General features: G+C 70.3%; 50 protein-coding genes and 1 pseudogene (1 of these 51 only partly in view). 19 read left to right on the forward strand and 32 right to left on the reverse strand.

Annotated elements, in window-relative coordinates; all coding sequences use genetic code 11:
* Positions 1–365: 365 nt before the first annotated feature.
* On the reverse strand, positions 366–1,433 hold the full coding sequence (locus tag ACWD4O_RS36945) for a hypothetical protein (protein WP_451287034.1): 1,068 nt from the start codon (positions 1,431–1,433) through the stop codon (positions 366–368).
* Between the two features lie 244 nt (positions 1,434–1,677).
* On the opposite strand from ACWD4O_RS36945, the gene ACWD4O_RS36950 reads away from it, so the two are divergent.
* Positions 1,678–2,409 (forward strand): dienelactone hydrolase family protein, encoded by a 732-nt coding sequence (locus ACWD4O_RS36950; protein WP_451286844.1) that lies wholly within the window; start codon positions 1,678–1,680, stop codon positions 2,407–2,409.
* Between the two features lie 141 nt (positions 2,410–2,550).
* Here ACWD4O_RS36950 and ACWD4O_RS36955 read toward each other — a convergent pair whose 3' ends face one another.
* From ACWD4O_RS36955 to ACWD4O_RS36970, 4 genes are read right to left on the reverse strand one after another with little or no spacing between them, the layout of a single operon-like run.
* Positions 2,551–3,801: a TIGR02679 family protein gene (locus ACWD4O_RS36955; RefSeq protein WP_451286846.1), complete on the reverse strand. Its 1,251-nt coding sequence runs from the start codon at positions 3,799–3,801 to the stop codon at positions 2,551–2,553.
* A complete protein-coding gene (locus ACWD4O_RS36960) occupies positions 3,798–7,955 on the reverse strand; it encodes a TIGR02680 family protein (RefSeq protein ID WP_451286848.1) in 4,158 nt (1,385 codons plus the stop codon). Before ACWD4O_RS36960 ends, ACWD4O_RS36955 begins: the two co-directional genes overlap by 4 nt.
* The gene (locus tag ACWD4O_RS36965; RefSeq protein WP_451286850.1) at positions 7,952–9,298 is read right to left on the reverse strand and encodes a TIGR02678 family protein; all 1,347 of its coding nucleotides are present in this window, start codon (positions 9,296–9,298) and stop codon (positions 7,952–7,954) included. The genes ACWD4O_RS36960 and ACWD4O_RS36965 overlap by 4 nt, the downstream gene beginning before the upstream one ends.
* Complete coding sequence (locus ACWD4O_RS36970; RefSeq protein ID WP_451286852.1) at positions 9,295–10,848, reverse strand: TIGR02677 family protein; 1,554 nt, start codon at positions 10,846–10,848, stop codon at positions 9,295–9,297. The genes ACWD4O_RS36965 and ACWD4O_RS36970 overlap by 4 nt, the downstream gene beginning before the upstream one ends.
* A gap of 352 nt (positions 10,849–11,200) precedes the next feature.
* Here ACWD4O_RS36970 and ACWD4O_RS36975 point away from each other — a divergent pair, with 352 nt between their 5' ends.
* Entirely contained in the window at positions 11,201–11,878 is a 678-nt protein-coding gene (locus ACWD4O_RS36975) for a class I SAM-dependent methyltransferase (protein WP_451286854.1), read from the forward strand.
* A 744-nt stretch (positions 11,879–12,622) separates the two neighbouring features.
* Here the strand turns inward: ACWD4O_RS36975 and ACWD4O_RS36980 are convergent.
* From ACWD4O_RS36980 to ACWD4O_RS36990, 3 genes are all read right to left on the reverse strand, one after another.
* Entirely contained in the window at positions 12,623–17,074 is a 4,452-nt protein-coding gene (locus tag ACWD4O_RS36980; RefSeq protein ID WP_451286856.1) for a hypothetical protein, read from the reverse strand.
* On the reverse strand, positions 17,071–17,652 hold the full coding sequence (locus tag ACWD4O_RS36985; RefSeq protein ID WP_451286858.1) for a hypothetical protein: 582 nt from the start codon (positions 17,650–17,652) through the stop codon (positions 17,071–17,073). The genes ACWD4O_RS36980 and ACWD4O_RS36985 overlap by 4 nt, the downstream gene beginning before the upstream one ends.
* A 598-nt stretch (positions 17,653–18,250) precedes the next feature.
* Entirely contained in the window at positions 18,251–18,931 is a 681-nt protein-coding gene (locus ACWD4O_RS36990) for a hypothetical protein (protein WP_451286859.1), read from the reverse strand.
* 322 nt (positions 18,932–19,253) lie between these two features.
* Between ACWD4O_RS36990 and arr the strand changes: the two genes are divergently transcribed.
* The 4 genes and pseudogenes from arr to ACWD4O_RS37010 all read left to right on the forward strand — a co-directional run bounded on the left by arr (position 19,254) and on the right by ACWD4O_RS37010 (position 21,161).
* Positions 19,254–19,664, forward strand: a complete 411-nt coding sequence (arr, locus tag ACWD4O_RS36995; RefSeq protein WP_451286861.1) for an NAD(+)--rifampin ADP-ribosyltransferase — start codon at positions 19,254–19,256, stop codon at positions 19,662–19,664.
* Between the two features lie 87 nt (positions 19,665–19,751).
* Positions 19,752–20,240, forward strand: a complete 489-nt coding sequence (locus ACWD4O_RS37000; protein ID WP_451286863.1) for a hypothetical protein — start codon at positions 19,752–19,754, stop codon at positions 20,238–20,240.
* Positions 20,241–20,269: 29 nt separating this feature from the next.
* Positions 20,270–20,650: pseudogene (locus ACWD4O_RS37005) on the forward strand (hypothetical protein); the annotation flags it as partial.
* 43 nt (positions 20,651–20,693) lie between these two features.
* Positions 20,694–21,161 (forward strand): hypothetical protein, encoded by a 468-nt coding sequence (locus ACWD4O_RS37010; protein WP_451286865.1) that lies wholly within the window; start codon positions 20,694–20,696, stop codon positions 21,159–21,161.
* A gap of 113 nt (positions 21,162–21,274) precedes the next feature.
* Here the strand turns inward: ACWD4O_RS37010 and ACWD4O_RS37015 are convergent, their stop codons facing one another.
* Positions 21,275–22,150 (reverse strand): LysR family transcriptional regulator, encoded by an 876-nt coding sequence (locus ACWD4O_RS37015; RefSeq protein ID WP_451286867.1) that lies wholly within the window; start codon positions 22,148–22,150, stop codon positions 21,275–21,277.
* A 122-nt stretch (positions 22,151–22,272) separates the two neighbouring features.
* Between ACWD4O_RS37015 and ACWD4O_RS37020 the strand changes: the two genes are divergently transcribed.
* From ACWD4O_RS37020 to ACWD4O_RS37040, 5 genes are all read left to right on the forward strand, one after another.
* On the forward strand, positions 22,273–23,271 hold the full coding sequence (locus ACWD4O_RS37020; RefSeq protein WP_451286869.1) for an NADP-dependent oxidoreductase: 999 nt from the start codon (positions 22,273–22,275) through the stop codon (positions 23,269–23,271).
* Positions 23,268–23,450: a hypothetical protein gene (locus ACWD4O_RS37025; protein ID WP_451286870.1), complete on the forward strand. Its 183-nt coding sequence runs from the start codon at positions 23,268–23,270 to the stop codon at positions 23,448–23,450. Before ACWD4O_RS37020 ends, ACWD4O_RS37025 begins: the two co-directional genes overlap by 4 nt.
* 49 nt (positions 23,451–23,499) lie before the next feature.
* Entirely contained in the window at positions 23,500–24,720 is a 1,221-nt protein-coding gene (locus tag ACWD4O_RS37030) for a metallophosphoesterase (RefSeq protein WP_451286872.1), read from the forward strand.
* A 345-nt stretch (positions 24,721–25,065) separates the two neighbouring features.
* Positions 25,066–25,269, forward strand: coding sequence for a hypothetical protein (locus ACWD4O_RS37035; RefSeq protein WP_451286874.1), 204 nt, complete (start codon positions 25,066–25,068; stop codon positions 25,267–25,269).
* A 201-nt stretch (positions 25,270–25,470) separates the two neighbouring features.
* The gene (locus ACWD4O_RS37040; protein ID WP_451286876.1) at positions 25,471–26,223 is read left to right on the forward strand and encodes a GntR family transcriptional regulator; all 753 of its coding nucleotides are present in this window, start codon (positions 25,471–25,473) and stop codon (positions 26,221–26,223) included.
* A gap of 33 nt (positions 26,224–26,256) precedes the next feature.
* Here the strand turns inward: ACWD4O_RS37040 and ACWD4O_RS37045 are convergent, their stop codons facing one another.
* From ACWD4O_RS37045 to ACWD4O_RS37065, 5 genes are read right to left on the reverse strand one after another with little or no spacing between them, the layout of a single operon-like run.
* Positions 26,257–27,036: an SDR family NAD(P)-dependent oxidoreductase gene (locus ACWD4O_RS37045; RefSeq protein WP_451286877.1), complete on the reverse strand. Its 780-nt coding sequence runs from the start codon at positions 27,034–27,036 to the stop codon at positions 26,257–26,259.
* 13 nt (positions 27,037–27,049) lie between these two features.
* Positions 27,050–28,336, reverse strand: coding sequence for a substrate-binding domain-containing protein (locus tag ACWD4O_RS37050; RefSeq protein WP_451286879.1), 1,287 nt, complete (start codon positions 28,334–28,336; stop codon positions 27,050–27,052).
* Between the two features lie 58 nt (positions 28,337–28,394).
* Positions 28,395–29,435, reverse strand: coding sequence for an ABC transporter permease (locus ACWD4O_RS37055; protein ID WP_451286881.1), 1,041 nt, complete (start codon positions 29,433–29,435; stop codon positions 28,395–28,397).
* The gene (locus ACWD4O_RS37060; protein ID WP_451286883.1) at positions 29,432–30,415 is read right to left on the reverse strand and encodes an ABC transporter permease; all 984 of its coding nucleotides are present in this window, start codon (positions 30,413–30,415) and stop codon (positions 29,432–29,434) included. The genes ACWD4O_RS37055 and ACWD4O_RS37060 overlap by 4 nt, the downstream gene beginning before the upstream one ends.
* Positions 30,412–31,953, reverse strand: coding sequence for a sugar ABC transporter ATP-binding protein (locus ACWD4O_RS37065; RefSeq protein WP_451286885.1), 1,542 nt, complete (start codon positions 31,951–31,953; stop codon positions 30,412–30,414). The genes ACWD4O_RS37060 and ACWD4O_RS37065 overlap by 4 nt, the downstream gene beginning before the upstream one ends.
* A gap of 292 nt (positions 31,954–32,245) precedes the next feature.
* Between ACWD4O_RS37065 and ACWD4O_RS37070 the strand changes: the two genes are divergently transcribed.
* Both ACWD4O_RS37070 and ACWD4O_RS37075 read left to right on the forward strand, forming a co-directional pair.
* Positions 32,246–33,184, forward strand: coding sequence for an NAD(P)H-binding protein (locus ACWD4O_RS37070; protein ID WP_451286887.1), 939 nt, complete (start codon positions 32,246–32,248; stop codon positions 33,182–33,184).
* The gene (locus ACWD4O_RS37075; RefSeq protein ID WP_451286889.1) at positions 33,181–34,773 is read left to right on the forward strand and encodes an FAD-binding oxidoreductase; all 1,593 of its coding nucleotides are present in this window, start codon (positions 33,181–33,183) and stop codon (positions 34,771–34,773) included. Before ACWD4O_RS37070 ends, ACWD4O_RS37075 begins: the two co-directional genes overlap by 4 nt.
* A gap of 68 nt (positions 34,774–34,841) precedes the next feature.
* Here the strand turns inward: ACWD4O_RS37075 and ACWD4O_RS37080 are convergent, their stop codons facing one another.
* Genes ACWD4O_RS37080 through ACWD4O_RS37100 form a run of 5 tightly spaced genes read right to left on the reverse strand, consistent with a single transcriptional unit; the run spans position 34,842 to position 40,778 of the window.
* The gene (locus tag ACWD4O_RS37080; RefSeq protein WP_451286891.1) at positions 34,842–35,693 is read right to left on the reverse strand and encodes an SDR family NAD(P)-dependent oxidoreductase; all 852 of its coding nucleotides are present in this window, start codon (positions 35,691–35,693) and stop codon (positions 34,842–34,844) included.
* Positions 35,690–37,267, reverse strand: a complete 1,578-nt coding sequence (locus ACWD4O_RS37085) for an FAD-binding oxidoreductase (protein ID WP_451286893.1) — start codon at positions 37,265–37,267, stop codon at positions 35,690–35,692. The genes ACWD4O_RS37080 and ACWD4O_RS37085 overlap by 4 nt, the downstream gene beginning before the upstream one ends.
* A complete protein-coding gene (locus ACWD4O_RS37090) occupies positions 37,264–38,271 on the reverse strand; it encodes an alpha/beta fold hydrolase (RefSeq protein WP_451286895.1) in 1,008 nt (335 codons plus the stop codon). The genes ACWD4O_RS37085 and ACWD4O_RS37090 overlap by 4 nt, the downstream gene beginning before the upstream one ends.
* 58 nt (positions 38,272–38,329) lie before the next feature.
* The gene (locus ACWD4O_RS37095; protein ID WP_451286897.1) at positions 38,330–39,580 is read right to left on the reverse strand and encodes an acyl-CoA dehydrogenase family protein; all 1,251 of its coding nucleotides are present in this window, start codon (positions 39,578–39,580) and stop codon (positions 38,330–38,332) included.
* 31 nt (positions 39,581–39,611) lie between these two features.
* On the reverse strand, positions 39,612–40,778 hold the full coding sequence (locus tag ACWD4O_RS37100; protein ID WP_451286899.1) for a flavin reductase: 1,167 nt from the start codon (positions 40,776–40,778) through the stop codon (positions 39,612–39,614).
* Between the two features lie 208 nt (positions 40,779–40,986).
* Here ACWD4O_RS37100 and ACWD4O_RS37105 point away from each other — a divergent pair, with 208 nt between their 5' ends.
* Complete coding sequence (locus ACWD4O_RS37105; protein WP_451286901.1) at positions 40,987–42,228, forward strand: acyl-CoA dehydrogenase family protein; 1,242 nt, start codon at positions 40,987–40,989, stop codon at positions 42,226–42,228.
* 80 nt (positions 42,229–42,308) lie between these two features.
* Here the strand turns inward: ACWD4O_RS37105 and ACWD4O_RS37110 are convergent, their stop codons facing one another.
* The 10 genes from ACWD4O_RS37110 to ACWD4O_RS37155 all read right to left on the reverse strand — a co-directional run bounded on the left by ACWD4O_RS37110 (position 42,309) and on the right by ACWD4O_RS37155 (position 50,428).
* Entirely contained in the window at positions 42,309–43,037 is a 729-nt protein-coding gene (locus ACWD4O_RS37110; protein WP_451286903.1) for a GntR family transcriptional regulator, read from the reverse strand.
* Between the two features lie 62 nt (positions 43,038–43,099).
* Complete coding sequence (locus ACWD4O_RS37115; protein WP_451286905.1) at positions 43,100–44,191, reverse strand: zinc-binding dehydrogenase; 1,092 nt, start codon at positions 44,189–44,191, stop codon at positions 43,100–43,102.
* Positions 44,192–44,213: 22 nt separating this feature from the next.
* On the reverse strand, positions 44,214–45,302 hold the full coding sequence (locus tag ACWD4O_RS37120; protein WP_451286907.1) for a zinc-binding dehydrogenase: 1,089 nt from the start codon (positions 45,300–45,302) through the stop codon (positions 44,214–44,216).
* Positions 45,299–46,156: an SDR family NAD(P)-dependent oxidoreductase gene (locus ACWD4O_RS37125; RefSeq protein WP_451286909.1), complete on the reverse strand. Its 858-nt coding sequence runs from the start codon at positions 46,154–46,156 to the stop codon at positions 45,299–45,301. The genes ACWD4O_RS37120 and ACWD4O_RS37125 overlap by 4 nt, the downstream gene beginning before the upstream one ends.
* A gap of 11 nt (positions 46,157–46,167) precedes the next feature.
* Positions 46,168–46,935, reverse strand: coding sequence for a carboxymuconolactone decarboxylase family protein (locus ACWD4O_RS37130; protein ID WP_451286911.1), 768 nt, complete (start codon positions 46,933–46,935; stop codon positions 46,168–46,170).
* The gene (locus ACWD4O_RS37135) at positions 46,932–47,858 is read right to left on the reverse strand and encodes an NAD(P)-dependent oxidoreductase (RefSeq protein ID WP_451286913.1); all 927 of its coding nucleotides are present in this window, start codon (positions 47,856–47,858) and stop codon (positions 46,932–46,934) included. The genes ACWD4O_RS37130 and ACWD4O_RS37135 overlap by 4 nt, the downstream gene beginning before the upstream one ends.
* Positions 47,851–48,279, reverse strand: coding sequence for a carboxymuconolactone decarboxylase family protein (locus ACWD4O_RS37140; protein ID WP_451286915.1), 429 nt, complete (start codon positions 48,277–48,279; stop codon positions 47,851–47,853). The genes ACWD4O_RS37135 and ACWD4O_RS37140 overlap by 8 nt, the downstream gene beginning before the upstream one ends.
* A gap of 6 nt (positions 48,280–48,285) precedes the next feature.
* Positions 48,286–48,684 carry a cupin domain-containing protein gene (locus ACWD4O_RS37145; RefSeq protein ID WP_451286917.1) on the reverse strand — a complete coding sequence of 133 codons (399 nt, stop codon included), beginning with the start codon at positions 48,682–48,684 and terminating at the stop codon, positions 48,286–48,288.
* Positions 48,681–49,610, reverse strand: coding sequence for an NAD(P)-dependent oxidoreductase (locus tag ACWD4O_RS37150; protein WP_451286919.1), 930 nt, complete (start codon positions 49,608–49,610; stop codon positions 48,681–48,683). The genes ACWD4O_RS37145 and ACWD4O_RS37150 overlap by 4 nt, the downstream gene beginning before the upstream one ends.
* On the reverse strand, positions 49,607–50,428 hold the full coding sequence (locus ACWD4O_RS37155) for an N-acyl homoserine lactonase family protein (RefSeq protein WP_451286920.1): 822 nt from the start codon (positions 50,426–50,428) through the stop codon (positions 49,607–49,609). The genes ACWD4O_RS37150 and ACWD4O_RS37155 overlap by 4 nt, the downstream gene beginning before the upstream one ends.
* A gap of 197 nt (positions 50,429–50,625) precedes the next feature.
* Between ACWD4O_RS37155 and ACWD4O_RS37160 the strand changes: the two genes are divergently transcribed.
* From ACWD4O_RS37160 to ACWD4O_RS37180, 5 genes are all read left to right on the forward strand, one after another.
* Complete coding sequence (locus ACWD4O_RS37160) at positions 50,626–51,582, forward strand: VOC family protein (RefSeq protein ID WP_451286922.1); 957 nt, start codon at positions 50,626–50,628, stop codon at positions 51,580–51,582.
* Positions 51,583–51,668: 86 nt separating this feature from the next.
* A complete protein-coding gene (locus ACWD4O_RS37165) occupies positions 51,669–52,745 on the forward strand; it encodes a maleylacetate reductase (RefSeq protein WP_451286924.1) in 1,077 nt (358 codons plus the stop codon).
* Position 52,746: 1 nt separating this feature from the next.
* On the forward strand, positions 52,747–53,469 hold the full coding sequence (locus ACWD4O_RS37170) for an alpha/beta hydrolase (protein ID WP_451286925.1): 723 nt from the start codon (positions 52,747–52,749) through the stop codon (positions 53,467–53,469).
* Between the two features lie 92 nt (positions 53,470–53,561).
* Positions 53,562–54,230: a GntR family transcriptional regulator gene (locus ACWD4O_RS37175; RefSeq protein ID WP_451286927.1), complete on the forward strand. Its 669-nt coding sequence runs from the start codon at positions 53,562–53,564 to the stop codon at positions 54,228–54,230.
* A 152-nt stretch (positions 54,231–54,382) separates the two neighbouring features.
* Positions 54,383–55,660, forward strand: coding sequence for an Nramp family divalent metal transporter (locus ACWD4O_RS37180; RefSeq protein WP_451286929.1), 1,278 nt, complete (start codon positions 54,383–54,385; stop codon positions 55,658–55,660).
* Between the two features lie 84 nt (positions 55,661–55,744).
* Here ACWD4O_RS37180 and ACWD4O_RS37185 read toward each other — a convergent pair whose 3' ends face one another.
* From ACWD4O_RS37185 to ACWD4O_RS37195, 3 genes are all read right to left on the reverse strand, one after another.
* On the reverse strand, positions 55,745–55,963 hold the full coding sequence (locus tag ACWD4O_RS37185) for a hypothetical protein (protein WP_451286931.1): 219 nt from the start codon (positions 55,961–55,963) through the stop codon (positions 55,745–55,747).
* A 103-nt stretch (positions 55,964–56,066) separates the two neighbouring features.
* Positions 56,067–56,507, reverse strand: coding sequence for a VOC family protein (locus ACWD4O_RS37190; RefSeq protein WP_451286933.1), 441 nt, complete (start codon positions 56,505–56,507; stop codon positions 56,067–56,069).
* Positions 56,508–56,766: 259 nt separating this feature from the next.
* Positions 56,767–56,769 carry the 3' portion of a Type 1 glutamine amidotransferase-like domain-containing protein gene (locus ACWD4O_RS37195; protein WP_451287036.1) on the reverse strand. The gene runs 666 nt beyond the window's last position, so the window shows 3 of its 669 coding nt (coding positions 667–669); its start codon lies off the right edge, out of view — the gene reads right to left on this strand; it ends in the stop codon at positions 56,767–56,769.

Below are 56,769 nucleotides of genomic sequence, written 5' to 3' on the forward strand. Positions count from 1 at the left end.
CCGAAGGGCCACAAAACCTTCATCATCTGCACAGCACCGCATCAAGTGGGCCTACCTACATCAACCTCACTCTCTGCGCTCGTGGCGCACTTAAATGCCAAGCTCATTGCTTGGCATGCATCCAAGGTGGCAACCCTTGCATGCATGCCAAGGAGTGCATCCACGCATTGATTCCGGCGAAAGATCCGGGCCGGCGGCAGGCCCTCCCTGCGCCTCTGACAGCACATGCACTTTGCTGCCCTTCAGGCCGCGATCGACCGGATTCGGCCCGGTCAGCGCGGCTGGCACCAGTCAGGCAAGTGGCTTGTCGCACACTCGCACTCGGCAGCACTTCTGTCACCGGCTGCGCGAGGGTCAGTGACAGCTCATTGGATCAGGTCGGTGTGCGGATGCTCGGGGGAGGTCGGGCAGACGTAGAGCTGCATGTTGTCGGTGCTGCCGACTTCCACCTTGGTCGGCTGCGCAGGGTTCTGGCCGGCGCGATGACCGGCGGCATAGGCGGCAGCTTCATCCTCGTATGGCGCCCAGCCGCGCGTACCACCGTCCCATTCGAAGGAAGCGATGGTCAGCAGCGGGACCATCTGCACATCGCAGACACTGCAGTATCGGGGATTGGGATCGGTGCGGCCCCACGGGGGCCAGCCGCCGACCTTCCAGCCGGGAGCGTCTGCCAGATCGCAGTCGTAGAACTCCGCCGGATCGCTCGCGTACGAGCTGTCCAAGCCGGCACCGGCTGCCTGCCATCTGCTCCAGTCCCCCACCATCAGCCGCATCTCCGGGCTGAGATCGAGGCTGTTGGGATACTCGGTGATTGCTTCTGGTGCCAGTTGACAGGGCTCTGGCACGTAGCCGTCCCAGTCCGCCTCGTACGGGTCCGGCGGCAGAGCCAGGACATCGTCAACATCGGCGGCGGATCGCCAGAACAGCGCAGTCGCGGGCTTGGCATACGGTTTGTGGTCGTAGGGACACCACAGCACTTGGAGTACGTCGGCCTTCCCGGGCGGCCGCAGGAGAGGGACATCGCGCACGTACAGCTGGGCGACGGGCAACATGGGGACTGGACTCTCCGCAGGCCAGGGAGGGCCGGCTTCGAGTCGCTCCATAAACGTTGCGTCGTTGCGGTGCTGGATCGCCGTCTCCTCCGGCGTGGAGTGAGGACCTTGCGGATCACGGTGGAGTCGTGCTCGTCGACGCCTGTCGAGGCGTATGTCGGCCGGCGACCTGCTCCGTCCGGTGCCGGGGTGCATGGCTTCGCAGTGCGGCCACGGCTCCTCGGAGGGCCACAGCAACGGGCCACCCACAGAGCTGTCCCGTACCGAGGGCGACCCTGCACGTGGATGCAGCCGAATCGCCGCACGCGCCAACGGAGCCAGCTCAGGAAAGACCGCCGTGACATCGACAGGCCGCGGCGGAGTAGTACGTACGAAGACCATACCGAGGATCTTGTCACCGGCCACTGACAGGCCCCTACCGCCTCAACCGGCGTCGGTGCTCAACTGGTTGTAGCGCTTACCGACTCAGCCACGGTGACAACAAGCCTGCCTGTGTGGCAGCTATCGCGGTTCGGCTCGATGCCGCACCACCGAAGCACCACGTGAGACATCCTCTTACTCGTGATTTGCGGCGCATCACACTGGAAGGCGCCCACAGCAGGCATCCCGAAAGGCCCGAAACGCCATGCGCTTTACCTCTGAGACGTCGTCCGACGGCATCTTTGAACAGCTCTTTCTTCTCGGCGACATCCCTGGCGTGCTATGGACTCCACGAGGTGCCGACGGGACCCGCCCCCTGATTGCCATGGGGCACGGCGGCGGTCAGAACAAGAAGGCCCCTGGCATCGTGGACCGTGCGCGCCGTTTCGTGGCCGAGTGCGGTTTCGCCGTGGTGGCGGTCGATGCCCCCAGCCACGGCGACCGGCCGGAACATGAGGAGTTCACCCGGATCGCGACCGAGTACGAGGCCCGGCTTGACGCCGGTGAGGGACTGGCCCCGCTGATCGCCGGCTTCCAGGCACTCGTCGTCCGCCAGATCGTGCCGGAATGGCAGACAGTCCTCAACGCGGTCCAGAAGCTCAGTCATGTCGGCATGGGCCCGGTTGGGTACTGGGGTGTGTCGCTGGGCTGCGTGATCGGTGTCCCGCTTGTTGCCGCCGAGTCCCGGATCCGGGCGGCGGTGCTGGGCCTGGGCGGTGCTGAGGTGTCAGCCGAGGCCGCCGCGCGGATTACCGTCCCGGTGGAGTTCCTCGTGCAGTGGAACGATGAGCGAGTGCCACGGACCCAGAGCCTGGCACTGTTCGACGCCTTCGCCTCGACCGAGAAGACACTGCACGCCAACCCCGGCAGGCACGGTGAGGTCCCGGCATTCGAGATGGACAGCACGCTGCGGTTCTTCGCCCGGCACCTTGGCTGATACCGCCGCCGGTACTCCGTGACGCGCCGATCGGGATCCGTTCCCGACGGGAGCGTTCAGCGCGCACCGGCCGGAGTGGCCGACAAGTTCAGGTTCGGACGCGCAACCGTTATGGTGCCTGCGCACAACGCGGATTGGGGATCAGTGATTCCCTTCGGCGAGGTCTGCCAACAGGACGTCAGCCACCAGTTCCTCGACCACGGCGGTGCCGTGTTCGGTCATGGCACGGGTCAGCTCGGGGTCCCAGGGAGCCTCGGTGAGGCGGCCGGGCGCAGGTCCGTGCGGTGTGCGGGCGGCAGCGGCACGATAGTCCGCCGCCGTCATGCGCCAGGGGCGGGCCGGCGTCTTGTCCAGGAGGTAGGCGGCGATGCGGATGCCTTCGCCGTCGAAGTCGCCGTGGTAGCGGAGGACGGCGCCTTGGTCTGCGAGAAGGCGCAGGAGGTGGATGGCCGCGCTGTTGGGCCAGCCGGATGTGCACACGAGCGGCGGACAGTACGGGCCGAAGCGGCGTACGGCGAGCGCCAGGATGCTGGGGTTCTCGACAGCGTGGACGACGGGTGCGGGATGGCAGGCGAGGGTGAACTCGCCCGGGGCCCGTAGTTGGGCGAGGGTCAGGCTGGCGGCCTGACCTGCCTCGGCACAAGCACGGGCCACACGGGCGAGCGGGCCTTCACCGACCGCGCGTAGGCCACCGACGAGGACGGTGGCCGACAGGTCGTCGTCGGCGACGCCCGCGCGGGTCCACAAGGCGCGCCGGTCCGCCGCGGACTCCGGCGCAGCCCTGTCGTGGAGGGTCGCCAGGGCACGGAGGACGAGGGTGGACAGGCGGGTACCGTCGTCGAGTGCGTGGGAGTCGCCCTTCAGGACCCGGGCGGCGAAGACGGGCAGGGGCTCAGCCTGAGCCGGGAGTTCCGCGAGCACGGTCAGCGCGTCTGCGAGCAGGGTTCGGGTCAGTTCCGGTGAGCCACCGACGAGACCGGTGGCTCGGCATGACGCGGTCCAGTCGGCGAGCGCGGGTTGGGCCCGCACAGTGCCGTGACCGTCCAGCCATGTCCACAGCTCGGCACGTTCGTCTTCCCTGCGGCGTCGTTCGGACGCGCGATCGTCCAGGGGGCCGACGAGTTCGGTGACGGTTTCACGCACCGTACGGCCGGACAGCTCGGTGACTGCCTCTTCCAAGCGGGCCAGCGAGACGGCGGGGCGAGGGTCCGGCAGGCGGTCCAGGCCGAGAAGGTCGGCGAGGGCCTCGCGCTGGGCTTCGTCGAGCGGTCCGAGGCGCACCCGGGTGACGGGGCGGCCGGAGGAGAGGCGGCTGTGGACCGTGTGCCAGAGAGGGCGGAGTTCGGGACGGCGCAGGGTGCGTTCGCCCGGGGGCGGTTCCGTGTGGGTCATCCCGCCTCCAGGTCGGTGCCGTTCCAGACGAAGCGAGCGCTGGTGACCGCGTCGTCGTCTCCGTCGGTGAGGAGTTGGTGGACGGCGATGCCGGGCAGTTCGCCGTAGGTGCACCACTCGTGGTCGGAGGTGATCATGAGATCGAGGTCGAGTGCGGTGAGCAGGGCGAAGACCTGTCCGCGGTTGACCGCGTCGACGCCGACGAAGACCTCGTCCAGCAGGATCGGCCGGGGTGCCAGGGGGACGGCCTCGTAGTGGGCGGCGACGGCGGCGAACAGTGGCAGGTGCAGTGCAATGGCCTTCTCTCCGCCGGAGAGTGCGCCGTGCAGCTTCTTGGTCAGCGGCTGCCAGCCGGTTCCGTTCGCCCGGTCGAGGCGGACGGTGAAGCGGTGCCAGGCGGTGTAGTCGAGCACCTCGCCGAGCTGCTCCTCCCAGCTCGCAGCCGTGTCACTGCTCTTCGCCTCCTCGATACGGGCGCGGAAGAAGGCGTGCAGGGCTTCCCGGTCGGTCTCGTTGACCCGGCCCGGGTCCTTGAGCAGCAGCTGACGGGCGGTGCGGATGCCGTCCGGGAGATCCGGACGGACGTCCCAGACAAGCTGGACGGCGACGTTGGAGGCGGTGCGAACCCGCTCCAGGTGCCCGTTCATACGGTCGACGAGTTCGCCGGCCTGGCGGATGCGTGCCGCGAGATGGCGGCGGATGTCGCCGGTGAGGATCTGATCGAAGAGACGCCGCTCGACGGTGGTGATGTCGTCACGGCTGCGGTCGCGCTCCTGGGTGAGCGTGGTGAGCAGGCCTGTCGCCCCCACGCGTAGGCCGTCCAGGGTGGCGGTGAACAGCTGGATGTCGTCGTCGGGCTCCAGGTCCAGATCGGCACGGGTGCCGAGGCGCTGGCGGGCTTCGTGCACCGCTTCGGAAAGGCGGGTCGCGGCATCGCCCAGGTTACGTGGGGCATGCGGTATGCCGGGCCACTTCGCCGCGGTGGCACGGGCGGCCTCCAAGGTGGCCTTCGTGCCGTCCCCGGCGTCGAGTTCCGGTGTGATGCCGGCATCCTCGGCCAGCCCCACCACACACAGGTGACGGAACCGGTGCGCCGCGCGGTCTCGGGTGGCGACGGCTTGCTCTCGTCGTTCCACGTCCTGGCCGCTGGTCGCCCGCAGTCCTCCGATACGGCCTTCCAGGCCCAGGAGGAGATCGGCCACCCGGCCGACCTCCTCGCGGCAGCGCCGCAGTTCGGCGCGTGCCTCGGCGACGCGTGCGACGATCTGCCGGTAGTCCTCGCCGACGGTGGCCTCCACCGCCTCCAGGCGCGCCTTCAGTCCCGCCGCCTCCGCTTCGGCGGCAGCGGCGTCCTCGGCTCGCTCCTCGGCGGCTCGGCGCGAGCCGTCTGCCTGCGCTGTCATCTGATGAGCTCTGTCGGCGGTGGCGGTCGCAGTGAGTCGGGCGTCCACCCAGCTGTCGGCGTTGTCCCGGAACCTGTCGATGTCGGTGGAGAGTCGGTGCAACCGTTCGCGATCGGTGGGCAGTCCGTGTTCCGCGGCCCGATGGCTGAGCGTACGCAGAGCGCCCGCCACCTCGGTCTCACACCGAGCCAGATGGGCGGCCGAGTCACGCACGGCATCGTCTCGGGCTGCCACCTTCTCCTCGGCTCGGTCCCAGTCACGCCGACGGGCATCGAGTTCCCGGTAGTCGGGTCGAGCCGCGCGGTCGGCGTCCAGCCGGGCTCGGCGAGCTCCGAGGCCGCGCAATCGGTCGTCGAGCGTCGCGAGGGAGGCGTTCATCTCGCCGATGCGTTCGGCCAGTTCGCCGATCTTGCGCTGCCGGGCCCGCTGCCGCGCGAGGGCGCCGATGTAAGCCGGTTCCGGCTTGCTCCACGTCCCGGTGGCGAGCGCGAGGCGCCAGACGCCGCCGGCGGAGACGGCCGCGGGGTGACCGCCGGGCAGTGAAGTGCCATACGCGACACCGGCGAGGATGCGCGTCACCGTCTCGACCGGCACGGGGATGTCCTCCTCGGGTTTCAGCACCTCCAGCAGACTCGGCCCCGGTGCGGTCACCGTCAGGGCTGCCTCGGCTCGGGTGTCGTGACCCGGCAGCGTGATCCCGTCGTAGGGGCTGACCCAGGCATCCAGGAGACCTGACGCCTCCAGTGCCGCTTCCACCGCGGCCTGGACGGAAAGCGGAACGCCTTCCCGGAAGGCGACCAGCCGCCACAGAGGCGCTCCCGCCGTCGCCGTGCGGACGGTGGTGCGGGTGGGTGGGGGCGTAGGGGGCAGGTCGGTCTCGCCGCTCAGCCGTCTGACTTCCTCCTCAAGGCGGCCCCGCTCGTCCCGCAGCCCCGCACGTGCGGCTCGCACGGTGGCCTCCGATGTGGCGATCTCTTGTTCCAGGGGGCGGGCGGTGGCTTCGACCAGCACCGTCACCTCGGCCTCGGTCGCGGCTCGGGCCACCAGTTCCCCGGCGTCGGCAAGGCGCAGTTCCGCGCAGTCCTCGGCCCAGGCGAGCAGCCGTTCCGCCTGTTCGGCAAGAGCTCCGTCCCAGGCGTCGGACGCCTGGTCCCGCCGGGCGATCGCCTCCGCGAGCCGGGTACGGGCGTCCTCGAGCAGGCTCTCGGCAGCGCCCCGGTCGCGTACCGCACGATCGTGCTCCGCCATTGCCTCGGTGATGAGGGAGACCTGCTGTCGTCGGGCGGTGACCGCACCCCGCAGCAGCCGACGGGCCTGTCGGGCTCCGTCCCCGCCCGCCGTGCGTGTACCGGCGGAGCCTGCCGGCCGACGGCCACTCGCCTCGTACCCTGCGCTGTCGGCGAGGGTCACTGCGAAATCCGCGTCGAGGAGCGCCTTCACCTCATGATGGATCGACTCCATACCCGCCGCCCGGGCCGACCGGCGTGCTTCCTCGGCGGCTTCGCGTGCGTGCTCGTCGCATGTGCGGGCCCGGGCCGTCGCCTCATCGGCGTGTCTCAGCTCCTCCTCCGCCCTGACCTGAGCGGCCCGGGCAATGGAGCGCTGTCGCCCGCCGACCGCTGCCACCTCTTCCGTGCGACGGCGGAGCCGGTCGAGTTCCTCGCCCTGCTTGTACGCGTCACTCTCGCGCAGCCCCTCGACGGTCTCCTCCAGGGCGTGTGCGCGCAGTTCCTGTTCCTCGTGCCGGGCCTGGGCGGACTCCCGTGCCGTCAGCGCCTGTTCGAGTTCCTCGGCGCTCTGGCGGGCGGCGCGGGTGAGGTCGTCCATCTCGGTGGTCGCCGAGATCAGCGCGGCCGAGCCGGCACGCAGGACCCGTCGGGCGTAGGCGCGCTGTCGGGATGCGACGGTCTCGGCCGCCGTCACCTCGTCGTCGAGCCGTTTGAGGTGTTCGCGCTGGCGGTCCAGCCGCTCGAAGCCTTCGGCGAGTTCAGCGATCTCGGCTTCGCCCAGTGGGGGAAGGGCACGGGACAACAGGGTGGAGAGCAGGGCCGGATCGAGTCGTTCGGACAGTTTGGGCTGGCGCAACTGGAGCAGGGCGGACAACAGCGACTCATACCGCTGCTCCCCCATGCCCGCGAACAGTTCACGTCGTACGGCCGTGCGGTAGTCGGTGGCCGAGGCATGGACGTCGCCGCGGTCGCGAAGGGCCTCGGCAAGCGCTGCGCGAGTCAGTGGCTGTCCCGCCTCGTTGACGAGGAGCACGCCGACGGGGTGGGCGATCCTGGAGCCGGTGGTGAAGTAGTCGACGTGCACCCCGCTGGTGTGCACGCTCGCCTGCAGGCGCGCTCCGCAGCCGAACCACCGCTCGGCGCCGTCGTCGCCGACGCGGCGGAACTCCATCCACACATACCCGACTCGGGTCTTGCCGGAGGCTCCTTCGCCCAGCAGGTTCCAGTGCATGGTGCGTTCCGAACCGCCGAACGTGGACAGGCGATTGGGGCGCAGGCTGGCGTCGAAGAGGAAGGGCAGCAGAAGCTCGAGGGCCTTGGACTTGCCCGATCCGTTCTGGCCGCGGAGCAGCAGGCGGCCCTGGTGGAAGGTGAAGGTCTCGTCGTAGTAGCGCCAGACGTTGAGGATGCCCGCGCGCTGCGGCTGCCAGCGGCTGCGGGCCGCGGCCACCGCGGTTGCCGGTTTCGCGGGCGGCTCGGCGGGCTCCGGCCGCCGCGGGACGGGAAGCTCGGCCACGCTCACCGCTGGTCCCCTTCTGCCACAGCACCACCGGAAACCATGGCGGCTGCCGTCACGCGCGGGCTCGTGTCCCACTCCGGTCCGGGCCCGTCATCCGGATCCGGACTCGTCGTCTCCGTCAGGCGATAGCGGTACGCGGCCGGGCGGGCGACGACACGCCCCCCGGCTCTGCGGACAAGACCGACATCGCGCAGGACGCGCACGGCGTCGTCGGAGAGCCGGACTGCGCCGTCCTCGGACTGATACGCCTTGGCCCAGCGCGGGAAGCGGCGCAGCAGACCCGCTCCGGCCTCGGCGAGCTGTTCGGGCAGCATTCCGGCGGGAGCCGCGCAGAGCGGCTCCAGAAGGAGCAGTGCGGCGACCCTGGCCGTGGAGGTGTCGTCGGGGAAGCGGATATCGGTGGCGATCCCCTCCGGGTCCACGAGCAGGAACCCCTCCGCACGTTCTTCCAGGAGGAAGCCGGCCTGTTCGACCGAGCGACGCAGGATCTGGCGTCCGGTCAGGGACGTGACGTATGACAGCTCGTCCTCGGCGAGGTCCGCCCGGTACAGCACGGGGTCGTCGAAGAGGCGACGCAGCACAGAGTGGCGCATCCTCAGGTTGCGTTGTGTGTCCGTGCCGGCACCGTCGTGGTGCGCCTCGTCGGCCGTTCCATCGGCGACCGCGCTCCCGTAGCGACGCTCCCGCACAAGGCCCGTGAGGAGTTCCTCGAACCGTGCGGGCACCTCGTCCGGGGGCACGGCGAGCCGGGAGGCGCCGACGGGCGCGGCGGGCAACCGCATCAGCAGGGTGGCGTCCACACGGTAAAGGACCTTTGCCTCTGCGGACTCGACGTACGTTTCGGTCGTCCCGTCCACCGCGCGCAGCACGTCGTACGACTCCAGAAACTTGAGGACGTCGACGAACGCCATCCGCTCCGGCCTGTGGACCGGGTCGAACGCGGCCAGTGCCCGGTCAGCCGCCGTGGCCTGCACGACACGGTCTGCGAGCATGCCGATGGTCGTCATCGGCATCGACAGCAACTCGGCCGCGGTCACGCAGAGCAGCACGTAACGCCGGCGGTCGAAAGGAGCCCGGCCGGAACGCGCTCTACGGGCCGGGCGGGAGCCGTCCGGGTCGGCGCGGACCTTGGTGAGGCGGGCGTAACCGCGGCGGGGTTCCACGACCAGGCTCCAGCCGCAAGTGTAGTCGAACCACTGGGTCAGTGGCTCGCGTCGGCGTCGTACCAGTTCGAAGCCGGCCGGGTCGACGGTCTCGGTGAGCAGGGGGCGGGCCAGGAGGAGACGGATGGCGCGGGCGACCTCCTCCCGTTCCGCGGCGGCCAGTTGGTTGGCGAGGGTGCTCATCCTGCGGCCTCCTGCGGCGTGGCACGGAGGCTCGCGGAGACTCTCGCTCCGCCCACCGCCGTGATGTGGACGACGTAGTCCGGTCCGGTCAGTGAACCCTTCGCGGTGTGCAGTACGGCGGTGCGCTCGTCGGGAGGAGGAGCCAGTGCGATCTCCACCCGGCCGTCTCCCGTCGTTGCGCGCCTCGAGCCGTCCGCGGCCGGCCGGGCGGCCAGGGCCCGACCGAGCAAGTCGAGTAAGCGGTCGAAGACAGCAGGATCCAACGTGCCGAAGGACGACAGGCGAACTGGTCCGCCTGTCTCCAACACCTTCCAGGCGAGTGCGAGTTCCGCTCGCTCCGCGCGGGCCCGCTCCGCACGCTCCGCCCTGACTGCCGCGACGTCCCGCACCTTGGCCGTACGAGTGAACCGCTCCGTCCGTCCGCTGGTCCGCAGCAGCGCCGACACCTCCACCGGTGGGGCCTCGGACCAGGAATGGGACGACGGGATCAACTCGGGGTCGGAGTGGGCGAGGTGAGCATGGCGCGCCAGGCCGAGCCCGAAGGCCGCCGACCACAGCCGGTGCAGGTCCTCTTCCCCGGGGGCCGCCGCGAACCAGCGCGCCAGCTCCCGGAAGTCCTGCACAACGCTGGAAGAGCGGCGCCGCGACTCGTTGATCCGTTCCAGAACCTGAAGGAGTGAGAGGATGGCTCGTCGGGCTATGTCGTGCAGCTGCTCGATCCGAGGCCGCGCCTCGTCGTCCGGCAGGAACCACGCCCGCAGGCCCGCCCAGCGCGCCCGTCTGCTCTCCAACCAGCCGGCCGCGGGATCCTCACCGGCCACCGGCGGCAGCTCGGCGCCGCGCAGGGCCCGCTCGCGCAGCACGGCGGTCCCCCGCTCCTCCACCCGGGCCACGGCAGCGGCAACCGCCTGCCCGCGCCGGTCGAGATTGACCAGGAACTCCTGCAGATACGCGACAGTGGCGGCCTTGACCTCGCGGAACACCTCCAGGTCTGCGCCCTCGGCGCGCAGGAGCCGCTGTAGTTCGCCGTTGAACGCCTTGGTGTTCTCCACCAGAGCGTCCAGATGTCCCTCCAGCTCCCGCAGCGTGCTGAAGATCCGTCGATCGGCCGACGCGGGTTCGCCGGAGAGCAGGCACAGCTCGTCGAGCCGGTCGGCGATCGCCTCCAGCACGGCCGTCTGCAGCGCGCCCGTGGAGGCGAGAACCTCAAGCGCGTGCCGCAGGCCGGCAAGCGCGGCCTCGCCCCGGCGGGTCAGCGAGTACTGCAAGTTGCGCCGTTCGTACTCCTCGGCCGTGCGGTAGTTCTCCGCGTGGTTGTGCACCACATCCAGGAGCTCCCACTGCACGAGTTTCCTGAGCGCCTCATGCAGATCCTCATCCTGGACCGCCGCCACCCAACCGACCCCGCGCAGCCGCTCTCGCACCGCGTCGAGCCCCAGCGCCGTCTCCAGATGCTCACCGGCCACGCCGAAGACGTTCAGCACCGCCCCGTACAGATCGGACCTCTCGACCGTCGTGAACCGGAACATCTCCGGTGGCACCCTGCGCACGCCTGTCGCCCCTCCCCGCTGCCCCGGCGGCATCCGGATCTCCACCGTAGAGTGCGGCACCGACATTCAGTGACGAGTCGAGGAACAGCGGAGTCAACCGGCGAGAATCGGGCGGTCTCGTGGCCCGGTGCGCTCGGACTTGACGGGCGAACACGGTCTGCTGGGATCCTCCTTGGCATGGATGCAGTCATCTGGGAAAGATCGACTGCGCAGGTCAGGGCAGGGGCCAGTCCGTCTCGACGCCGACCGGTAGCGGACCTTGCACGCTGTTCTTCCTCGCCCCTTGAACGCCGTTTTGCCGAAGCGGCAACAGGACTGGCGTGAGCGGGACACGATGGGTGACGGTGGGCCCGTGACCGACAACATCACAGGATCGCCCACGTCCGACACCCCCTGGCCTGCCGACGGATACGTCGGAGACCCCGCGGTGCGGGCGGAGTGGGACAACCGATACGCCGAGCGACAACAGCTGTGGAGCGGCCGGCCCAACGGTGCGCTCGTGGCCGAGGTCGCCGGGCTCACGCCCGGACGGGTCCTCGACGTCGGCTGCGGCGAGGGTGCGGATGCCGTCTGGCTCGCGCGCGGCGGCTGGGACGTGACCGCGCTCGAGGTCTCGGGCCTGGCGCTGGAGCGGGCAGCGGGGCACGCGCGGGACGCCGGCCTCGCCGTTCGCTGGGTACACGCCGCACTGACGGAAGCGGCGCTTCCGTCGGCCTCCTTCGACCTGGTCTCCGCGCAGTACCCAGCCCTGCTGCGCACCCCCGATGCCGCAGCCGAACGAGCGCTGCTCACGGCCGTCGCACCCGGCGGCGTGCTGCTGCTCGTACACCACGCGGGGATGGACGCCCAGCAGGCGCACGACAGCAGGTTCGACCCGGCCGACTACGTCTGGCCCTCGATGGTCGCCGCTCTGCTCAACGACGACTGGAAGGTGGAGGTGGACGAGCAGCGGCCACGGGTCGCGCCTGACGGCGGCGCCGGCGCGCACCATGCCGACGACCGGGTGCTGCGGGCACGCCGACTGCGCTGACGGCCCCACCGCTCGCAGCAGACCCGGCGGCCGGGCGGACTGATGACCGAGCCACCGAAATCGGGCTGCGGTCTCTCGTGGATCAGGGTGTTCTCGCTCAGTGATCAGACCGGGGCCGGGGCCGGGTGTGAGGGCCGCACTTCCCGAGATCCCCGAGGCCGCCCGGCGGGGCGCCGTCCAGCGGGGGCGCCGTCCGCGCCATCAACCATGCTCGCAGAAGCCCGCGTATGCCAGGAGTGAGTCCGCGGGCCGTAGCGGTCGGCCCAATCCCGAACGGGCACCGCGTGAGCCGGCCAGTCCGGGGCCGAGCAGGCCAGCGCGTCCAGCGTGGCCCGCAGCGTCTCCCCGGCCAACTCCAGCCTGTTCAAGTCGCGTACCACCGCCGGCCGCGGATCCGAACGCCTCGGCGAATTCGGCGTCTGCGAACAACTCGCCCAGTTCGTCACGGACCCGCATGGCCAACGGGTACGGACCCCGTGCCGCCACAGCCCGTGCCACCTGCGCGGTCAGCTCGGGCGCCTTCGGCCAGGCCTCGGCCGCATCGACGTTCCACACTCCATCCGCGACCGGGAACGCCAAGACGGCCGCTGCTGCCACGATCCAACGAACCGCCAGACCCGCCGGGCATGGAATGAGCCGGCAGCTCCTCGAACTGCCCGGCCCCGTCGTCGCGGACGTCCTCGGCTACCACGAACGTGGCGCAGGGTGCCGGTAACCGGCCGCCCGCCCCCGCACCGGACGGCGTCATGCCGGTCGTGCAGCCGATTCCGCCTGCCGCACGGTCACCCCGTCGAGCAGGCGGCTCTCGCCCGTGGAGCCCTTCGCCGTGGCGGCGTCGGTGGGCCGCAGACAGTCCAGGGCGCGCACGATCGAGAGCTCGACGGAATCGACCGCAGCAGCTCCCTCCAGAGCGATCAGCGATGCCCAGCCGTCCTGCAGCGCCGCCATCGTCTCTCGCCAGCTGCTCTTGACGATGTCGTCGAGAAGCGGGGCAGCGGCGGTCGGCTGGATCCTCAGGGCGACAGGGAACATTCTCCGCCGCAGTTCCTCCTCCATTTCAGGGAAGGGCAGGGCGTCGAGGGTCTGGTGGAGGACGGTGAAGAGGCGGGCGGTGTCCAGATACAGGTCCGCGTGTGGGGCGTCGAGCAGATGCAGGAGCGCGAGCGTGCGGATCCATGGGGGGAGCGCGAGGGCCCGGTCGACCGCCCAGCGGGCGCTCTCGGCGGCACCGGCGCGGTCTGCGCGCTCCCAGGCCGCCGCAGCGGCTGCCCCCGCGATCGCCACCGTATGGTGGGGCGGCACGCCCTCCGGCAGCCGCCCCAGTTCCTTGTGCAGAACATGCGCGGGGTCGTCCGCCGTCTCGACGGCGGCAAGGGCGCGATAGACGGGATGTGCGATCCGCTCGACCGGGAAGGAGAGCCCGACGCGGGACGCGGTGACCGATAGACGGCGCAGTGTCACCGATCCGAGCACCGGGTCTCCCTGGACGAGGGTGTCGGTGAGGTCCGCGCCGAAGGACGCCCGGCTCGCCTGACTCATCCTCGCCAACGCGGACCGGTCGCCGACGAATGTCTCCACGCTCTGGCACAGTCCGACCGCCGCCACCCCGGCGGACAGCCAGTCGGAGCTCGCGGCCTCCACCAGCGTGTGTGCCGCGAAGAAGCCGACCGCCGGAATCATCCTCAGGGCCGCCTCGAACCCGGCCCGCGCCTGCGGATTGAGGATCTGCGCCGTGCGGGCCGGATCGGCGGCGTCGAAGTCCAGGGCGGGATCCGTGTAGTAGTCCGGCACCGCGGCCAGGGCCTCATGTGCGGATGCCCACATCTGTGGAGCGCAGGGGTTGTCGTGTGCCGAGGCGTGGGCTGCCAGTGCGGCGGCCCCGATGGCGTGTTCGACGGGGTCGGCCAGGCGTCTCACGGCCCGCGCCGCGCCGCGTGGATCCACCTCCAGGAGCAGTTCGGCGGCGACACGAAGCGTCCGTGACCAGCGGTACGGCGACGAGATGTCGCTCGGGGACGGAAGCGCCGCCCGGACCACGTCGGCCGGGTCCCGGAACAGTTGCTGGGCGTGGACCCATTGCAGGCGTTCCAGCGCGTTGATGCCGAGCGCCAGGTCCTCCGACGTGGTGGAAGGGGAACGAGGCGTGCCGTCGTCCAGCCGGAAGTACCCGACGCGCCTGGACACAGCCGACGACTCGCCGAAGACCGGGGGCCGGTCCTCGTCGGCGAAACACTCGTCCAGCACCGCGTGCGCCCGGTCCGGTCGGTCCTCGGCCAGCCTGTGTCCGATGCGGGCGAGCACGGAAGCGCGGTCGGTGGCCCAGTCGGCCGCGGAGCCGTTGACCCAGTCGGTGCGGCGGATCCGCCGGGCCAACCGCAGTGCCGCCTCGATGTCGTCACCCTCGTCGCGGGCGAGCAGCGCGGTGACGGCACTGGGAATCGGGGACCCGTGGTCCTCGGCGTCGAGAGTTCCTCGGTCTTCGTCGATCATCTTGAGTGCCTGGTCGAGCAGGTGCCGAGCGGTACGCGGGTGGGCCTCACGGACCTTTGCCGCCAGGTCGGCGTAGGTTTCCGCGGTCTTGGCACGGGTCACGTCGGTCAATCCGTCGACGACCTGTCGCACCGTCCGAAGACAGTTCTCGAGATCGCCGAGCCGGGCCCACACGCCGACCGCGGAGATCATCGAGTGCCTGGTGAGGTAGTCGCCGGCACCGACGCCGGCGCCCACCGCGCTCAACAGCATGCCCGCCAGGGGCCCGTCCGTCGTCACCAGCATCGAGGCCGCTGCCACCCACTGTCGGGCGGGCTCGTACCACTCGGCTTCCGTCCAGTCCTCACGGGCCTGGCCGAGTCGGCGGCGCAGCGTGTCCTGGTGGGGGCGGGCTCGCGTCGGGTCACCCGTGCGCAGCCAGGACGCCGCCAGCCTGGCGTGGAGGGGCATGGCCTCGGTGGGGTCGACCTGGCCGACGGCCTCCTCGGCGAGGGTGAGCAGGCGGAGCCGTCCGGCGCCTTCGCCGGTGTTCGACAGGTCCAGCAGTACCCGGCACCGGGGCGCGGCGCTCACGGTGCGCAGGAGTTCCACCGCGCTGTCCTGGTCGGCAGACCTGGCGGCCGCGATCCGTACCTCCTTCTCGGCGTCGTCCCGGACCCGTTCCGCGAGCGGCACGAGACTCAGCGCCCGATCGAAATCGGTCGGGGCCAAAGCCGCGGCCGCCAAGGAGATCGACTGCCGACGCGGGGAACATGAAACGGCGTCGGAGCCCCCTGGAATGGCGAGCGCGCAGTCGACCAGCGCGTCGAGGCCCGTACGGTCCGCGTGTCGGCTCAGCTCCTCGTCGCCTCCATGCCGGCGGATCTCCATCAGACCCTGGAACTTCTGGGCGGAGGGCTCCTGCAGCGCCAGCCGGTCCAGGGCTTCGTCGATACGGCCCAGCCGGGCCGCGAGTCCGAGCACCCCGGGTGCGGCACCGGCGCCCTGGCGGCGCAGACCCGTTCGGACGAGACCGAGGAAGAGCACCTCGGAGACCGCCGTCACGACGTTCGCCTTCCGGCGGGACCGCTCAGCGGCCCGTTTCACCACGCCGTCGAAATGGAGGTTGCTTCTCGACGCCGCGGACGAGGCCAGGCGGAATCCGGCACAGACCAGGTCGAGGATCGCGTCCGGACCAGACCCCTCGCGAGCAAGGATGTGGTCGGGCAGGCACCACAGTCCGTAGCGGTCGACGGTCGCCCAGTCGACGTCCCGGAGCGACCGGGCGGTGCCCTGATAGGCCCGTACGATCCGGTCATGCCATTCCCCGGCGTCCACAGCGATCTGTGGATGGGCACGCAGTGTGTCCGGCGAGACCAGGAACTCGGCCAGCGAGCCGTGGAACAGCCGCAGTCCCTCGGCGTCCTGGTCGAGAAAGGGCATCAGGCGTTCGATCACGCACTGGAGCCCGCTCGGCCAGGTCCTGATTCCCGCCAAGCGGCCCAACTGCTCGACCGAGAGCTCCTTGCGGGCCACCGCGAGGACGCCGAGCAACGGTCTTCCCACCCCTTCCCAGGCCGGGACGCCGAGGTCCTGCGGCGACTGTGGGTCCCGGACCGGCAGCAGCCCCAGCTGCCGCACCGCAAGCCTGAACTGGTGGAGGAAGTACAGGTACAGGTCGTCCAGACCATGGGGCAGCTCCTGATAGGCCATCAGCCTGTCGACGGATTCCCAGTCGCCGCGGCGGATCGTCTCCGACAGACTGCGGCCGTACGACACCAGGTACGCGAAATTGCCGTGCGCCCTCGCCGCCACAGCCGCGCGCAGCGCCTGTCTGTCGATATCCCGGTCATCGAGCGTCTCCGTGACCTCGGGGAGCGCCAGAAACCGATCCAGACACGCCAGCACATCGGCCCGCGTCTGCGGATGCTCGGGGGCGACGGCGATCTCGGTCAGCCGCTCGGCGCGCGCCGAGCGGAACAGCACGAGGTCGGACTGCGGGCGGGAGGCGACGACGAGGGACACGTTCGCGGGCAGGGGGCTGGTGCACAGCCACTGCAGCATTCCGCCGCCCCCTTCGTGGTCGGCCAACTCGTCCAGTGCGTCGACCAGTACGACGATGCGCTCGTCCGGGCTGCGCCGAGCCAGCGCGGCGGCCGGGCCGAGCAGGGCGAGCATCGCCAGGTTGCCGGTCTCCAGCAGGCGTGGTTCCACGTGGAGGCGGCCGATGTCCAGGCCGTGCACGACTCCGCGGGTACGGCCCACTTGCTGGGTGACGCGTATCGACGTGCGGTAGAACGGCGAGACCATCAGGTCCTCGACCCGTACACCGGTGACCGTTCCGTTTTCGGCGACCTCGTCGATGCGCTGCCGCACGACGACCTCGAGCAGGCCGGGGTCAAACAACTCCGCCCGTTCGACGGCCAGTTGGTGGCCCAGCGTCAGCAGAAGCGACTGGGTGTCGCCGCCGCTCAGCGCGGATCGGCTGTCTCTGCGTACGAAGTAGCGCAGCCAGCCGGGATGTCGTCGGGCAAGCGCCGCCATGAGACCGGTCTTGCCCGCACCGGGCTCGGCGGTCAGCAGGACATGGTTCCCGTCCCGTACCGCGGCTTCCACCGACCGCACCAGCCAGTCCCGTTCCACGACCTGAGGACCGGAGAGATGGCCGTTCACCACACTGTCGAAGAACAGGTCCGCCGGGGCCTGGGCGGGGCGGGCGGCAGTCACGCGGTGGAGCCGCCGATCCGGCGCACCCGCACCCCGTAGACCTCGGCCCCGGCGGCGACGTCCTCGTCGACGACCGTTTCCCCCAGCACGGAGGCCGCACCATCCACCTGTTCCGCGTCGACCGCCGCCACGGTGGCGCGGGCCGACACATGCCGCGCGTGGACCGTGCCCCGGACGACCGGTGCGCCGCTCGGCCCGCGGGACTCCCCGCGCAGGGTGAGGCTCACCCGGAGGCTTCGTTCCACCAGGTCCCGCAGAGCCGCGACCTCCCGGACGAGCCACTCGTCCTCGGGCCGGACCGGCAGCGCACCCTCCGCGTAGGGAGCCAGCCGCGTACGGACCACGGACAGGGCGCCGGCTCTCGCCTCCACGAAGTCGTCGTCCACGTGGGCCTCCACGGACGGCGTGTCGAACGCCGGCGGCAACTCGATCCGAATGCGAGGGGATGTTTCCCCGGCGGCCGCCGCCCGCCGCTCGCGCGTCTGCCTCAGGAGCTCGCCGGCCTGGTCGTAGAAGAAGGTGACGCCCGCAGCGAGCACCGTGGCGCCGACCGAGGCAAGCGTGAAGGGGTCGTCCATGAAAGCTTTCGCCCTTCGTGCGGGGAGCCGCTGATGCCTGACCACCGACCCTGCCAGACACCGCCGACTCCCCCGGCCCGCAAGCGCGAACATGACCGCAAGAGCCCTCCGCCCGTCGACAGAACGAGGGTTTCTGATCACTTCGCCCCACGGGTCGACCGATCACCTGCGTGCCGCCCCACCTGCGCAGTCAGCTCGGCCTTCGGCCTTCGGCCACGACCTCGGCTGCATCGACGTCCCACACCCCACCCGCGACCCCAACTCCCGGGCGGGGCCTACCTCGCATCAGGACCTGAACGCCCCCAGGACGCCCATATGATGCCAAGGGTGACCGACCGCCGAACCCTTGGCACTGGCCCCCAGTCGCCCGCCCACAGCACCATCCGTGCCGCCCAGGCCGACCTTCTCGACACGTTGCCTGGCGAGCGCTTCCCCGGCCTTGACGAACTGCGGGACCGGGGAGTGCTCGGAGCCCGCCGCACGGCCGCACCAGGCCTGCGCCGCACTCTCGGAGCCGGTGGGTGCCCGGAGGACGAACCACCGCGCCTGCTACTCGGCCCACCAGGCGTCAACGCCGATGGACCAGGACGTTAGGAGACTAGGTGTCGAGGGTCTGTCGGGCCCATGTGAAGGCTGCCGACAGGGTCTGTTCGGGCACATGCTCCCCAGCGAGACAGAGGACCAGCCCCTCGGCGCGCGCGCACCATTGCTCACCGGTGAAGTCGGGCGTTCTGCCCTGGTCCTCGAAACGCACCCTGAGGGTGTCGTCGGCGTTCAGCTTTGGGTCTGGTAGTACGTGGAGCTTCCTGGTGACGTCCTTACCGTCCCACCGGTAGGTCAGTGACGTGCACTTCTCGAAGATCCGGCGCAGATAGGCGAACCGCCGCTCCGCTTTCGCCGGTGAGTCGACGGCGATTTCGGCCGTCACCGGCGAGATGTCCACGTCATCCGAGTCAAATTCCGCTGAGGCCGCATAGGCGGACTCGACAGCTTCCAGACCCGCTTTCTCGGTGTCGGCCCACGCGCACTGCTCGGGGAACCATCCCGTGGCCAGTCCGAGGAAGTAGTCGTCCCCGCCGAGCGAGTCCGTCTCGAGAATCCAGCCCGCTCCGAAGTGCGACGGTTTGGGCAGCGCCTCCACCAGGTCGAGCTCTGACGTCTGCGGCGTCTTGGTCGACAGCGCGCTGGACGGCAGTCGGCTGACCTCTTCGTCCCCGCAGCCGGCCATGCCCGCCCCCAGGGCCGACAGCAGCAGGAGTGCACACCAACGACGCGTCATCGACCGCTCCGGCAAGCTCAGGGAACGAGGTGGAGGGGGGTGTCTCATAGTGGTCTCGCGGGGACCACCTTGAATAGGCGTGTACAGGACATGCTGCTGCGCGGGAGAGGCCGTCGCTCATCGCACGTTGGCACCCCGCCACAGGACGTGCGTAAGACACGTTCAGCGACCCGGCCGGGCCGATTCCCGCGTCGCCACCCAAGGGTTGTCCCGTAGGTACGGGTCGGGGTGAGATGAGCTTGCTGTGGCTGGTGTGATCACGGCGTCCGATCCGTCCTGGATCGCTCGCCGTCACGACAGCCTGTTTTGATAATCTGCGGCAATGGACGAGGCGTTGGACGAGGGGCCGTTCTTTCACGGCACAAAGGCCGAGCTGCGGGTCGGAGATCACCTCACCGCCGGTTTCCGTTCCAACTACCGGCCCGAAGTCGTGATGAACCACATCTACTTCACCGCCTTGCGCGACGGCGCGGGACTCGCGGCCGAACTCGCCGTCGGCGACGGGGCCCCGCGAGTGTATGTCGTCGAACCGACCGGGGAGTTCGAGAACGATCCGAACGTCACCGACAAGAAGTTCCCCGGCAATCCCACTCGCTCCTATCGCAGCAGGGAACCGCTCCGGATCGTCGGCGAGGTCACCGACTGGACGCGACAGACACCCGAAGCTCTCCAGATGTGGCAAGAGCGGCTGGCCGCTATCCGTCTGGATGACCGCGCCGAAATCATCAACTGAGGGTCGTCCCGTAACTGTCCCGGCGTGGGCGGTCCATGGGGAGCCCGTCTCTCTCAAGCTCAAGCGGTGAGTTGAGAGACTCTTGTCATGGGATCTTGGGGAACCTTGGGGCCGGCGTTGTTGTCTCTGGCAGGTGTTGCGCTCGGCGCGGGCGGGTCGCTGTTCGGCCAGTACCTGGTGTCGCGAGCGAGCGCCCGGCAGCTTGAGATGCAGGAGTCGGCCGCGCACCGTGCGGAGCTGAAGAACGTGATCCTGAAGTTCCTGAGCATCGCGTCGCAGGTGGAGAAGGCGGCGCTCACGTGCCCGCCCAGTGGTGTAACCGCAGCGGATCCGGTGCTCGACCGGCTCGTCGATGACCTGTGGCTTGCCCAGGCGGAGATCGACCTGGCTGCCAGAAGCGAGCCTCTGCGGGGCGCCACGTTTCGTTATGCGGCCCGCCTTGCCGAGGCGGCCCGAGGCGAGATAGCCGACGCGTCGGCACTGCGCGGGCCGCAGGTGCAGTTCATGGACGCCTCGTATGACGACCTGTGGCCCGGACAGCGACGTGCGGCCGGGGACTCCCTGGCACCTCCGTGAGGCAGGTCGGCGAGTGAGGCGATCTTGCCGTGGCTGGTGTGATCACGGCGTCGGAGCCCTCCTGGACACCCCCGTTCTCCGGGCTGAGCCCGTCCTGCTTCCGCAAGCTGATCACCGCGTTACGCCGCGAAGGCGCGGAGCCGGTGCGCAAACGCCGTCCACGCGATCGCCGAACAGTCCAAGAACTAACTCCGTCACGTAGTGACGGCCGGCCGCTGCCGGGCAACCGGAACGACTGCAGAGCGTGGCAGGAATCCGGGGCCAGGGCCGCCGTCGGCAAGACCATGACGATCGCCGACGGCGGCTACCCAGGCACCGGACTCGTGTTGCCGCACCGCCGCCGGGCCGGTGAGGAACTCCCCGCTTGGAAGCAGGAGCACAACCGCTCGCACAAGCGGGCCCGGGCCCGCGGAGGCAGGACTTAAAGATCGACAGCATGGAACGATAGCCACCATGTCTGGTCAAGTTTGGGTGTCACTCATATCTTTGGGCGGCGTTGCCCTCGGTGGCACGCTGTCCTTCCTCGTCCAGTTTGCGACGCAGCGGTCGGCTGAGCGGACGGAGCAGCGGCGGCAGCAGACCGAGTTGTCGGAGGCCCGGCGTGCAGAGCGGCTTGTGCTGCTGGAGCGGTTCGTCGAGGTGGGGGCCGAGGCGGAGCGCACGGCCTTCAGTCGGCCGCACGAGTGGGACGACACGACCCCTTGGTTCCTCACGGCCCAGGACGTCATGAACAGACTCTGGGTCGCGGAACGGCTGATCCGTATCCAGTTTCCGCTGCCCGTGCACGACGCGGCACGCAGGTACTTTCTCGACCTCAACCGGACTGTGTGGGAAGGCTTGCCCGACGGTGAGAGCGTCCGCGACTACCTGGAGGACAACAGACTGGCCTTTCTCGACGCGGCCCGAGCGGTCATGGGATAGCCCACTGCGGGCCTCGACTGTCTCTTACAACAGGTGTGTGTCGACCTGGTCGGAGCGCGTGCGCACCGCTTGGTGCAGTTCAGCGCGCAGCGGGTCGGCTGGTCCCGTCCCGGTCAGGCTGCCGGGGCGGTCAGGACGGTCTTGGCTGCCAGCCGGAGATTCCTGATCATCGGATTCGGGTCGCCCTTGCGGCTGACCAGGACGACCTGGCTGGGCGGAGCACCCTCGAGCGGGACGGTGACGAGGTCGGGACGCAGTGAGCTACGCCGATCGCCGACCGGTAGCACGGCGATCGCCCGGCCACTCGCGACGAGTTCGAGCTTGTCCTCGTAGCTCTCGATCGGCGGCACGCCGGCCCCGAGGATCCGGTAGGAAGTCCAGTCCGCGGTCTCGAAGGCACACGGCGCCGCCTCCTCGCCGGCCAGTTCTTCCGCGGTCACCGACGCGCGGTCGGCCAAGGGATGGCCGCGCGGAACCGCGAGCATCCGGGGCTCCTCGTACAGCGGGGTGGTGAGCACGTCGGCGGCGGCGAGCGGCAGCGGGGCCCGCGCGATCAGGGCGTCGACGCGCTTGTCGGACAGCGCCCCGACGTCGCGGCAGCTCAGGTACCGGGTGGCGATCTCGGCGTCCGGGTGACAGCGGCGCAGTTCCCGTACGGCGGCAGTGATCACCAGGTCTTCGACGTAGCCGATGGAGATTCGTTCGGTCTCGGCCTGTTCACGCACGGCCAGCTCGGCCTCACGGGCTGCCTGCAGCAGGGCCTGGGCCCGGGGCAGGAACCTCTGGCCGGCCGGGGTGAGCCGGGCGCCCTGGGGTACACGGTCCAGCAGTCGTTCGCCGAGATACTTCTCGAGCCGTTGGATCTGGCGGCTCAGCGCCGGCTGCGCCACGTGCAGATCGGCGGCGGCCCGGCCGAAATGCTGGTGCGCCGCCACCACGGTGAAGTAGCGCACCAGCCGCAGTTCCAGGTCCTGTCCGAGATCGTTCACCCTTCCAGCGTATGCGTCATGCCGTTTCGGAATGATCAGGTTGCCGAACCGGTCTTGGACGGCCATGCCGTCCTGGACCTTGACTGAAGGAGCAAAGATTCCGAAAGAAAGCGACAGGCGCGATGAAGGCGATCCAGTTCCACGAAGCGGGCGGGCCGGAAGTTCTGCAGTATGACGAGGTGCCGGTTCCCGAGATCAGCCCGGGCGAGGTGCTCGTCCGGGTGCACGCGGCGGGGATCAACCCGCCGGACTGGTACCTGCGTGAGGGGATGAAGGTCATGCCGGCCGAGATGAGGCCGGCACTGGAGTTCCCCCTGATCCCCGGAACGGACATGTCGGGCGTGGTCGAGGCGGTCGCTCCGGACGTGCCGGGGTTCGCCGTCGGCGACGAGGTCTTCGGCATGCTGCGGTTCCCCGGATTCGACGGCCGGACGTACGCCGAGTTCGTGGCCGCGCCGGCTTCGGACCTGGCCCACAAGCCGGCCGGTATCGACCATGTGCAGGCTGCCGGGGCGCCGATGGCCGTGTTGACGGCCTGGCAGTACCTGGTTGATCTCGGCCACGACGTGCCGTCTCCGTTCACCGGCCAGGTGCACCGGCCGGTGCCGATCGCGCCAGGGATGACCGTGCTGGTCAACGGGGCCGCCGGTGGAGTGGGCCACTTCGCGGTGCAGCTGGCGAAATGGAAGGGGGCACACGTCATCGCGGTGGCCTCGGGCCGGCACGAGCAGTTCCTGCGCAAGCTCGGCGCCGATGAGTTCATCGACTACACCAGGACGCAGGCCGCGGACGTGGTCAGCGGTGTCGACCTGGTGATCGACACCGTCGGTGGCCCGGACAGCTCACGCTTCCTGACCGTGCTCAAGCGCGGCGGCACCATGCTTCCGGTGTTCTTCGCCCAGTACGACCCGGAAGAGACGGCGCGTCTGGGCATCACCGTCTCGAACATTCAGGTGCGTTCCAACGGCCCCCAGCTCGCCGAGATCGGGCACCTGTTCGACGAGGGCAAGCTCCAGGTCGGGGTGGACAGCACCTACCCGCTGCCCGAGGCGGGCAGCGCACACGCGCGAGCGGCGCAGGGCCACCTCCAAGGCAAGCTCGTGCTGACGGTGGTCTCGTGATCGCCGAACTCCAGCAGGCGGTGGCGAACTACGCCCACGCCCTGGACGAGCTGAATGTGCCCGAGCTGGGAGCGGTCCTGACCGAAGACACCACCTGGACCTTCAAGGTCTTGCCGTCCCGCGGAGAAGCCTTCGCCTCGAGGGGCCTCGCCCATGAACGCCCGTGCGGTTGGCCCTAGGCGACCGGATACAGTGCGGGAGACGGCAGCCTGGGGAGAGAGGGCAAGCGTGACCGACACCAGCAACACTCGACCCGCGGACCGTGAAGCGCAAGCGCCGCGGCAGAGCCGACTGCACCGCCTGATGCGCTACCTCCCCCTGATCGCCCCCGTACTGCTGTGGGCCGTGCCTTGCTGGGTGCTCCTGCACGCCGGCCAGCACTGGCCGCTGCCCGTCACGTTCGCCGGCACCGCCCTGTTCGTCCTCGGCCTCATCGGTATGCCGCTCGCGATGGCACGCGGTCACGGCCGGCGCCAGCAGGACTGGGCAGCAATCGTCGGTGACACTCTCCTGGGCACCAGCTGGGTTCTGTTCACCTGGTCCGTTCTGCTCGGCGTCCTGCTGCGGCTCGCCCTGGCCGTGGCCGGCGTCGGCGAGAGCCAGGACCGGGCCCGAATCGTCACTTGGACCGTCCTCGGCGTGACCGCCGTACTGCTCGCCTGGGGGTACGCCGAGGCCCGCCGCGTGCCACGCGTGCGCCGACTCGACGTCCAACTCCCGCGACTGGGAGCCGGGTTGGACGGCCTCCGGGTCGTCCTCATCACCGACACCCACTACGGTCCCCTCGATCGCACTCGCTGGTCGGCACGGGTATGCGAGACGGTGAACACCCTGGAAGCCGATCTGGTCTGCCATACCGGTGACATCGCGGACGGCACGGCCGAACGCCGCCGTGCCCAGGCCGTCCCGCTCGGTACCGTGCGGGCCACCCGGGCCCGGGTCTACGTCACCGGAAACCACGAGTACTACAGCGAGGCCCAGGGCTGGGTCGACCTGATGGACGAACTGGGCTGGGAGCCGCTGCGCAACCGCCACCTGCTGCTCGAGCGCGGCGGCGACACCCTCGTGGTCGCCGGCGTGGACGACGTCACCGCCGAGTCCTCCGGCCTGGCAGGCCACCGCGCCCACCTCGCCGGAGCCCTGCACGGCGCCGACCCCGACCTCCCCGTGCTGCTCCTGGCACACCAGCCCAAGTTCATCGACCGGGCGGCGGACGCGGGCATCGACCTCCAGCTCTCCGGCCACACCCACGGCGGCCAGATCTGGCCCTTCCACCACCTGGTCCGCCTCGACCAGCCCGCCCTCGCCGGCCTCACCCACCACGGCCCCCGCACCCTCCTCTACACCAGCCGCGGCACCGGGTTCTGGGGCCCGCCGTTCCGCGTCTTCGCCCCCAGCGAGATCACCCTGCTCGTGCTCCGCTCCCCGCAGCAGCCCATCGCGCCGTAGCACTGAGCCGGTCAACACATCCGTTTGGAAGTCGTCCACGGGCTGACGGCTCCGACGAACCACACGTGGGCGAGTTTTACGTAGGTCAGCGACGCGTGACGCCTGTGCCGCCGGCAGACCACGCTGCGGTCAAGGAGCTGGTCGAGCGCCTCACCCAGACGTACGCCGAAGTCGAGTTCACCTTCGTGCACGTAAGCACCGACCACGACTGGGTCATGTTCGACCGGGCCGGCGCAGGGGTGAACCCGGGGCCGAACGCCCGTACACGGCCAACATGGTCAACCGGGTCGTCGCACACGACGACTTGGAAACGCAGACCGAACACCTCGTCGCCACGATCCTGCGGTGCGACCAAGCCGCTCGACGGCACCCCCTGTCGTAGCCGCAGCCGGGCCCCGCAGCGAGGCCCGGCTGCGGATCACCACCTATCGAGTTGTGAACCCCATCATCAACGAGGCACCCGACATCGTCGTCGCGGCCGAGGCCGGTACGGCTGCCGCAGCCGTCGAGGCCGCCCTCCTCGCCCGCGATTCGGGGCTGACCCGGTGACTGAACCGCTTCTGACGCCCGTAGGCCTGTCATACAATCATGACGAATCTATCGGCACCGGGTGTCGACACGTATGCATGGGCTTCCCGTGCGCGCCATAGATATGTCACGGGCTTGAACATTGCGAGCCGGTGGCCGGAATTCTCCGACGGTGAACCGCAGCCACTGGGTTGTACGATCGCCTTACCGTATCCTGATCGTGTGACCGTATCAGGCAACCCAGCACCCCGCAGCTCCGCCGAATCCGTCGATCTGGCCTCCCAGGTGGGCCGGGTCGCCGCACCTCTGCGTCAGCAGGTGCTCGATGTGCTGCGTCAGGCCATTCTCAGCTTCCACTACGCGCCCGGTCAGCGACTGATCGAGCGTGAGCTGATCGACGAGATCGGTGTCTCGCGCACCACCATCCGCGAGGCGTTGCGCGAACTGGCGGCCGAGGGCCTGGTCAAGACCATTCCCCAGAAGGGCGCCGTCGTCGTGGTGCCCTCACCTCAGGAGGCGCTCGAGCTCTATGAGCTGCGTGCCGCCCTGGAGGCGCTCGCCGTGCGGCGGTTCACCGAGGTCGCGTCGGACGAGCAGGTGGCCGAACTGCGCTCGGCGTTCGAGCAGCTGGCCGAGGCCGCGAGCGGCGACGGCGACACCCTGCGGATCCTCAAGGCGAAGGACCAGTTCTACGACGCCCTGCTGCGCGGCTGCGGCAACCGTTCGGTGCACTCCACCCTGGGCGGCGTCCAGGCCCGCCTCAGCCTGCTGCGGGCCACCTCGCTGGCCCAGCCCGGCCGCAGCGCCCGCAGCGTGCAGGAGTTGCGCACTGTGATCGAGGCGATCGAGGCGCGCAATGCCGAGGCCGCCGTGCGTGCGACCAACCACCACATCGAGCAGGCGAAGCGGGCGGGACTGGAGGGGCTGTCCGCCACCAGTGGGAGCGGACTGCCGTTCAGCACCGCCTCGCACTGAGCCGAGCGGCGTGGAGCGCCGCGGCCCCGACGGTCAGTGCATGACGTACCCGCCGTTCGGTGAGAGCGTCTGGCCCGTGTAGAACGCCGATTCGTCGCTCGCGAGGAACAGGATCGTGTGCGCGATCTCCGCCGCGGAGGCGGCCCGGCGCAGCACTCCCAGATCGACCACGGCACGGCGGATCCGCTCGTCGTCCGGCAGCATCGGTGTGTCCGTCGCCCCCGGCGCCACCGCGTTGACCCGGATCCCGTCCGTCGCCACGAGCGCCGCCACCGCGCGGGTCAACCCCAGCACACCCGCCTTCGACGCCGGGTACATGGCCGGCAGGGGGAAGTTGGCCAGCGCTCCCACGCTGGAGACATTGACGATGCTGCCGCCCGACGGGGAACCCCGGCGCATCAGGCGCACAGCGGCCCGCACGGAGTAGAACGTACCGGTCAGGTTCACCGCGACGACGTCCGCGAAGTCGTCGTCGGTGAGGTCGCAGAGGTCGGCCTGCGCCCCGGAGACCCCGGCGGCGTTCACCGCGACGTCGAGCCGGCCGAACTCGGCGAGAGCACGGCCGTAGGCCGCGTCCACCTGGCCGCTGTCCCGTACGTCGACGGCGGCCGCGACCACGCCCTCGCAGTCGGCCACCGCACGGGCCGTCCGCGCGGCGTCGAGGTCCACGGCCAGGACCCGCGCGCCCTCCTCGGTGAACCGGCGGACCGTGGCCAGCCCGATGCCCGAGGCCGCGCCGGTGACCAGGGCGGTCTTCCCGGCGAGCCGGCCGCCGGCGCACTGCCGACGGCCACCACTCGACGTCACGCTCATGCGTGCCCCGTCCTCAGCTCTGCGAGGGGTTGTCGAAGAACCGGTCGAGGTACGACTGCGGCATCCAGGCCTCGCCGTCCTGGACCTCGCCGAGGTCGCTCGTCTTCGCGCCCGCGGGCAGATAGTCGGCCAGATTCGCCTTGGTGATCACCGACGGTTCGCGGGTGATCGTGCCGGCCTTCGGGCCGTCTCCCGCCATCACCATCATCCCGACGGTGAACCAGGCCTTCGCCTCCTGGGTGCCGTTGCCGCCCGTGCCGGCGGTCTCGTAGCCGTCGGCCGACTCCAGCTTCTTCCAGGACGCGAGCGACGAGGCGGACGCGCCGGCGTCGACGACCTTGGGGGTGTCCCGTCCGGTCGAGTCGAAGGCGGCGTAGACACCGGAGCCCATGACGCCGAGCTGCGCCACCATGTCGATCTTCTGCGGGTGGCTGGAGAGGAACTTCAGCAGTTCGGCCTTGGCGACCGGCGGCACGAAGGCGCCGTTGACCTCGCCGAGCACCTTCATGTCGGGGCAGGCGGCGAGGACGTCCTTGACGGCCTGGTAGCCGATGGTCTCCGTCGACAGCCCCTGGAAGCCGCGGACGATCACCACGTTGCCCTTGCCCTGGAGCTGCTTGGCCACCAGGGCGGTCGGCTCAGCGATGTTCAGGTAGGCGTTCTCGGCCACGTTGACGGCGTACTTGGACCGGATCGTCGAGCCGAGCGCGACCGTGACCACGCCCTTCTTGCCGGCGGCGTCGACCGCCGAGACCATCGCGTCGCCGGAGAGCGGTGTGATGTAGACGATGTCGACGCCGGAGTCGACCAGCTCGTTGTAGCCGCGGATCTGCTCGGCCGGGGTCATGGTCGCCGGGTCGGTCATGATCCGCTTGACGAGCTTGCCCTGGACCAGGCCCTTGGCCTCGGCGGCGGCGAAGCTCGCGTCCATCTGCTTGACGACCGCCGCGGCGAACGCGTTGGACGCCGGAAGGTAGGAGAAGCCGACCTTGGCGGCGCGCCCGAGCGTCTTCTTGTTCTGCCAGGCGCTCGCGAACACGTCCTCGCCATAGGCGTTGTAGGCCTTCTGCAGATCCGCGGGCAGTGCCTTGACTGCGCCGTCGGGGTCCTTGGGCGCGATGGTCGGCACCTGGCCGCAGGCGGCGGAGGCCTTCCCCGCGGTGTCCGTCGCACTGCTGCTCGCCCCGGCGGCGACCGTGCCGCCCGAGCCGCCGCAGCCGGTGAGCAGGGCCGTGAGGACGATCCCCGTGGAGGAGGCGACGACGCGGGTGCGGGCACGCCGGAAGGCGGATCTGTTCATGGGAGGCCTTTCAGAAGGAGAGCGGGAAAGGAGACGTGGAAGGTTGTGTCGGGCCGGGTCAGACCTGGTCGCGCAGCCTGCGCTCGCGGCCGTAGACCGCCATCGCGGCGAGGATGACGACGCCGTTGAGGATCTGCTGGTCGGCCTCCTGGAAGCCGAGACCGACCAGCACGGTGGAGACGGTGGTCAGCAGGAGTACGCCGACGGTGGTGCGGGTGTAGCTGCCGGGCCCGCCGAACGCGGTGCCGCCCAGGACGACCGCGGCGATGCTCTGGAAGAGGTAGGGGTTGCCGAGCCGGTTGTCGACATTGCCGGCGAAGCCCGCCAGGACGACTCCGGCGAGGATCGCGAGGGCCGCCGAGACGGCGTACACCGTGACCCAGACCTTGCGGGTGCTGATGTGCGCGAGTTCCGCGGCCACCGGGCTCGCGCCGGTGGCCAGCAGGCGCCGGCCGGGCCGGGTGCGGTGCAGCAGCACGGAGACGGCGGCGACGGCGAGCGCCCAGATGACCACGACGGGCGGCAGGGGAATGCCGAAGGTGGAGGCCATGGGTGCGCTGAGCCGGGTCACCCAGCCGGGCGCGCCCGCCCCGGTGCCGCCGTCGCTGAGGACCGCGGTCACGCCGACGGCGATCGAACCCGCGGCGAGCGTGACGATGATCGGGTGGATGGTGAAGCGGTGGCACAGGTAGCCGACGAGCCCGCCCATCGCGCCGCCGCAGACCACGGCGACGGCCAGCATCACGGGCAGCGGCACTCCGGGCACGTCGCCGAACCGGGTGACGGTGACCGCGCCGGCCACGATGAACCCGGCGAGGGACAGGTCGATCCCCCTGATGAGGACGACGAGCGTCTGGCCTATCGAGGCCAGTCCGGTGAGCGCGCAGAGCACGAGGACGGTGCGCATGCTCGTCGGTTCGAGGAAGCCCGGCATGGCGGCCGCGCCCCAGCCGAGGACGGCCACGGTGAGGAGGAGCTGGACGAGGGGGAACCTCCGCTGGAGGGAGAGGAGCCGCTGTCCGGCCGAAGGACTCTCCCGGAAGATGTCGCCGCCGGGGGCGAGGGGGGCCGTGTCGAGCGAGGCTTCCTGGGTGGTCATCGTCGGCCTTCCTTCAGTTCGCGGGCCGCGATCGCCCCGAAGAGCACCGCGCCGATGAGCAGGGCCCCGTAGATCACCTGCAGCCAGGTCTGCGACACCTGGAGCACCCCGAGCAGGCTCTGCAGCAGATAGATGGCGGCGGCGCCGGTGAGCGCGTTGGTGATGCCGCCGCCCCCGCCCTGGAGCGGGAGGCCGCCGAGCGAAACGGCGGCGATCGCGATGAGGGTGTACGAGCCGCTGGTACCGGCCTCGGCCGTGGACGCGAGGCCGATGAGCACCAGGCCCCCGACCGCGGCCATCGAGCCGCCGAGTGCGTAGGCGAGCACCCGGACCGCGCCGACGGGCACGCCGCTGGTGAACGCCGTGACGTCGTTGCCGCCGACCGAGCGCAGGAGACCGCCGTAGGTCGTCAGCCGGGTGACCAGCAGCCACAGGGCCGCGGGGACGGCCAGCGCGACGAGTCCGCCCGGGAGCGGCCCCATCGACCCCGCGAAGTCGGCCATCCAGGTGCCGGAGATGGTGGTCGGGCTCGGGGACAGTTTGAGGTCGAGCCCGGTGAGGACGAAGAACATCGCGAGGGTGACCACGATCGGCTGGAGCCGGCCGACGACGATGAGAAGACCGGTGACGGCGCCGACCACCGCGCCGGCCAGCATGAGCAGGGGCAGGGCGGCGTACCCGCCGAGACCGGCCGGCTGGAGCTGGGTCGCGTAGAGCAGTCCGCTCAGGGTCATCAGGGGGCTGATCGACAGGTCGATGCCGCCGCGCCCGCTCATGATCGAGGGGACGCTCGCCATGGCGGCGATACCGAGCGGGGCCAGGGCGGCCAGCTGCGAGGTGACGCCGAAGCGGGGTTGCAGCGCGAGGTTGGCAATCAGGAGCGCCGACGCCAGGACGAGCGCGAAGAGATAGGTGTGGCGGGCGAAGAGGGAGCCCCGGCCGCGGAGGAATGCGGGGGCCCGCTGGGCGAGGGCGCTCATGCGGTCACCGCCGCTCCGCCGAAGAAGGCGTCGACGAGCCGTTCCCGGTCCAGTTCCGTCCGGGCGAGTTCCGTGGCCAGGGAGCCTTCCCGGAACACCAGGACGCGGTCCATCAGCTCGACGTGCTCGTCGACCACCGAGGACAGCATGACGACGGTCAGCCCCTGTCCGGACAGGGCACGCAGCAGCCGGTAGAGGTCGCGTTTGGCTCCCACGTCGATTCCTCTCGTAGGGTCGTTGAGGAGCAGCACGTCGGGGGCTGCGGCCAGCCAGCGGGCGATGACGACCTTCTGCTGGTTGCCGCCGCTGAGCGTGGTGATCGCGTCCGACGAGCGCCCGTACTTGATGCCGAGCCGCTCGACGTAGTGGCCGAACCGCTGCTCGGCGGCGCGCTCGGACAGCAGACCCCTGCGGACGTCCCGTTCGGCGGTCGCGATGGCGAAGTTGTCCAGGATGGACATCCACGGCAGGATCGACTCCCCGCGCCGGTCCCGGGCGACATAGGCGATGCCCAGGTGCCGCGCCCCGCGCGGATCGGTGACCCGGTGCTCGGCGTCCCCCTCGACCCGTACGACGCCCTCGGTGTCGCCGTGTCCGGCGAGGAGCCGCAGGAAGTCGTCCTGCCCGTGTCCCTCCAGGCCGGCCAGCCCGACGATCTCACCGCGGCGGAACTCCGTGTGGCAGGGGCTCCCGCCCGCGCGCAGCCGGGAGCCCGTGACCCGTAGGGCGACGGGGCGCGCCGCGAGGTCGGGGGTGGCGGCGGCGCACTCGGTGTCCTGGACCGGGTGCGCGGCGCCGCCGGTCATCAGCCGGATCATCTCGTCGTGGTCCCAGTCCGCGCCGAGGGTGCCCACCGTCCGGCCCGAGCGGAGCACGGTGACGCGGTCGCCGATCTCGCGGATCTCGTCCATCCGGTGGGTGATGAGGACGACGCTCATGCCGCGCGCCGCCCGCTCCTTCACCAGGGTGAACAGCCGGGTGCGGGTGTCGTGGTCGAGGGCCGAGGTCGCCTCGTCGAGGATCAGCACCTTGGGGTCGCGCAGCAGCGAACGGGCGATGCCGCAGGCCTGGCGGTCGCTGAGCCGGAGTGAGCCGAAGGGGGCGTCGAGCTGCGGGGGTGTGACGAGCAGCGCGGCGAGGACCTCCGCCGCCTTCTCGCGACGGCCGGCGTCGCGTGTCACGGGGCGCAGCAGCCGGTCCGCGCCGAGCCACAGGTTGTCCAGGACGGTGCGGTTCTCGACGCCGAGCACCTCCTGGAACACGGTGTCGATGCCTGACCGCAGTGCCTGGGCCGGGGTACGCGGGGTGTAGGGCCGGCCACCGACCGTCATGGAGCCGGTGTCCGGGCGGTGTACTCCGCTGAGGATCTTGACCAGGGTGCTCTTCCCGGAGCCGTTCTCCCCCACGAGGGCGTGCACCTCGCCCGGGAACAGGCGCAGGCCGGCGTCCTGGAGGGCGACCGTCGGACCGAAGTGCTTCCGTAGGCCGTCGACGGCCAGGACGGCTTCCGGCTCAGCTGTGAGCGGGTGGGTCGGCACTGACCCCTCCTGACTTGGGTGACCTGACTTGGATGGCTGGAGACCGAACCAGACTGTGTGATTGTCGTCTGGTCATACAATGTTTCGGTGCGAGGCAGACCGTAGCGTGTGGCGAATCCGACGTCCAGAGGCGAATTGCCGGGAAAACGAATCCGAACGAATCCAGGAGCCACGAGGTCGGGCGGTACCTGTGAACCCCGATCGAACGATTGTCGTCTCGTCATACAAAGAGTACGGTTTGCCGAAACCGACACCCGGGCGGGCCGGGGCGGCGAGCACACAAGGAGTGCGCGTGTACCTCATCACCGGTGCCGGCGGAGGGCTGGCACAGACCGCAGCGGAGTTGCTGCTGGAGTCGGTCCCCGCCGACCAGGTCATCCTGACGACGCGGACGCCCGGCAAGCTCCGGACCTTCGCCGACCGCGGCGCCCATGTGCGGTACGCCGACTTCGCCGAGCCGGACAGTCTGGACGCGGCCTTCACCAGTGCGGAGCGGATGCTGCTGGTGTCCACCGCCCAGGTGGGCTCGCGCATCGGGTTCCACCGCAACGCGATCGAGGCGGCCCGGCGGGCCGGGGTCCGGTACCTCGCCTACACGTCGATCGTCGGCGCGGGCATCGAGGAGAACGACGCCGTCGTCTGTACCGAGCACCGCGCGACCGAGGCCATGCTCCGCGAGTCGGGGCTGCGCTGGAACGCGTTGCGCGACTCCCAGTACGCACAGGCCGTCGCCTGCTTCATCGCTCCGGGCGCCGTCGCCATGGGGCAGATGGTCGGCGCCTGGGGCGAGGGCACGGTCGGCTTCGTGTCGAGGGACGACTGCGCGGCCGCCGCCGTCGGCGCGCTCCTCGGCCGCGGCGAGGACGACCGGGCCTACGAGGTCACCGGGCCGGAGCAGCTGACATACCGTCAAGTGTGCGCGCTGATCTCCGAGATCAGCGGCACGGAGGTCGCCTACGTGCCGATCACGGACGAGGAGCAGTACGCCGCCTTCGACTCCATGGGCGTCCCCCGCGAGTACGACGCGGAGGCGATCGCCTCCTCCCCCATCCCTTGGAACAGTGACGACATGGTGTCGTTCAGCCGCGCGATCCGCCTCGGACACATGGCCTCCCTCAGCGACACGGTCCAGACGCTGACCGGGCGGGCGCCGCGCTCGATGCGGTCGGTGCTGGAGGACGCGGCGGCGACCTGGCCGTCCGCCGGAGCCGTTGTGGAGGCCGCGCGATGAGCGGGAACAACCGGCCGGGCGAGGACGCATACCTCAGCGAAAAGGCCCTGCAGCGCTTCGTCGACGTCCTCGGCGAGGACGGGGTCGTCCTCGGTGAGGGCCGCTTCCACGAGCAGTACCGCGACAAGTACTGGCACCGCGACGACGACACCTACGACCCGGCCGCCGTCCTGCTGCCGCGCAGCACCGAGGAGGTGCAGGCGGTCGTCCGGATCGCGAACGAGTTCGGAGTGCCGATCTGGACCTCCTCACAGGGCCGCAACTACGGCTACGGCGGCTCCTCGCCCCGGCTGAAGGCGACCGTCGTGGTCAGTCTGACCCGGATGAACCGCGTCCTGGAGATCAACCGCGACCTGGCGTACGCCGTGGTCGAGCCTGGCGTGCGCTGGTTCGACCTGTACGACGCGCTGAAGGAGTCCGGCAACGAGGACCTGATGGTGACCGTCCCCGACCTCGGCTGGGGCAGCGTCATCGGCAACTCGCTGGACTGCGGGATCACCTACCAGCCGTACGGTGCCGACTTCATGGCGCCGTGCGGCATGGAAGTGGTCCTGGCGAACGGGGAGTTGCTGCGCACCGGTATGGGGGCCATCCCGGGCAACAAGTCCTGGCACACCTACAAGCGCGGTCTCGGGCCGGTTCTCGACGGTCTGTTCATGCAGTCCAACTTCGGCATCGTGACGAGGATGGGCTACTGGCTGATGCCGCGCCCGGAGGCGTACGCGCCGTTCTTCCTCACGGTGCCGCGGGACGAGCACCTGGAGCAGGCCGTGGACGTCATCCGCCGGCTCCGGCTCGACGGCACGCTGCGCGGGGTGCCGAGCATGTACAACACCGTGACGCTGGCGGCCCAGTTCCCCGACGTGATGGGGCGGTTCGCGGGGGCCGAGGGGGCCTTCAGCGAGGAGACCCTGGACGAGATGGCCGACGCGACCGGACTCGGTCGATGGGCGCTGCGGGGCGCGCTGTGGGGCGACACCCCTGTGGTGGAGCACCAGTTGGCGAAGGTCCGGGCCGCATGGAGTGCGATTCCGGGCGGGCAGGTGCTGTTCGAGCGGACGTACGGGCCCGGAGAGTACGACGAGATCCGCACGATCCCCGACAAGTGCCAGGGGGGTCTTCCCGGCGTCGAACTGCTCGAGGCCATTCCGGAGGGGATCGCCCATATCGGCTTCTCCCCCGCGATTCCGCTGGTCGGGGGCGATGTGCGGGAGGTTGTCGACCTCTTCGACCGGATCGTGCGGGAGCAGGTCGGGGTCAATGTGGCCGGGGGGCTGCTGATCATCAATGAGCGGACGGCGCTGTACGTCACCGGCCTCAACTACGACTACCGGGACGCCGAGCAGTGCCGGCGGGCGTACGACGCGGTGAAGGTGCTGGTGGCCGAGGCCGGCAAGCGGGGCTATGGCGAGTACCGCGCGCACCTGGACTTCATGGATCTGGCGTCGGCGCAGTACTCCTTCAACGACCACGCCTATCGACGGTTCTGCGAGACGCTCAAGGACGCGGTGGATCCGAACGGGATCCTCTCGCCGGGGCGGCACGGGATCTGGCCGGAGCGCCTGCGGCATCTGGCGGACCGTGACTGAGGTTCCCGGCGGACATGCGTGAGGCCCCGGCTCGTTTCGAGCCGGGGCCTTCAGGCGTATCCGTGCGGTCAGTCGGCGGCTCTCCCCAATGCAGCTCTCCCCAATGCAGCTCTCCCGAATGCCGCTTCTATGCGCGCCGCCCGTTCGCCGACCATCGGGTACCACTCCGGGTGCGTGACGATGTGGGTCTCGCCGCGGGCCAGGCCGGCCAGGACGACGTCTCCCACCTCCACCGGGTCCAGCCAGCGCAGCTGTGCCAGCTCCGGGTCCCCGGAGATGTCGTTCTGGACGAAGGCGCTGTCCGCCGGCCCCGTCGGCCTGGTGCGCAGGCTGCGGGCGATGTTGCTGCGGACCGTACCGGGCGCGAGCACGGCCGCGCCCACGTTCGAGTCCTCCCGCCGCAGCTCGTGCGCCAAAGCCTCCGTGAGTCCCGTGATCGCGAACTTCGTCGTGGCGTACGCCCCCAGTCCGGGCATGTCGGCGACGAAGCCGCCCATGGAGGACGTGTTCACGATGTACGCCGGTTCGCCGTGCCGCTTCAGCAGGGGCAGGAAGGCGTGGACGCCGTGGACGACACCGGTGAGGTTGACGTCGAGGATCCACTTCCAGTCCGCGAGGGTCATGTCCGCGATCCGCGACTCGGGGGCGACGCCTGCGTTGTTGAACACCAGGTGCACCTTGCCGAGCCGTTCCACGACCTGGTCGGCCAGCGTCTGCACGCTCGCCGCGTCGGAGACGTCGGTGCGTATCCCCACCGCCCCGATCTCCTTGGCGGCCGCCTCCAGCGGGCCCTCCTCGATGTCGGCGATCACCACCTGGGCACCGCGCTCCACCAGCCGCTGTGCGATGCCCTTGCCGATGCCGGACGCGCCGCCGGTGACGACGGCGACGAGCCCGGTCACGTCCTCGATCACGGTCATGAGCCGGCCTCCCGGTAGGCGGCGGGCCAGACGCCGTGCCGGCCCGGGGACAGGATCCCGTTCGGGTCCACCGCGTCCTTGATCCGTTCGACGAAGCGCCGGTAGGCGTGGTCGTTGAAGGAGTACTGGTCGGCCGCCAGGTCCATGAAGTCCAGGTGCGCGCGGTACTCGCCGTAGCCGAGCGCCCCCACCTCGCTCACCAGCATCTTCGCGGTGTCGACCGCCGCGCGTACCTGTTTCTCGTCGCGGGTGTCGAAGCTGATGCTGCTGACGACGATGGCGCTGCGGTCGTTGATGGGGAAGACCGCGCAGACGAAGTTCGTCCCAGCGCGGTCGGTGACCAGCCGCTGGATCACGTCCACCACTCGGCGTACCTCGCCGCCGGTGAGCGGGACCACCGGCGAGAAGCCGATGTGTCCGACGAACTCGGGGATGACCTCCATCAGGTCCATGCTCGGGACACCTGCCTGGACCTTCTCCATGAAGGTGGTCAGCTCGCCCCACTCGTCGCGCAGGTAGGTGCGGTGGTGGTCGACGCGCGAGCCCTCTATGGCCGACCACGCCTCGCGGATGCGGCGGAGATGGTGTTCGACGACGGGTCCGTCCCCCCAGAGGGCGGTGCGCAGTCCCCAGCGGCCGATGCCGGTGCGGGCGGCGAGGCCGTCCAGGGCCTCCTCGCTCGCCGGTCCCTCGGCGCCCATGAACTCACCCAGGAGTTCCGGGAACTGGGCCGCCATGGTGATGGTGTTCTGCAGGTTCGGCACCCCTCGGATCACTCCGTCGAGGCGGAGTTCGCGGATGATGTCGACGGCCTGGGCGAGCTGGTCGTCCCGGGGGACGGTGAGGTAGAGCGGCGCGTACGCCTCCGGGCGGCGCTGGAGCCAGACGCCCGCGCGCGTGACGACACCGTAGTTGGACTGGATGAACAGCGGGTCGAGGACCGGGCCGAGGCCGCGCTGGTAGACGTGCCAGGAGGGGTTGTCGGGGATGGCGCCCATGCCGGTGCGCAGCACCTCCCCGTCCGCGAGCACCACCTCCATGCCGCACAGCTTCTGGAAGTCGGAGCCGTTCGGGCCGTAGGTGACGCCGTTGTCGAGGGAGTTGCCGATGACGCTCCCCCAGCCGAGGTCGGGGATCGAGCACCACAGGTCGCCGTCGCCGGAGGCCTGCAGGGCCTCGTACAGGTCGAACCAGCGCACGCCGGGCTCGACCACGGCGTACGCGAGTTCGCGGTTGATATCCAGGACGCGGTTCATCCGGCGGAAGCTGATCAGGAGGGAGCCGCGGAGGCGGGGCGAGGGGCCGCCGTAGCCGTTGTTGCGGCCCTGGGAGGAGGTCCACACGGGGATGCGGTACTCGTTCGCGATGCGTACGACGTCCCGGACCTGCTCGGTGGAGGTGGGGAAGACGACGGCGGAGGAGTCGTAGGTGCGGTCGCCCTGGAACCAGTACGGGTCGCGGTAGGTGTCGCGTTCGGCGTCGGTCAGCAGGACGGCGTCCGCGCCGACCGCCTCGGTCAGCCGGCGCACCGCCTCGTCCGGCAGGGCCGGGTGCTCGTGTGTGGTGATCGTCATCGTGATTCCTCCAGTCCGTCCAGCCAGGCGATGACCGGCTTGACCGTCTCGGCGGAGTTGGCCTCCAGGATCAGCCCGTGGCCGTTGCCGACGATGCCGACGTCGGCCAGTGGAAGCAGTTCGGCGTCGGCGCCCACCGCGCACAGGAAGTCGACCAGGGGCGGCGACTGGACGGCGCTGCCGGACGCGCTGCCGGTGACGACGGCGACCGGGGTGCCGCTGAGACCGGGGATGCGGTGGCCCGCGGGGTCGGCCTTCAGCCGGTCCGGGGAGTCGATGGCCGGTTCGGTGGTGAGCTCGGCGTACGTCAGGCCGTAGGTGATCTCGCCCAGTCCGGGGAAGTCGGCGTACGGCGGTCCCATCGGTTCGATGGCGACGATGGCCTCCACGAGGTCGGGGCGTCGGTTCGCGGCGAGCCAGCCGCCCGGGCTGCCCGCGGAGTGGGTGATGAGCACCGCCGGGCCGATGCGGTCGAGCAGGGCGGCGATGCGCTCCCCGTCCAGGCGCTGGCCCTCGGCGAAGTCGGCCAGGAAGAAGCCCATCGCCGAGGTGAGCTGCTGGAACTCGGGTCCTTCGAGGGTGCGGTCCCAGGGCCACTGGGTGTGGGACTCGGCGGCTTCCGGGGGCGCGAAGAGGAAGCTCGCGAACTCCAGGGGCAGCGGCGGGGCGAGAGGACCCAGTCCGTCCGGGTGGTGCGGTGAGCGGCCGTGGCCGGGTCGGTCGACGACGTACACGGCGTATCCGGCGCGTACGAGGTCGTAGGCCCAGCCCTGTCGGCCGTCCGGGGTGCCGAGCCAGTCGGTGCCCTGGCCGCCGCCCCCGTGGACGAGGACGAGCGGGTGGGGGCGGGTGACCTCGGCGGGTGCCAGCCATGCGACGTGGAGCGGGCCGCGCGGGAGGGTGCCGTGCGGGGTGGCGATCTGCTCGCCCGGGATCCAGAAGAAGCCGGTGCGCAGGGTGATCGGCTCGACCCGGTCGTCGAGGTGGGGCGGTATGTCGGTCATGCTCGGTCGTCCTGTCTCGCGGCGGCCCAACAGGGAGGAAGGAAGGGGGAGTCGAGGTTCAGCGGGCCTCGGGCGGCGGGATCTCCAGGAGCAGGTTCGCGGTGTTGCGGAACGCCTGCTCGCGCAGCATGGGGTTGCGGTGGGTGAGGAGCGAGCTCATGTCGCGGAAGATCCGGTCGAACCGCTCGCCCTGCCGCATGGACCCGGAGCCGACGACCCGCAGCAGGTCGTGTTCGAAGGTCTCCCAGAGCTGGACGATGATCTCGCGGACCACGCAGGCCAGGCTCCAGTCGTCGACGAAGGTGTACTCGCGGCTGCCGTCGACCGTGCCCCGGCAGTACTCGGCGTGCTGCGCGATGACGCCGTCCAGGGCCAGTTCGGCGGTCCTGATCTTCGTCCAGGCGGCGCCGTAGTGGCGCTGGTAGTCCACGTCGTACAGGCGGAGCTGGACGGGCGGGAGCGGGGTCTTGCGGGTGCGCATGAGGCGTTCGAACTCGTCGAGGGCGTGGTAGAGCCCGCCCACGGCCAGGCTGGCCAGGGAGACGGTGAAGGTGAGCAGACCGCGGCCGGCGTACATGGGGTTGCCGTGCAGCTGGGAGCCGACGGTGCCGTCCTTCACCGGGATGTCGATCATGTTGGCGTCCTCGACGACGAGGTCGGCCGCCACGAAGGCGTCGGTGAAGCGGATGCTCTCGGAGCCGGTGGCCTTCAGGCCGGTCGACTCGCCCCAGTTGTGCAGCCGCTCGAAGGTGTCCTCAGGGGCCAGGAACATGCCCATCACGGGGGCGGAGCCGTCCTCCTGCTCGACCATGCACTGGCCGAGGTACCAGGTGGAGTGGGGGATGCCGGAGCAGTAGTCGACCACGCCGTCGAGGATGAACCCGCCTTCGGTCCGCTTCGCCCGGACCGTGGGCGCGGAGACCGACGCGGCCCGGAAGTCGCGGCCCGCGAACGCCCGGTCCTGTACCTCCTCGGGGTACCAGGAGGCGACGTGCAGGGCGTGGTTCGCGGCCAGCGCGAAACACCAGGCACTGCCCATGTCACCGCGGGCGAGTTCCTTGCAGACCGCGAAGAACGTCCTGGGCGAGACCTCGAGGCCGCCGTACGTCTTCGGTACGAACATGTCGTAGAAGCGGTTCGTGACGAACTGCTCGTGGATGTCCTCGGGAAGGTGGGTCAGCCGCTCCGCCTCCTCCTGGCGGGCGAGCAGTTCCTCGCGCATGGCCCGGGCCCGCCCGACGAGCTCCTCCTCCGAGGGCTCCGTGGCCGCGTCCAGGCCGGGCTGCGCGGTGGCGTGTGCTGTGGTCATCGCATCTCCTAAGCGGGGGTCGTAGCCGGGTTCAGCCGACGGGGTTCGCGGCGGCGGCGCGGCGCAGCTGGTCCTCGCGGCGCATCTCCAGCGGGCGCTGTGCGTGCTGGCGCAGGACGGCGGAGACCTGGGCCAGGTCGCCCGCCTCGTACCCCTCGACGAGCCGGCGGTGGTCGTCGAGGAGGGAGCTGGAGGCGTAGCTCGCCGTGTCGAGGGCGCGCAGGTTGAGTCCCGGCAGACAGAGCCGGCGGTAGGTGTCGAGGAGGATCGCCGAGCCGGCCAGCTCCACCATGTACTCGTGGAAGCGCTCGTTGGCGCGCACCCAGCCCTCGGGGTCGGTGAACCGGCCGTCCTTGACGAAGCCGAGGGTGTCCTCCATCAGCTCGCGCAGCCGGACCAGCTGTTCGTTCGTCGCGTGGTCGACGGTCAGTTCCGCGACGCCCGTCTCGATGGCGAGCTTGGCCCTGTACACCTCGTCGATGATCGAGTCGGGGACGGGCGTGATGAGGTACTCCCCCGCCTGGTGCCGGACGAGGCCCTCGTCGGCCAGGGCGACCAGGGCGCGGTGGACGCGGCCCGCGTCGATCCCGAACTCCTCGGCCCAGCGGCCGGTGTCGATGACCTCCTCGACATCGCTGCCGGCGTCGAGCACACGGGCGCGGACCTCGCGCAGCACGGAGGCCTCCGGTGCCGTCTGCATCCGTCCGAAGCGGCCGCGGAAGTAGGCGAGCGGATGGCCGGGGCAGGACATCGCCTCCTCGACATGGGCGAGGAAGACGTAGTGGGTGCCGGCCTCGACCTGCTCGGCGACCCGGCAGATGAGATGTGCGATGGCGCCGACCAGGAGGGGCGAGCCGTTCGCCGCGGTCTCGGTGGGGACGCCGTCGTACTTGTCCGGGACGCGGGAGGCGAAGCGGGTGGCCAGGTCCACGTGGTCCTCGGCGAGGACGTTCACCGCGAAGGCGCCGCTGTCGCGCACCGCGGCGGCGGTGGCCGAGTTGCGGTTGAGGCAGATCAGCAGCATCGGCGGGTCGTCGGTGAGGGAGCTGACCGCGCTGGCGGTACTGCCGTACCGGATGCCGTCGTACTCGGTCGTGATGACGGTGACGCCGGTGGCGAACCGCCCGATGACGTCTCGGAACTCCCGCGCGGTGACCGGGCGGGAGTCCGGCGGGGTGACGGGGGACGGCGTGGACATCACAACCAACTCCTCTGAAGTCCAGGCACATCGACGGGCGCGGGATGGGCACATCGATGGGGACTGTATGACGATCGCACAATGACGTAAAGAGGGTGGCGATTGGCTACCACCTGAGCAATCTCATCGACCAGGGGTTCCATCTAGCGCCGTTCTCTGCCTGCCTATAATATCGTCATACAAAGTTAGGTGTCGAGAGGAGAGCTTGATGAGCGCAAGCCTGTACGCCGCCGACTCCGCGCCCCCGTCTGCGGCGGAGGGCACGGTCGACCATCTCCTCGGGGTGGCGACCAGGCTCCGCCCGGTCCTGCGGGCCGCTCAGGCGGAGCACGAGGCGCTCGGCGGCTACTCGGAGGCGATCCACAAACAGCTTCTCGACGCCGGGTTCTACCGGATGCTCCACCCGAAGCGGTACGGCGGCCTGGAGCTGCCCCTGGACGACTTCCTCCGGGTCGCCGTCGAGATATCGCGCGGTGACCCGGGCGTCGGCTGGTCCTTCGTACTCGGCGCCGGCCACGCGTGGCACATCGCGTCCTTCTTCCCCGAGCAGGCCCAGGAGGAGCTCTTCGCGGGCGACGTCATCGCGCCGGGCCGCACCATCCCGCGCGGCCGGGCGGTCCGCACCGCGCGCGGTTACCGGCTCTCCGGCACCTGGGACTACTGCTCGGGCTCGATGTGGAGCACCCACGCGATGCTCGTCGCCCCGACCTTCACCGAGCAGGACCAACCCCTGGGGCTGCGCGCGTACATCGTCCCGCGCGGCGACTACGAGATCCTCGACGACTGGGGCGGGGACCAGGTCCTCGGCATGCGCGCGTCCAGCTCGAACTCCCTCCGGGTCGAGGACGCGCTGGTGCCCGAACACCTCAGCGTGGTCTACAACTTCAAGGACCACACGCTGGGCGAGCACGGCACGATCGGCTACCGGCTGCACCGCAACCCGATGTACCTGGGCCGCACCCTCGCCTTCTTCAACTGCGAGCTCGTCGCCACCCAGATCGGCGCCGCCTGGGCCGCCTTCGACTCCTTCGACGAGCTGATGGCCGCCCGCCCGACGAGCTTCCCGCCGATGATGCCGCGCACCGACTCCGCGGAGTTCCACCGCTGGTACGGCAAGATGCTCGCCCAGATCGACGCCGGCGAGACCCTGCTGCTGGGCGCGATGCGCCGGTACACCGAGCTGGGACGGCGCTGGGAACGCACCCGCCAGGAGTTCACGCCCGAGGAGGACGCCCGGCTGCGCGGTGTCATCCTGCAGGGCGCCCAGCTCGCGGGCCAGGCCGTCGACCTGGCCTTCTCCAACGCCGGGTCCTCTTCCGCACGGCTCGGCTCGCCGATGGAGAAGTACTACCGGGACGTCGCGATGTTCAAGACGCACATCGCCGCCAAGTGGGACGTCACCTACGGATCGGTGTCCCGCTTCCACTTCGGACAGCCGCTGACGTTCTGAGCCGGCCGCCGTCCACCCTGAGGAGGCACGGAGGTGGCGGACGCCCGGACAGGTCGGGTCGGGGACGGCGCATACGGGAGTTACGGCTCCTGTATCCCCTTCAGTCCTTCCAGGGCGTTGGCGGCGACGCGCCGCATGTGCCTGGTGTAGACCTCGACCGCCGTGTCCGCGTCCCGCTCCCTGATCGCGGCGACGATGTCGCGCAGCTCCTGGATGACTTCGGAGTGGTTCGTCGACATGCCCTTGACCACCAGGACGCGCACCTTGGCCTGGACACCGTCCACGAGCTGTCTCAGCACCTCGCTGCCGACGCCGTCGTGCAGTACGGCGTTGAACGCGTGGCGTGCCTCGAGGACCTCGCGCGGCTCGACGTTCTCCCGCGAGGCGACCTCGGCGAAGTGCTCGGCCGCCGCTTCGAGGGCGTACATCTTGGAGCGGGGCGCCTTCTCGACGAACCGTCGCACCAGCAGGGTCTCCAGAGCGCAGCGGACGTCGTAGAGGTCGCGGGCCTCGTCGTGGGTGGGCGCCGCGACCACGGCTCCCTTCTGGGGCACGACCTTGATCAGCCCCTCGGAGGTCAGCTCCCGGAGGGCCTCACGGACCGTGGTGCGCGAGACGTCGAGCTGCTCGACGAGCTCCCGCTCGACAAGACGCCGGCCCGGCTCCAGCCGGAAGTCGAGGATCGCCTCGCGCAGCGCCGTGACGACCTGCTCGCGCAGCGGCGCGGCGACGCGGCCGACGGGACTGGTGGTCCAGGCCGACGCGAGCGAGTTCGCGTTCGAGGTCGATGGCTTCGCGGCCGCTGACATGATCCCCACCCCTACGTCTTCGAATGATGGTATGAGCGTCATACAAATATAGCGGATGGGGCTCAGCGGAAGACTGTGACGACCCCGGTGAGATCGCGGAACTCCCCCGCCGCGTACAGCGCCTCGTCGATCCGGTCGAGGGGGTACTCCGCCGTCACGATCGGCCGGGCGTCGTACTCACCGCTCTCCAGGAGTTCCACGCAGCGGGGAAGGTCACGGGACATCACGCTCTGGCCGTTCTGGCAGGAGAGGATCCTCCTGCCGTGGATCGCCAGGGCGTTCTGCGGCAGGGAGACCCGGCCCTGAGCCCACTGCACACCCGTGAGCACGACGGTCCCGGCCCGCCGGGACATGGCGACCGCCTGTTGCACCGCGAGTTCGGGCCCTGCGGCTTCGACCACGACGTCCGCGCCCCGTCCTTCGGTGAGGGAACGCACCTGCTCCACCGGGTCGTGTCCGGCCGGGTCCACCACGTCGGTCGCCCCGAGCTCGGCGGCCGCCGCGCGACGCCCGGGCACCGGGTCCACGCCGATGATCCGGCCGGCCCCGGCGACCCGCGCCGCCTGCACGCACCACAACCCGAGGTGCCCCAGCCCGACGACCGCGACGGAGTCCCCCGGCCGGAGCTCCGCCACGTTCACGATCGCGCCGTGACCGGTGGTGATCCCGCAGCCCAGCAGGCTCAGTTGCGCGGCCGGCAGCGCACTGTCCACGCGCCAGACCTGGCTCCGGTCGGCGACGACCAGCTCGGCGTACGCCCCGACCCCGCCCGCGGCGCGCACCGGCCGGCCCGCGTGGTCGGTGGCGATGACCGGTTCGGGGCTCTCGAAGAGACGGGCGCACTGGTCCGGACGGCCGATCCCGCAGTAGAAGCACTCGTCGCACTGCGGAGTACCGGCGACGACCACCAGGTCTCCGACGCCGTAACCGCGGGTGCCGTCGGGGCCGCCGCACCGCTCGACCACGCCCAGCGCGGTGTGGCCGAGCACGACCGGCGGGATCTTGCCGCGCATCGCGCGCCAGCCGAGCCAGTCGGTCGAGCAGAACGGCGCGGCGACCGTCCGGACCAGCACCTCGCGCGCGGAGGGATCCCGCAGGTCGAGTTCCCGTACCGGCATGGGGGCGCCGAACGCCTCCAGCACAGCTGCTCTCATCTCGGTTCACTCCCTGCCCTGCTCAGAAGACGAACACGCCCGAGAGGTCCTCGAGCCGTTCGGAACGCCGGAGCGCAGTGTCGATGTCGTCGAGGCGGTAGGTCGAGGTGATGACCGGCGCCGCGTCGAGCGCGCCCCGTTCGAGCAGGCGGACATAGGCCGGGAGGTCGCGGCGCATACGGACGTTGCCGTTCTGCGTGCTGAGCACCTGCCGGCTCTGGACCGCGAGGGGGATCTGCGCGAAGGTGACCTCCCCGGCCACGTCCTTCAGACCGGAGAGCACGACGGTGCCGGCCCGCCGGGAGATCTCCAGGGCCAGCCGCTGGGCGGCGGGGGGCCCGGCCGCCTCGACGACCTTGTCGGCTCCTCGTCCCCCGGTCACGTCCCGTACGGCTTCCAGGGCCTCCTCGGGTGTGACGGCCACCGTGGCGCCCACCTTCAGCGCCACTCCGCGGCGGTCCTCCCGAGGCTCCACCACGACCACCTCGCGGGCCCCGGCCAGGCGCGCGGCCTGGACGGCCCACAGTCCCAGGTGGCCCGCTCCGACCACGGCGACCACCTCGTCCGGCGCGACCTTGGCGACGTTGAGGACGGCCCCCACTCCGGTCGTGACACCGCAGCCGAGGAGCGAGAGCACCTCCCACGGCAGGTCCGTCTCGACGGGGAAGACCTGGTTCTGCGAGACGTTCATGATCTCGGCGTAACCGCCCACGCATCCGGCCGCGTTGACCAGCAGGCCGTCGGCGGTGTGTGCCACGTCCGGGTAGACACCGCCGAGGTCGAACAGTTCGGAGCACTGGTCGGGGCGGCCGATGCCGCAGTAGAAGCAGTGGCCGCACTCGGGTGTGCCGGGGACGACGACCCGCTGCCCGACCTCGATGCCGCGCACCTGGCTGCCGACCTCGATCACCTCGCCGGTCGAGGCGTGGCCCAGGATCGTCGGCGGGACCTTGCCGAGGCGGCCGTGGAAGCTGGTCACGTCGGTGGAGCAGAACGGCGTCGCCTTCGTGCGGACCAGCACCCGGGTGGGGGCGAGGTCGAGGAGTTCCACCTCCTCGACGCTGAAGGGGATGTCGAAGCCGCGCAGCAGGGCCGCCCGCATGGTCGTCATCGTCCGGAATCCCTTCCTGCCGTCCCCGTCCGGTGCCGTTCGAGGATCGCCTCGTCCGTCACCGCGACGTCCCAGAGCCCCGCTCCCCCGCCCCGCCGGTTGGTGTTCTGCACACTGGCGCCGCCGTCGACGGAGAAGATCTCGCCGGTGACATAGCTCGACTCGTCGCTGAGCAGGAACGCGACCGTCGCGGCCACCTCCTCCGGCCGGCCCGCCCGCCGCAGCGGCGAGGTGCCCGCGCGCCGGCGCATGTCGGCCATCCCGGCCTCGCCGAAGATCGGCGTGGGCACGATGCCCGGCGCCACGGCGTTCACCCGCACGCCGATGGGCCCGCCGTACACGGCGGCGCCGTGGACCAGCCCCACCGTGCCGTGCTTGGACGTGGTGTAGGCCAGCAGGTCGTTGCTGCCGCGCAGTCCGGCGATGGAGGCGGTGACGACGATCGAGCCGACGCTGCCGCGCTCCAGGTAGTGGCGGAAGGCCGCCCGTACGCCGAGGAAGGGGCCGCGCAGATTGACGGCCATGACCTTCTCCCACTCCTCGACGGTCACGTCGACGAGGTCGGCGAGGGAGCCGGCGATCCCGGCGTTGAGGTGGTGCAGGTCCACCCGCCCGAAGGCGTCGAGGGCGGCCCGCATGTAGGTGTCGACGCCGTCCTCGGTGGTCACGTCCGCCGCGACGGCGACCGTCTCGCCGCCGACCGCGGCGGCGACCTCCTTGGCAGCGGCCGCATCGAGGTCGACGGCGACGACCTTCACGCCCTCCTCGGCGAGCCGTTCCACCGTGGCCCGTCCGAGGCCACCGGCGGCCCCGGTCACGACGGCGACCTTTCCGGCCAGTCCGCGCAATGTCATCTTCTTCCGCCTCACATCTGATGGTGTCGAAGGGGTGCGGCCAGCTCCTCGCGCAGCACGGGCAGGGCCTGGAGCGCGCTCTGCATGCCCATCACCGCGGCGATCTCCATGACTTCGAGGAGTTCACCGACGGTCGCCCCGTAGCCGAGCGCGTTGTCCATGTGCGCCTTCCACCCCTTGACGTAGAGGTGGGTGGAGGCGCAGTCGAAGGCCGTGTACACGAACTCCTTGACCTTGGGCTCCAGGGAGCCGTGCTGCCAGGACACCGAGGAGAAGTCGGTGTAGGCCTCGAACATCTCCGGGTCGAGTTCGAGGATCTCGTCCCAGAACGCGTGCCAGTAGCCCCGGTTGGCGGTGAACCGCTCCTTCAACTCCTTCTGGTACGCGTCGAGTTCGGCCGGTCCGTCGCGCAGACCGCGTTCCGTCAGGATCTCGGCGAGCAGCGGCACGCCGATGTTCATGGCGTGGATGCCCAAGGTCGTCGTCAGCTCGATGACCTCGGTGATCTCCCCGGGGGTGGCCCCGAGGTCGAGAGCGCGGCGGATGTGCCGGCGCACACCGGGGGCGTACAGGTGGGTGGCCGCCGCGTCGACGGCGAGGTAGATCAGTTCTCGGGTCTTGGGGTCGAGGTGGCCCTTGCGCTGGGGTACGCCGGCCAGCCGGACGTAGGCCGCGAGCAGTTGGGGCGCGAGTTCGAGCACCGCCTGCCACTGTTCGTCCCAGGCACCGTGCAACTCGACGACGGCGTCCCGGAGTTCGGCTCCGGTCGGGGTGCTCATCGGGTCACCGGCTCCCGGTCGGCGGATCCCTCGAAGGCCCAGCGGGCGATCTCGGTGTGGTCCGCGGTGTCGGGCAGGGCTTCGAGCGCGCGCTCCCAGAGGGCGACGGCGCTGTCGCCGAGGGGGCTGGCGACGCCGAGTTCATGGGCGAGGCCGACGGCGATGCGCATGTCCTTGACCATGAGGCGCAGGCCGAAGCCGGAGTCGTAGGTGCCGGGCAGCACGAAGTTGGGGAACTTGTTGTCCGTGGAGCCGCTGCGACCGCTGGAGGAGTTGATCAGTTCCACCACGACCGCCGGGTCGAGCCCGAACCGCTCGCCGGCGAGGACGCCCTCGGCGGTGGCCAGCAGATGGGTGGCGGACAGCAGGTTGTTGATGGCCTTGAGCGCGTGCCCCGCGCCCACCGGGCCGGCGCGTCGGGCGGTGCCCATGACCGCGAGGAGCGGGGACAGTCGTTCCACGTCGGCTTCGGCGCCGCCCACCATGATGGTGAGCCGGCCGTTCACGGCACCCTTGACCCCGCCGGAGACGGGGGCGTCGACGAGGGTGACGCCCTGTTCTTCGAGGCGCGCGGCGAGACGTCGGGTGGACATCGGGTCGGAGGAGCTCATGTCCACGACCGTGCTGCCCTCGCCCAGTGCGGCCAGGAGGGCCGGGTCGCCCAGCACCGCCTCGACGACCGCGCTGCTGGGAAGCATGAGGACGACGACATCGGCGCCCCGGACCGCGTCGGCGGCCGTCCCGGCGATCCGGACGCCGTCGACGACAGGACCGGCGCAGGCGTCGGGGCTCGGGTCGAACCCGGTGACGGCGTATCCGGCGCGGACCAGGCGTATCGACATCGGGGCACCCATGTTGCCCAGGCCGACGAACGCGACCGAGGGCAGAGCGGTGTCGGGCTCGGGCTCGTGGCGGTCAGACATCGCCGTCGACCTCTCGTATCACCTGCTCGGCGACCCGGAAGGACTCCAGGGCCGCCGGGACGCCGACGTAGATCGCCGTCTGGAGGAGCACTTCCTGGATCTCCTCGACGGTCACGCCGTTGGTGAGCGCTCCCTTGACGTGGACTCCGAGTTCGTGGTTGCGGCCCAGGGCGGTCAGCATGGCGAGGTTGATCAGGCTGCGGGTGCCGCGCTCCAGTCCGGGGCGGTTCCACACGGCGCCCCAGCAGTACTCGGTGACCAGTTCCTGCATCGGCCGCGCGAACTCGCTGACCTGGGCGAGGGAGCGTTCGACGTGGTCCGCGCCGAGGACGGCCTTGCGGATGGCGAGGCCGGCTTCGTAGGTGTCGCGGTGGGTGGTGTCGCGGGGGCTGCTGTCGATGACGAGCGGTTCGGTTGCCATGGGTTCTCAGTCCTCTGCGGGTGCCGGAGCGGTGTACTGCTCGGGGCCGACCTCCTCGGCCCAGGAGGTGCTCCCGAGCGAGATGGCGGTGTGGGTCATGAAGGAGTCGGGGGCGGCGCCATGCCAGTGCCGTTCGCCCGGCGGGCACCACACGGTGTCGCCGGCGCGCAGCGGGCGGACGCCGTCCCGCTCGGTCGCGACCCAGCCGCTCCCGGCGAGCACCTGGAGGAGCTGGCCGTGCTCGTGGGTGTGCCAGTAAGTGCGGGCGCCCGGCACGAAGTTGACGGTGTTGACCGTCACGCCGTCGGTGGCGGGCATGGTCAGGTAGGCGTGCACCGTGCCGGTGAACCGCGAGCCGGTCTTGGTGCCGACGCCGTGCTGGGTAGTTCCGTGGATGAGTTTCACGAGGTGGCCTTTCCGGCGTCGTACGCGCCGTCGTGGACGCGGACGCGTCCGGAGACGTCGCCGAGCGCGTCGACGACGGTGTTGCTGATGTCCTGCGCGTAGCCCAGCTGGAGGGCGAGGCCGAAGGAGGCCAGCGGGGCGGCGGAGTTGGGGCTCGCGACGCCGAGACCGGTGACGAGGTCGACGTAGGCGAGGACGTCCTTCATCATCAGCGCGTTGGTCAGACCGCCCTTGAGGTAGTCGCCGTGGATGATCTTCGGGAAGCGGTTCAGCGTCGCGAAGTTCACCCCCGAGCTGGTGTTGAGCACGTCGAGGAGGACCTGGAGGTCGAGTCCCGCCTTGCGCCCGGCGACCATCACCTCGGCGGTCGCGGACAGGGCGACGGCGTTGAGGAAGTTGTTGAGCAGCTTGGCCGTGTGGCCGCTGCCGACGGCTCCGCAGTGGAAGACGTCGGCGGAGAAGGCCGCGAGCAGTGGGCGCACCCGGTCGAGGGTGCCGGTGTCGCCGCCGACCATGAGGGTGAGCGTGCCCTTCTCGGCCGCGGCGGCCCCGCCGGAGATCCCCGCGTCGAGCAGGGTGGCGCCCCGCTGGGCGAGTTCGGCGTGCAGACGCGCGGTGGAGGCGGGCGCCGAGGTGCTGAGGTCGACGACGACCTGGCCCGGACGGGCTTGTGAGAGCACACCGTGTTCCCCGAGGACGACCGCTTCGACGACCTTGCTCTCCGGCAGCGAGAGGAGGACGACCTCACAGCTCCGCGTCACTTCGGCGACGGACTCGGCGGGGGTGGCGCCGCACGCGGTGACGTTCTCCGGGCGGGTGTCGTGGCCGAGGACCTCGTGTCCGGCGTCCACCAGACGACGGACCATGCGCCCGCCCATGTTGCCGAGGCCGATGAAGCCCACCGGCGGAGCTGCCGTACCGGTCATGTCACTGCTCCTTCGCTGCGGGGGCCGCCGATCACCGCGGTGAACTCGCCCATCGGGCCGCCGAGTCGCCGGTGGCGGTCGAGGACGGCCGGGTCGTGGCCGGGGACGAGGATCGCGTCGTGGTCCGCGACGAGTCGCTTCATGTGGTCGAAGCCCCGGTACATCGCCTCCAGGTCCGCGACCACGAGGAACGGCAGGTCCCGCTCCAGTTCCTCGTAGTAGTGCGTGGCGTCGGAGGCGAGCAGGACGAGGCCCTCGTTCGTCTTGACGGTGAGGATCGCCTGGCCCGGGGAGTGGCCGCCCAGCTCGATCAGTTCCACCCCGGGCGCGATCTCCTCGTGGCCGCGGTGGAACACCATCCGGCCCTGGTCGTGGACCTTGCGCAGATGGTCGATCTCGGTCTCTTCGACGGTGTGGTGGAACTGGAACCGCTGTGCGCAGTCGCCGGTCCAGAAGTCGAACTCCGTGCGCGGCACGATCACCTTGGAGTCCGGAAACAGGTCCACGTTGCCCACGTGGTCGTAGTGGGCGTGGGTGAGGACCAGGGTGGACGCGGCCGGCTCGACACCCAGACGGCGGAAGGCCTCCCCGGGGTGGATGAGGTGGCCGCGGTTCCGGTTGCGCCCGCCGAGCTCGCTGTATCCGGTGTCGACGACGATCGTGCGCCGCTCGTTGCGCACGATCCAGACGTAGTAGTCCATCCCGATGGGCCCGTCCGGCTCGCCGTACAGATGGTGGTTGAGGAAGACCAGGCCTCGGGTGGTCGTACGGGACGCGTAACGCACGATCAGGACCTCGTACGTGTCGTCCGTGGGCAATTGAATCACGGTCACCCCGTATGATTGTCCGACAAAGTACGGGGGCACGTTAACGCAGATCGGTCGTACCTGACAACGGCCCCTTCAGCACAGACGCCCGACCGACCTGGTCGACTTCCCGACACTCCCTTGACACGGTGCCGTCATATCGTATGACAATCATACGGCTGGCTTCCGCAGAGAAGGAGATCCGAACCATGACGTATCTCGTCGGCTCCCACCACGTGACCCTGTCCGTGGGTGGCGCGCAGGAGGACGTGGACTTCCACACGCGAGTCCTGGGCATGCGCTTCATCAAGAAGACCGTCCTGTACGACGGTTCCGCGCCGATCTACCACTTCTACTACTCCAACGCGAACGGCGACCCCTCCTCGGTGGTCACCACGTTCCCGTGGGCTCAGGCGGGGGTGTACGGCAAGCGGGGCACCAACCAGGCGCGCGAGGTCCTCCTGTCCGTCCCGGCCGACTCACTCGACTACTGGGCGAAGCGGCTCGGGCAGCACGACATCCAGGCCAGGCGCTTCGAGACCCTCGGCACCGGACGCCTCGCGTTCGACCACCCGTCCGGCATCGAGTACGTCCTGGTCGGCAACGAGAACGACCCCCGGGAGGGCTTCACCGGGAACGGTGTGGCCGCCGAGGCCGCGGTCCACGGCATCCACGGCGTCGGCCTGCACGTGTACGACCAGGACCGCATGGTCGACTTCGGCAACGACGCGTTCTTCTCCCAGGGCAAGGTCTCGGAGGAGGGCGACGTCGCCTCCTTCCAGGTCGGCACGCAGGGCTACGGCAACTTCATCGAGCTGCGCGGGAACCGGACCGACGACCAGGGCACCTGGACCTTCGGCGCCGGTACGTACCACCACTTCGCCTGGAACCTGGACACCCTGGAGAACCAGTCCGCGGTGAAGTTCGACATCGAGGGCGCCGGCTACACCGACATCTCCGAGCTCAAGGACCGCACCTACTTCAAGTCCCACTACGTGCGGACCCCGGGCGGCGCGCTCTTCGAGCTGGCGGTCACGGACGACGCCGGCGGCTGGGACTGCGACGAGTCCCCCGAGGAACTCGGCAAGAACTTCATGCTGCCGCCGCAGTTCGAGAGCGAGCGGGAGGACATCCTGTCGCGCCTGGAGCCGGTCACGACCGACTGACGTTCCCCGTCGCTCCCCGCGAACACCCTGGGCCCGGGCGCACTCAGCACGCCCGGGCCCTCCGCCCTCCCCTCCAGGACGAATCAGTGAGCCTCACCTTCGAGAACATCACGCTCGGTCAGCGCGTCCGCTTCGGGTACGGCCGCGCGGCACACCACTTGGCCGCCGAGGTCGACCGGCTGGACGCCCGCAGAATCATGGTGATCGCCGCCCCCGCCGAGGCCGCGGTCGCCGACCGCGTCACCGCGGGCCTTCCGGTCGTACTGCTGCACAGCGACGTACGCCCTCACGTCCCCGCGCAGCAGGCCGAGGCCGCCCGAGCCGCAGCCGAGGAAAGCGGCGCAGACCTGGTCGTCTGCGTGGGCGGCGGGTCCACGACCGGACTGGCCAAGGCGGTGGCGCTCACCACCCGCCTGCCGATCGTCGCCGTGCCCACGACCTACGCCGGCTCCGAGGCCACCAACGTCTGGGGGCTCACGGAGGCCTCCCGCAAGACCACCGGCGTGGACGACGCGGTCCTCCCGGTCGCCGTGGTGTACGACTCGGAACTCACCCTGTCGCTGCCCGTCGGCCTGTCGGTGGCCTCCGGACTCAACGCGATCGCCCACTGCGTCGACTCCATGTGGGCCCCGCGCGCCAACCCGGTCAACCAGGCCCTGTCGATGGAGGGCCTGCGGGCTGTGGCTGACGGGCTGCGCCGGATCGCCCGGAAGCCGGACGACATCGACGGCCGGGACGCCACGTTGTACGGCTGCTACCTGTCCGGGGTGGCCTTCGCCTCCGCCGGCTCGGGGCTCCACCACAAGATCTGCCATGTGCTGGGCGGCGCGTACGACCTGCCGCACGCGCAGACCCACGCCACGGTGCTCCCGTACGTGCTGGAACTCAACGCACCGGGCGCGCCGGACGCGGCACACCGGATCGCCGCCGCGCTGGGAAGTACCGGGCCGGTGGCCGGGCTGAACGCGTTGCGCGAGGAACTCGACGCCCCATGCGCACTGGCCGACCACGGGCTGCGGCGCGAGGACATTCCCGAGGCAGCCCGGCTGATCCTGCCGTACGTGCCTCAGGACAACCCCGTTCCGGTCGGCGCCGAGGACCTGACCGACCTGCTCACCCGGGCGTGGGCCGGGGAGCCCCCACGAGACAGCGAGGCGACCTGAGATGACCACGACATGCTTCACCACCACGCCGGGTAACCCGCACCTGGCTCGTCCCCCGCTGCTGCGCGGCGCGCCCCTCGCCGACGCCGGGCTCGTGGTCTACGCGGTGCACGGACGGGGCCAGGGTCCGGGCTTCATGGTCGAGCAGTACGAGCGTGTGGGCCTCCCCGGTGTGACCTGGGTGATCCCCGGGGCCGAGGACGACACCTGGTACCCGCGGGCCTTCATGGCGCCCCCGGAGGACAACCAGCCACGCCTGGACCACGCGCTCGACACGGTCCGGACCCACCTCTCCGACCTCGCCCGTGCGGGCTGGGCGTCCCGTGACGTGGTCCTGTTCGGCTTCTCGCAGGGCGCCTGTCTGCTCTCCGAGTACCTGCTGCGGGACCAGCCGTCCTGCGCCGGCGCGTTCCTGCACACCGGGGGGCACCTGGGGCCGGAGGCCAAGCCGTGGTCCCCGGCGCCGGAAGGCGGCCTGCCCGGCACAGAGATCGTGCTGCTGTGCGCGGAGGAGGACGAGTTCGTCCCGCTCGCCCGCGCCGAGCAGACGGCGGGTGCCCTGGCCTCGCTGGGTGCGAGGATCGAGTTCACCACGTACGACGATCCCCTGCACCACCTCAACGAGGACTCGATCGTGCGGCTTCGGCGTATGCTGCGCACCCGCCTGCTGGAACGGGTCGAGGTGGTCGCGGATCCTTCGAAATCACGCCACACGAGGCATTGATTGTATGACGAGCTGGCCGTAGCCTCGCTGCCGTGGAGCACGAAGGCTCAGGGGCAAGGAAGCCCCACTCTCGCCTGGAGTCGGCCGCGGTGATGGCCGACTCGAGGGAGCGCGTCCTGCGGACGGTGCGCGAGGACATCTGCTGGTCGCGGCTGACGCCCGGACAGCCTCTCGACGTGAACCTTGTCATGCTGCGCACCGGCGTCTCGCGGAACGCGGCGCGCCAGGCCCTTCGTGACCTCTCCGAGCAGGGCTGGTTGACCCCCCTGAACGAGGGCTGCATCGTGTGCGTGCCCTCTCCGGAGGAGGCCGCCGAGATCGACGAGGTCCGGCGCGCCCTGGAGGCGGTCACGGTACGCCGCTTCGTCGCACAGGCCTCCGACTCTCAGCTGCGGGCACTGCACGGCACCCTCCTCGTTTTCGAGGAGCTGGCGGAACTCCCGCCGGACCCCTCGGCCCTCATGCAGGCCAGGGACAACTTCTACGGCCTGCTGCTGCGCGCCGCCGGGGTGATGGTCACCCTGGACGCCCTGGTCAAACTGCGGGCGCGGATCGTCGTACTGATGTGTGCCTCACTGCGCTCGCCGGGCCGCGGGCGGGCCGCCGGAGGCGAGCTGCGCGCCATCTACGAGGCCCTGGCCGACCGCGACGCCGAACGAGCCGCCCAGGCCTGCTCCGTCCATGTGACCCGCTCCTACGAGGCGGGCTTCCAGGCGCTGGCCGCCCTGGGCACCCCCGAGCCCGGCACCGCGCGGGACTGAACGGCCCGGGTCGCTCAACAAGGGTCTTCTCTCCGCGCATTGCCACGCCCGGCATTCTTGTATGACAATCATACGCACACACCGTCCGACGCAATGCTGTGGTCGACGCCGGTGGACGTGCCCTTCACCTTCCCCGACTCGCAGGAGCCCTGATGAGCACCGGTACCTCCGCAGCAGCCCCGGCCCTCGCACCGGCCCCCGTCCTCCGCAGAACCGTCAGGCGTCGTCGGCTCGCCTTCTACGGCCCCGCCTTCGTCGCCGCTGTCGCCTACGTCGATCCCGGCAACTTCGCCACCAACTTCCAGGCGGGAGCCCGGCACGGCTACCTGCTCGTCTGGGTCCTCGTCTCGGCCTGTGCGGTCGCGATGTTCATCCAGTACCTGTCAGCCAAGACGGGTCTGGCCACCGGCCGCGACCTGCCCACACTGTGCCGGGACAGCTTCCGCCGCCCGGTCGTCGTGGGGCTCTGGGCGCAGGCCGAGGTCGTGGCCATGGCCACCGACCTCGCGGAGTTCGTGGGCGCTGCCATCGGCCTCTACCTGCTCTTCGGCATCCCCATGCTGCCCGCCGCACTGATCACCGCCGTGGCGAGCTTCGCGATCCTGGCCCTCCAACGGCGCGGATACCGCCCGTTCGAGCTGGCGATCGTCTTTCTGCTCGCGGTCATCGCCATGGGCTTCGCATACACCGTCGTCGCCGCCGGCGGTCAGTCCCCGTCGGGGCTGGCCTCGGGGATGCGGCCTGCCTTCCACGGCACCGACTCGATCGTCCTGGCCATCGGCATCATCGGTGCGACGGTCATGCCTCACGTCATCTACCTGCACTCGGCTCTGACCGCGCAGCGGCAGCGGCCGGAAGGGCCGGCCGAACGCAGGCGCGCCCTGCGGACCCTGCGCGTCGACACCACGCTGGGTCTGAGCCTGGCCGGGCTGATCAACCTCTCCATGCTGTGCGTCGCGGCCGCCGTCTTCCACGGAGCCGCCGGGGACTTCGACGGCAGTCTGGCCGGCGCCCACGAGGGCTTCGCCCGGATCGTCGGAGGCGGCGCCGCGCTCGCCTTCGCCGCCGCGCTCCTGGCGTCCGGCCTCTCCTCCTCGGGTGTGGGCACCTATTCCGGGCAGGTCATCATGGAGGGCTTCCTGCGCATACGGATCCCGCTGTTCCTCCGGCGGGCCGTCACCATGGCACCCGCGCTGGTCGTCCTCGCGCTCGGGGTGTCACCGGACACCGTGCTGCTGATGTCGCAGGTGGTGCTCTCGTTCGGGATCCCCTTCGCACTGATCCCCCTGGTTCTGATCAGCCGCCGCAGGGATCTGATGGGCGATCTGGTGAACCGCCCGGTGACGACGTTCATGGGATGGGGGGCAGCCCTGCTCATCTCCGGGATCAACGTCTATCTGCTGCAGCAGGTCTTCTTCGGGTCGCCGTAGTAATGGCCACGAAAACTTCGAGCCTCTCTGCCGAGGAGAAACGAGAACCAGGCGTCCAAGGCCGGTGCCTCCCCTTCGTCGGTCTCACGCCACCGCCGCGCGGGCCGCGCCCACCAGCGCGGCGAGTCCCTCGGGGCCGGCAGGCTTCATCTCACGAGCTCCGGGAGGCGGTGAATCCGCGTCGGCACGCGGGGCGTCCGGTGTCCAGCCCCCGGTCACGAGGCCGGCGGACAGAGCGGGGGCGACGAGGTCCCAGGAGCGGGCCATCGAGCCGCCGACGACCAGGGTGACAGCGGCTGACACACCATGACCCGCACAGGTGATCGACACCGGCGCCGGGTTGCCCACAGCAGCAGCCGGCCTTCTGGACCATCGCCGGTGGAGAAGGGAGCGCGGCAGGCCCGCGTCAGCCGATCTGTTCGGCCAGGGCGACGATGATGCCTGCGGGGCCGCGGAGGTTGCAGAGCCGGAAGGCGTTCTCGTACTGCGCCACCTCGCCGAGGAGTTCGGTGCCGTGGGCACGCAGGCGGGCGACGGTGTCGTCGATGTCGTCGACGGCGAACATGACGCGATGCAGGCCCAGCGTGTTGGGCGGAGGGTTCCGCGGCTCGGCGTCCGACAGCGCGGGGGCGTGGTACTTGGTCAGCTCCAGCTTGCTGTGGCCGTCCGGGGTCCGCATCATCGCGATCTCGCTCCGGACGCCGTCGAGTCCGACGGTGCGGTCCGCATAGAGGCCTTCGATCTGCGCCTTGCCTTCCAGCTCCATGCCGAGCTCGGCGAAGAAGGCGACAGCCGCGTCCAGATCGTCGACGACGATGGCGACGTTGTCCATCCGCTGAAGAGTCATGCCTCCGAGCCTAGCGACTCGATACTCGGCAGCACGGGACCGACCGTGACATGACGACGGGCACGCAGGTCGAGTGGCTTGTGCTGTCCTTCGCTGCGCGCGCCGCACGACCCGCCTGCCGAACGGCGCGACGTCAGCCCGCCCCTACTACCTTGCTCAAGCCGCCTGACGCAGGTGCTCACCCCGGCAGCTCCGCATCAGCGTGCCCCTGGGCACCGCACTGCCCCGCCCAGGGTTCCCCACCCCACCACGCGTCGATTCA

This window comes from Streptomyces sp. NPDC002623 (assembly GCF_053592635.1).

What these genes read in the sequence shown, in the direction of transcription:
- ACWD4O_RS36945 (WP_451287034.1), bottom strand. Translation starts at nt 1,433, where the DNA reads ATGGTCTTCGTACGTACTACTCCGCCGCGGCCTGTCGATGTCACGGCG.
- ACWD4O_RS36950 (WP_451286844.1), top strand. Translation starts at nt 1,678, where the DNA reads ATGCGCTTTACCTCTGAGACGTCGTCCGACGGCATCTTTGAACAGCTC.
- ACWD4O_RS36955 (WP_451286846.1), bottom strand. Translation starts at nt 3,801, where the DNA reads ATGACCCACACGGAACCGCCCCCGGGCGAACGCACCCTGCGCCGTCCC.
- ACWD4O_RS36965 (WP_451286850.1), bottom strand. Translation starts at nt 9,298, where the DNA reads ATGAGCACCCTCGCCAACCAACTGGCCGCCGCGGAACGGGAGGAGGTC.
- ACWD4O_RS36985 (WP_451286858.1), bottom strand. Translation starts at nt 17,652, where the DNA reads ATGGACGACCCCTTCACGCTTGCCTCGGTCGGCGCCACGGTGCTCGCT.
- ACWD4O_RS36990 (WP_451286859.1), bottom strand. Translation starts at nt 18,931, where the DNA reads ATGACGCGTCGTTGGTGTGCACTCCTGCTGCTGTCGGCCCTGGGGGCG.
- arr (WP_451286861.1), top strand. Translation starts at nt 19,254, where the DNA reads ATGGACGAGGCGTTGGACGAGGGGCCGTTCTTTCACGGCACAAAGGCC.
- ACWD4O_RS37000 (WP_451286863.1), top strand. Translation starts at nt 19,752, where the DNA reads ATGGGATCTTGGGGAACCTTGGGGCCGGCGTTGTTGTCTCTGGCAGGT.
- ACWD4O_RS37010 (WP_451286865.1), top strand. Translation starts at nt 20,694, where the DNA reads ATGTCTGGTCAAGTTTGGGTGTCACTCATATCTTTGGGCGGCGTTGCC.
- ACWD4O_RS37020 (WP_451286869.1), top strand. Translation starts at nt 22,273, where the DNA reads ATGAAGGCGATCCAGTTCCACGAAGCGGGCGGGCCGGAAGTTCTGCAG.
- ACWD4O_RS37045 (WP_451286877.1), bottom strand. Translation starts at nt 27,036, where the DNA reads ATGAGCGTGACGTCGAGTGGTGGCCGTCGGCAGTGCGCCGGCGGCCGG.
- ACWD4O_RS37050 (WP_451286879.1), bottom strand. Translation starts at nt 28,336, where the DNA reads ATGAACAGATCCGCCTTCCGGCGTGCCCGCACCCGCGTCGTCGCCTCC.
- ACWD4O_RS37055 (WP_451286881.1), bottom strand. Translation starts at nt 29,435, where the DNA reads ATGACCACCCAGGAAGCCTCGCTCGACACGGCCCCCCTCGCCCCCGGC.
- ACWD4O_RS37060 (WP_451286883.1), bottom strand. Translation starts at nt 30,415, where the DNA reads ATGAGCGCCCTCGCCCAGCGGGCCCCCGCATTCCTCCGCGGCCGGGGC.
- ACWD4O_RS37075 (WP_451286889.1), top strand. Translation starts at nt 33,181, where the DNA reads ATGAGCGGGAACAACCGGCCGGGCGAGGACGCATACCTCAGCGAAAAG.
- ACWD4O_RS37080 (WP_451286891.1), bottom strand. Translation starts at nt 35,693, where the DNA reads ATGACCGTGATCGAGGACGTGACCGGGCTCGTCGCCGTCGTCACCGGC.
- ACWD4O_RS37085 (WP_451286893.1), bottom strand. Translation starts at nt 37,267, where the DNA reads ATGACGATCACCACACACGAGCACCCGGCCCTGCCGGACGAGGCGGTG.
- ACWD4O_RS37090 (WP_451286895.1), bottom strand. Translation starts at nt 38,271, where the DNA reads ATGACCGACATACCGCCCCACCTCGACGACCGGGTCGAGCCGATCACC.
- ACWD4O_RS37095 (WP_451286897.1), bottom strand. Translation starts at nt 39,580, where the DNA reads ATGACCACAGCACACGCCACCGCGCAGCCCGGCCTGGACGCGGCCACG.
- ACWD4O_RS37100 (WP_451286899.1), bottom strand. Translation starts at nt 40,778, where the DNA reads ATGTCCACGCCGTCCCCCGTCACCCCGCCGGACTCCCGCCCGGTCACC.
- ACWD4O_RS37105 (WP_451286901.1), top strand. Translation starts at nt 40,987, where the DNA reads ATGAGCGCAAGCCTGTACGCCGCCGACTCCGCGCCCCCGTCTGCGGCG.
- ACWD4O_RS37110 (WP_451286903.1), bottom strand. Translation starts at nt 43,037, where the DNA reads ATGTCAGCGGCCGCGAAGCCATCGACCTCGAACGCGAACTCGCTCGCG.
- ACWD4O_RS37115 (WP_451286905.1), bottom strand. Translation starts at nt 44,191, where the DNA reads ATGAGAGCAGCTGTGCTGGAGGCGTTCGGCGCCCCCATGCCGGTACGG.
- ACWD4O_RS37120 (WP_451286907.1), bottom strand. Translation starts at nt 45,302, where the DNA reads ATGACGACCATGCGGGCGGCCCTGCTGCGCGGCTTCGACATCCCCTTC.
- ACWD4O_RS37125 (WP_451286909.1), bottom strand. Translation starts at nt 46,156, where the DNA reads ATGACATTGCGCGGACTGGCCGGAAAGGTCGCCGTCGTGACCGGGGCC.
- ACWD4O_RS37130 (WP_451286911.1), bottom strand. Translation starts at nt 46,935, where the DNA reads ATGAGCACCCCGACCGGAGCCGAACTCCGGGACGCCGTCGTCGAGTTG.
- ACWD4O_RS37135 (WP_451286913.1), bottom strand. Translation starts at nt 47,858, where the DNA reads ATGTCTGACCGCCACGAGCCCGAGCCCGACACCGCTCTGCCCTCGGTC.
- ACWD4O_RS37140 (WP_451286915.1), bottom strand. Translation starts at nt 48,279, where the DNA reads ATGGCAACCGAACCGCTCGTCATCGACAGCAGCCCCCGCGACACCACC.
- ACWD4O_RS37150 (WP_451286919.1), bottom strand. Translation starts at nt 49,610, where the DNA reads ATGACCGGTACGGCAGCTCCGCCGGTGGGCTTCATCGGCCTCGGCAAC.
- ACWD4O_RS37160 (WP_451286922.1), top strand. Translation starts at nt 50,626, where the DNA reads ATGACGTATCTCGTCGGCTCCCACCACGTGACCCTGTCCGTGGGTGGC.
- ACWD4O_RS37170 (WP_451286925.1), top strand. Translation starts at nt 52,747, where the DNA reads ATGACCACGACATGCTTCACCACCACGCCGGGTAACCCGCACCTGGCT.
- ACWD4O_RS37175 (WP_451286927.1), top strand. Translation starts at nt 53,562, where the DNA reads ATGGCCGACTCGAGGGAGCGCGTCCTGCGGACGGTGCGCGAGGACATC.
- ACWD4O_RS37180 (WP_451286929.1), top strand. Translation starts at nt 54,383, where the DNA reads ATGAGCACCGGTACCTCCGCAGCAGCCCCGGCCCTCGCACCGGCCCCC.
- ACWD4O_RS37190 (WP_451286933.1), bottom strand. Translation starts at nt 56,507, where the DNA reads ATGACTCTTCAGCGGATGGACAACGTCGCCATCGTCGTCGACGATCTG.